Genomic DNA, 57,671 nt, shown 5'->3' with positions numbered 1-57,671 from the left:
TTGAATTTATAACTAGCCAATCCATTCATTGGATACAGGGAACCCGAGGCAAAACTATATGCAGGTCGATAAGAAAACGTTAGCAGTTTTAGCGCAACGCGGCTGGCAGGCTGGTGCTGGCCTGATTACGCTGTTTTGCATCGCACGATATTTATCGCCCGCTGAACAAGGCTACTACTACACCTTTGCCAGTCTCGCCGGCTTGCAGGCGTTATTGGATATGGGCCTATCCACCATACTGGTGCAACAGGCGGCGCATGAATTTGCCGAATTGACTTGGTTGCCGCATGGGGCGGTCGTTGGTAAAAATGTCGGCCGCTATCTGGCTCTGACTAAAAAAGCGTTGTATTGGTATGGTGTTTCAGGACTGCTGTTTTTGTTGGTTTATCCGGGCGGTTTGTATTTCTTTAGTCATCGGCCCCAGGAGTCGGATTTAGCCTGGCAGCAACCTTGGTTGGTTCTAGTTGTCAGTACCGCAGTAGGTTTGGCCTTATTACCGGTTTTGGCTATAGTGGAAGGCAGCGGTAAAGTTGTGGAGGTCTATTCGCTGCGCTTGGTGCAAGGTATTGTTGGCGCTATCGCCATTTGGTTTACCCTAATGCAGGGGGGCGGTCTTTATGCGGTCGCTATGATGCCCGCATCGGCTGCCTTGATTGCTTTGGTATGGGCACTATTTCGCTATCCGAAACTATGGGTGTCAGCGTTGTTTGGAATTTCTGGAGACTTCGGTTGGTGGCGAGAGCTTTGGCCGATGCAATGGCGTTTGGGAATCAGTTGGCTCTGCGGATATTTTTTAACGCAGATGCATACTCCGCTATTGTTTCAAACTCAGAATGCTGTGGTTGCAGGGCAAATGGGTGTCACCATGACCGTTTGCAACATGTTGGGTTTGTTAAGTTTAGCTTGGATGACGAGCCGAATCCCCGTGTTAGCGAAAGCTGCCGGTCAACAGGATTGGGATTTACTGGACAAGGAATTCAAAAAGGGTTTTAAACGTTCACTTGCGGTATTTGTCCTGGGGGCGGTGTTTTTTGTTTTGATTCGCTATGCGGCCGATTACACGGCGTATGGCGTAAGATTTTTACCGTTTTGGGAAACTTTTGTTCTCATCGGTGCAATTTTGTTTGCCCATATTTCCGGACTGTTAGCTATCTATCTCAGGGCGCATCGTAAGGAGCCCTTTCTTTGGTTGTCCTTGTCAGGAGCGTTGTTGACCGTTGGTGGCTCGGTTTGGTTGGCGCCGAGTTGGGGTTCGGCGGGTATTGTGCTGGTGTTGTTTTTAGTGAATGTTGGGTTCGGTTTTCCGACATCGCTGGTGATGTGGGTAATGCTTCGTAAAAAGTGGCACGCGATAATATAATAAAAATATGAATAAAGAGAATAGGCCCTTGCTAACTATTGCCATTCCAACTTGGAATAGGGCAAATTATTTAGTTAAGAATATCGAACAAATTGTATCTCAGCTTGGTGAATTAACTTATCCAATAGAGATTTTAGTATCCGACAACTGTTCCAGCGATAATACTAAAGACTGCGTCGACGAGTTTTTAAACAAAGGACTTCCGATACGATATATAAGAAACTCGGAGAACATAGGTCCTGATCTAAATATTGCACAATGCTTTAATCAGGCGGCTGGGCAATACGTTTTAATTTTTGGCGATGATGACTTACTGATAGATGGCTCGTTAAAACATCTGGAAAGTTTATTGGCGCGTAAAAATTATGGTGTGGTGTCAGTCCGAGCATATGGTTACGACTTCGACTTTAGGGATGAATACCCTGGCGGTAGCGAGAAGTTGTACGAATTTGCAAACTCAAACGAGTTTATTATCAAGTTAGGTAAGTTTTCGACGTTGATTTCCGTGAATATAATATCCAAGGATTATTTGCAAGGTGTCGATGCTAACGATTACTGCGGAACCAATCTGGTACACATTGATTTAATTTACAGTGCTGCTTTAAAGGCGCCTGTTAATCTATATGTAGACAGCTATTTGGTGGCTTATAAGCGTAATAATAGCGGCGGGTACTCCTTTTCCGACGTGTTCGTTGATAAGTTTGGCGCTATTGTTGATAAATATATTGATAGTGGATTATCCGTCGATACTAAATATAAACTCGAATCGGATATGCTGATAGGCTATTATCCATACTACGTGTTAAGGTTGCGGTTGCAGGGAACTGAAGATTTGAGTATTGCCTATTCACGATTTAATGCCAGATTTTCTCAGCATTGGACTTTTCATTGTTTTGTCGCGCCAATTTTTAAGCTGCCAAAAGGATTGGCAATAATTTACGGTGCTATATCAGTTTTTATCGGAAGAGTGTTGACTGGCGACTTCAGGCGTGGTTGCGCTTTTGTTTGGGTACGGTTAGGCAAATTTATTAGGCATTAGTGTTCTGGCTTATGAGCAATTGTTTTTATTAAAGATTGATAAAGTTCACCTTATTAACATACCGATGATTTCTTTTTGCTAAAGGAGGAGACGGCTATTAATTGTTTCAAGATTCTTAAGTATTTATCTCAAGTCAATGAAAATATCAATTGTCACCGTATCTTATAATGCGGCTGAGTTTATTCACGATAATTTGCAGTCAGTATCGAGGCAGAATTTTAATAACATCGAGCATATCGTCATTGATGGTGGCTCAACCGATGGCACCGTCGATATGGTGTGTAAATACGGTCAGCATCTGGCCAAGTTTATTTCCGAACCTGATCACGGTATTTACGATGCGATGAATAAAGGTATTTTTCTGGCGTCCGGTGATGTCATAGGTACACTGAACGCCGACGATGTGTATGCGGATGACACGATATTATCCCAAGTCGCCGACATTTTTTCTGACCCTACTGTAGACGTCTGCTACGCAGATTTGTTGTATGTCGATAGGTACGATGCTTCAAAAATTGTTCGATATTGGACTTCTTGTAACTATCGTAGCGGTTTATTCGAAAAAGGTTGGATGCCGGCGCATCCCACTTTTTTTGTGCGTCGCCGCCTCTATGAGCAGTTGGGCGGATTCGATTTACAGTTTTCCAGACAAGCAGACTTTGAGTTGACTATGCGATTTCTAGCCGTGAATAAGGTTAAGGCTGTTTATATTCCCAAAATCTGGATAAAAATGCGGATCGGCGGTATTTCCAATAATAGTCTGATCGGCATTATCAAAGGAAACATAGAAGCTTATTACGCTTGCCGAAAGAATAACCTGCCCGTGCGAATGCCGATGTTTATTTTACGTAAGGTTCTTTCCCGGATGCCGCAGTTTTTTAATAGACCGACTGTCCCCGTTAAGTAATTCCGCGTTCGTTCAGGCCAAGATTTACGGGTTCTTTGGTCAATGCTTCCGATACCCTGGAGCCGTTGATAATTTGCTAGAATGCCTGTTAGCTCATTTTTTAGTACAGACATGAAACACATCGAACTTCTCTCCCCCGCCGGCACCATTCGTAATATGCGGTACGCCTTTGCGTTTGGCGCTGATGCGGTTTATGCCGGGCAGCCGCGTTATAGCCTGCGTGTGCGCAACAACGATTTTATGGCCGACAACCTAGCCAAAGGCATAGCCGAAGCGCATCAGTTGGGTAAGAAATTCTTTCTGGCCGCCAATGTCATTCCGCATAATGCCAAGATTAAAACGTTCTTGAAAGACATGGCGCCGATCATTGCGATGCAGCCGGATGCGTTGATCATGGCCGATCCTGGCTTGATCATGATGACGCGGGAACAATGGCCGGAGATGCCGATTCATTTGTCGGTGCAAGCCAACACGGTGAATTATGCCAGTGTCAGATTCTGGAAAAGTATGGGTGTGGAGCGGGTGATTTTGTCGCGGGAGTTATCGCTGGATGAGATTGCCGAAATCCGCCAACAATGTCCGGATATGGAGCTCGAAGTATTTGTACATGGTGCGTTGTGTATTGCCTATTCCGGTCGCTGCTTGCTGTCCGGTTACTTCAATCATCGCGATCCGAATCAAGGTACCTGCACCAATTCCTGCCGGTGGAAATACGATACTAAGCCGGCTGTGGAAAATGCGGAAGGCGATTATTTGCTGGCTGATAGTGCGGTCATTTCGATGAATGATTTGAATGCCGGGCTCAATACCGCCAGTTGCGGCGGCGCCGACCGGCATCCTTTGGCCGACAATATCTATTTCCTGGAAGAAGAGGGACGTCCGGGAGAGTTGTTACCGGTGATGGAAGACGAAAACGGTACGTACATCATGAATTCCAAAGACTTGCGGGCGATAGAGCACGTGCAGCGCTTGGTGGAAATCGGTATCGACAGCCTGAAGATCGAAGGCCGTACCAAATCGCATTTTTACGTAGCGCGCACTGCGCAGACTTATCGGCAAGCGATAGACGACGCATTGGCGGGCCGGCCGTTTCAGCCCGAGTTGTTGGGGATTTTGGATAACTTGGCGAATCGCGGTTATACAGACGGTTTTTATCAGCGCCACCATACCCACGAACATCAAAACTACCTATCCGGTTATTCCAAAAGTCATCAGCAGCAATTTTGCGGCGAAATTACCCATTACGACACCGAAACGGGTTGGGCGGACATTAGCGTCAAAAACAAGTTTTCGCTGGGCGATAAGCTGGAATTGATCCTGCCGCACGGCAATCGGGATATAACCGTGGAGAATATGGTCGATAAATACGGTCAGCCCATGCAGGAAGCCTCTGGGGGCGGTTATGAAGTGAAAATTCCACTGCCTGATGCTGATTGCCAGTACGGACTGCTGGCGCGTTATTTCTAGCCTTTGGAGGCTGTATGTCATTTCTTACCGGCGCTTTATGTGACCGCTTTTCTGCCCAAGAAAACTTTCAAATTGCCGAGCCTTTGTTCCGGTATTTCGGCGGTAAAACCCAGTTCAGCGGGCAAATCACGACTTTAAAAGTGTTCGAAGACAACACTTTGGTGCGGACCGTGCTGGAAGAAAAAGTCACTGATCGGGTGCTGGTTATCGACGGCGGCGGCTCAAAGCGTTGCGCCTTGTTGGGGGATACCTTGACTGCTTTGGCGGTCGAAAATGGCTGGCAGGGTATCGTCGTTTACGGCAGTATTCGCGGTTCGGAAGCGATCAACAAAATGCCGATTGGTGTGGTGGCTCTGAACACTCACCCGCTTTGCAGCAGTAAGCACGGACATGGACATCGGGATTCGATGATCACTTTTGCCGGCGTCAATTTCAAAAAAGATCACTATCTTTATGCCGATAGCGACGGAATTATCGTCTCGGAAACAAAATTGGATTAAAATCGTTTTGTCTTAACCAAGTAAAATACTCAAGAATATGCAAATCGTACTCGCAAACCCTCGTGGATTCTGTGCCGGCGTAGACCGGGCTATTGAAATTGTCGATCAAGCGATCGATACCTTCGGTGCACCGATTTATGTGCGGCACGAAGTGGTGCATAACCGTACGGTAGTTGACGGCTTGAAGGAAAAAGGCGCGATTTTTATCGAAGAACTCAGTGACGTGCCGGTGGGGTCCTACCTGATTTTTAGTGCCCACGGTGTGTCCAAGCAGGTCCAAAAAGAAGCGGAAGAGCGCAAGTTAACGGTATTCGACGCGACTTGTCCGTTGGTTACCAAAGTGCACATGCAAGTAGCCAAACATGCCAAACAGGATAGGGAAGTGATTCTGATTGGCCATGCCGGCCATCCTGAAGTTGAAGGCACTATGGGGCAGTACGATAAGTGCACCGAGCATGGCGATATCTATCTGGTTGAAACCCCGGATGATGTGAAAAACCTGAGGGTCAACAACCCGGATAACCTGGCCTATGTGACGCAAACCACGTTGTCTATGACCGACACTAAAATAATGGTCGACGCCTTGCGTGAACAGTTTCCGTCGATCAAGGAACAGAAAAAAGACGATATTTGCTACGCCACCCAAAACCGCCAAGACGCGGTCCACGATCTGGCAAAGATTTCGGATTTGATTTTGGTGGTGGGTTCGCCAAACAGTTCCAACTCCAACCGCTTGCGGGAAATCGCCGAACAGCTGGGTAAGCAGGCGTTTTTGATCGATACTTACAAAGATTTGAAACAAGAGTGGCTGGAGGGCATCAACGTAGTCGGCGTCACTGCTGGGGCGTCCGCGCCTGAAGTGTTGGTACAGGAAGTCATTAATCAACTCAAAGAGTGGGGCGGCGAAACCACCCAGGTTCGTGAAAACAAAGGTATCGAAGAAAAAGTAGTCTTCTCGATTCCGAAAGAATTGAAAAAACACATGGAAGCTTAATTCCGTTTCCGACTGGAGAATTTTATGAGCCTTACTGCGCAAGCACTGGTAGCTGCCGCCAAACAACAGATTACCGAAATCGACGTGGCGACTGCGCAAACGCGCTTGAGCAGTTTATTGCTCGATGTGCGCGAGCCAGCCGAATACGCCGCCGGGCATTTGCCGGGGGCTGTCAATATTCCTCGCGGCTTGCTGGAGTTCAAGATCGACAGTCATCCGGATTTCCAAGGCCGGCAACAGGCGGACATAGTGGTTTATTGCCAGACTGGCGGACGTTCGGCACTGGCTACTCAGGTCTTGAATCAAATGGGTTATAGCGGTGCGGTTAGCATGGCGGGCGGGTTTAAAGCCTGGACGGAGAGCGGTTTAAGCGTTGAGTGAGTTAAATCAAGTCCGCATCGATAAGTGGCTGTGGGCCGCGCGTTTTTTCAAAACGCGCGGTCTGGCCTCCGATGCGGTCAATGGCGGCAAGGTGCACGTCAACGGCCAGCGCTGCAAGCCGGGCAAGGAAGTGAAAGTCGGCGATTTGATTAGCGTTACCAAAGACCAATACACTTGGGAGCTTACGGTGACTGATCTGAATAATCAACGCCGTCCGGCTAAAGAGGCTGTGGCGCTTTACAGCGAAGACCAAGCCAGTATCGATAAGCGGCTTAAGCAAATCGAGCTACACAAGCAGCAGCAAGCCTTGCTGCATCCGTCAGAGCGCGAGCATAAACCCAACAAAAAACAACGCCGGCAAATCCATCGCTTCAAACAGGACGCGCTCTAAGCACTATTGGCGCGTCGAACAAAACAATAGCCACAAAACACACTTCAATTTATCATTCCCGGCTAACTTGCATGGAATTAGTGCTTGAATAGCGTCTATCCGCGGCATCAAGATGCCTTACGATAAATTTTATCGCGTCACGATTAAGCGGCGCCTAAGAACTCGATTCTACATTTAAACGATACTGCATCGGGCACATGCCTGCCTGGCTTTCGCGACACCATAGGATATTTAATGTCGATACGTTGTTTTTCAGTCCTGACTACTGCATTGCTAACCAGCGGTTTGCTGGCCGGTTGCGCCACAACCCGGCAAATTGCCGTCGATTATCCCAAAACCGAGTCTTTACCGATCAAGCCGCTACGCGGTCAATCCATGGTGAGCGGTGACGACTACTATGTACAATTGGTCTCCGACTTTGATTTCAAAGGGGATAACGCCCTGAAAGGCGGTTGCAGCGATGTCGGTGGTCATTACGAAAACGGCGACCTGTCCGCGGCGCTGGTATTCAGTGTGCATAACGATGCCTTAAAACTGAAGCGCGAAGCCAGCGGCTTTTTGTACCAAGCCACGACCGGCAAATGCAATTTCAAGCTGGAAACCAAAAAATCTTATCTGACCCCTTGGTTAAGGCTCGATTCCAGCAAAGACACTCTGATCGAATACAACTTTCTGACCAGTAACAGCCACGAAGCCAATCTTTCCCAATTAATTAACGACGTGAATGCCGCCAGCAGTTTGTTCGCATTCACCGGTGTCGGCGCGGGTATGGCGGTGATGGGCAAGCTGGCCGGCAACTGGGTGGAGAGCAATCCGCAAGTGGTGGCCAAAACTCCCGCAGCCGGTACTTCTGGTAACGGTAAATACAGTTCCGAGACGCATTCTTTGCCTGCCAGTGTGGTACTTGCGGGGGACAGTAGTAGTTTCAATCAAATCCGTCTGGGCGTTTATGAAGTGGTTGAAGGTGGTTTGAGTGCTTGGTCTTCCGAAAGCAAATTGTTGGGCGAATTGCGGGTATACCCGGAAATAGTCTCCTCATTACTGTTGAAAACCTCGGGTGACCTGCCGCCCGACGCGCATGATTTGTCACTTGATGAGTTGTGGCGGATACCGATTCAAACGGCCAATGGCGAAGTCAGTTTGCGGCAGTTGATCGACCAAGTCGACCCGGCCGCGAAACCCAATCTGCAACCGGATTGGCAGAATTACCCGGATGTGGAAAGCCAATGCAGGCGCTTGAAGCTGGCGATGAAAGATTTGGGCTTCAATAAATTTGATCGCAATGCGGTGTTGTACTATTTCCTGAGCAAAACCTCGCCGGATTGGAAAAACTTTAATATCTCCGCGCAGCGGGCCATGACCGACGAAATCCGCCCCAAGTTGCTGGAACAATATCGGGCTAAGGACTTCGCCGGCTGTCTGGCGAGCGAAGACTACGCCGTCATGAAGAGCATGAAGCTGGCGGTTAACACTGAGCAGGATTGGGAGGCGCTGACCAACTCCCGGCAGAAAAAAGAAGGCGTCATCAACCCAATTCAATCGGCGGCGCGGCAATTTTTGTCGGCTTTGCAAAATCCCAACAAAGACGAAGCCGCTCGGCAGCTATACCCTTTATTAAATACCGAAAAAGGCGGGAACGGCACGGTGCTACTGCAAAACCATTTGGGCAACTTTGGTTTGGAAGCGCTACTGCAAGTGCCGACGGTTGCTGACGAAGGCGTGCTGATCAACGCCAGCCAGCTGGCGGGTGTGTTTAGCGGGCTCAATGTCGAGACTTACACTTGTGCGCGTCCGGCTCAAGATCAAGGCCAGCCTTTGGCGAATATCGGCATCATGCTGTTTGTCACCAAACCCGGCAGCCCGCGTGAAAAAGGCGGGGCTTTGGAGTTTGAGTTAGTGCAAGGCAAGATTGCCCGTTTGGCTTTTCAACATCCGTCCTTTCGAGATTTCGAACAAAACCTGGCCGATTATCCGGATCTCGGCGGATGCCGGATAGATGCCGATTTGTTGAATAAGCTGCACTAATTTCCAGCGTGTGGTGGTGACAATGAATCGAAAAAAAGGCTTGATCGCAGGATTGGGGCTTATTGCGCTTTTGGCGATCTACGCCTTCTTGGGGTTTTACCTGGTGCCGGCACTGGCCTTAAAAAAACTGCCGGCTTTAATTCAGGAAGAAACCGGACAGCAAGCCCGGCTTTCGGCGATTCGCTTTAACCCCTTCAAATTCACACTGACCTTGGAAGGCTTTGCCCTGGCGGCGAAAGACGGCAAAGATCTAGCGGGTTTCGAGCGTTTATTTGTCGATTTGGACGCAGTGGAATCGGCAAAGCTGGGCGGTGTGGTTTTAGATGTCATTGAGTTGCATAATCCACAAGTCAATATCGAACGTCGCGCCGACGGCGCATTCAATTTTGCGGATATAAAAACCAAGCAATCAGAGTCGCAGCCTGACACAACAGACAGTGACGGCGAAAGCTTGGCGCTGTTGGTTCATCAAATCGCGATCACAGAAGGACGCATAGGCTGGCAGGATGCTACCAGCGGTCAAGTGCTATCGGAAAACCTGTTACCGCTTAATCTATCACTCAACGAATTCAGCACTCAGGCGGCAAGCAGTGCGCCGGGCGAATTGAGTGTGGGTTTGGAATCGGGCGGTACTATCCAATGGCATGGCGATTTCTCGATTGCACCGCTGGCTTCTAAGGGGCAGTTGCAGTTGGAAAAAATAGGTCTCGCCAGAAGCTGGCAATTATTTTTGCAACAAATCCTGCCGGTGGAAATCGTCAACGGCGTGCTGGGTTTGCAAGTCGATTACACGCTTGCCCAAGCAGCGGATGGGATGCTCACAAAACTAAGCAACGGCAATGTCGAGATCAAACAGCTGGAGATCACCGAGAACAATCACGGTAAGCCCTTAGTTAGTCTGCCGGCCTTGGCGGTCAACGGCATTAATGTCGATGTTAATCAGCAGCAAGTTGAGATTGGTGCGGTATCCAGCAGCGATGCGGGGATTAGCGCATGGTTGCAAGCGGACGGTGTTGTCAATTATCAGGCTTTGTTTGCCGGAGATGCCGCGGCTCAAGACGTTAATCAACCAACTGCACCGCCGGCGGTTGCCGAGGAAAGCAAGCCCTGGCTGGTTAAAGTGGATGAGCTGGCATTCAACAACTACAACGTTCATTTCACCGATTACAGTTTGCCGAAGCCGCTGGAGCTGCAACTGAGCGAGTTGAGTGGCAAGGTGCAAAAATTTAGCACGCAGGACAGTGGTAAATTGCCGGTGCAATTGAGCTGCAAGTTCAATAATACCGGCGGGTTGAAAGTGGACGGCGAGATGAGTTTGCAGCCTTTTGCGGGGTCTTGGGCGCTGGATATTCACGATATTAACCTGAAAGTGTTCCAATCTTATCTGGACCCCTTTTTAAAACTGGAATTGGTGGATGGCGATTTCAGCGGGAAGGGTAATTTGCAATTAGCGGTGGCCGAACAGCTGCAACTCACGTTTCAAGGGGACGCGAATTTAGAAGGTTTGGTGACTCGGGATCAGCTCAAAAATGTGGATTTCTTGAAATGGTCCAATCTGGAGGTGTCGGGAATAGACATCGATTTGGCGAAACAGGATTTCAAATTCGCCAAGGTAATGTTTGACCGTCCTTACCTGCGGTTTAATATCAAAAAGGATGGTAAAACCAATATCGACGATCTAATGCTGCCGCAAACACCCGCAAAACCAGCGCCGGCAGCTAAACCTCCTGCAAAACCGGCGGCCGGCAAATCCACCGAGCCGCGGGTCAGTATCGGTAAAATCGAACTGAAAGAGGGTAAGTCGGATTTCTCCGACTACTCCTTGATATTACCGTTCGTAGCGGCCATGAACAGTCTCAACGGCGAAGTCAGCGGTTTTTCCTCGGACAAAGATGCCGAGGCCAAGTTGGCTTTAAAAGGCAAGGTTTACGAGATGGCCTCGGTCGGTATCAAAGGCAAATATCAATTCGATACGGGGGATTCGGACATTGCCCTAAATTTTACTAACATGCCTTTGCCGTTGATTACGCCTTATATGGCTGAGTTTGCCGGCTACCGGATTGAGAAAGGCCAAATGGCGTTGGATTTGCGCTACACCATCAAGCAGGCGCAGTTGGCAGTGCAGAATAAATTGCTCATTGATCAGTTGACCTTGGGTGAGCATGTGGAAAATCCGAATGCGGTGTCCTTGCCTTTGCATTTGGCGATTGCCTTGCTGAAAGATGCGGACGGCAAAATTAATCTGGATTTTCCCATCACCGGCAGTCTGGAAGATCCGAAATTCAGTATTGGTTCCTTGCTGGCCGATGTGTTGGTTAATCTGATCTCTAAAGTGGCGATGTCGCCGTTCAAAGCGCTGGGTTCGCTGCTCGATGATGACAAGGACTTTAGCGCGGTGGCTTTCGCACCGGGTAGTGCTGAATTGGCTGTCGAAGAATCCGCCAAACTGGATCAGCTTAATAAAGCCTTGCTCAGCAAACCCGAGTTGACCCTGGAAATCAAAGGTATTGCTTACCAAAACATGGATTGGCCGGCGATGCGCTTTGAAGCAGTAAAGGATGTATTGAAAAAAATGAAGTCCGGCGAATTGCGCGACAAAGGTGAGAAAGTTCGGCACGAATACATTGAATTGACCGACGATGACTACAAGCGCTTGCTGGCCAAGTTTTTTGGCGAAGTCTTCCCGCAGGAGATGGATAGATCCTTATTAGGCAAGCCGCGGATCAAGGCTAATCCGGACTCTGACTTTTACCCGTTGGCGCAACAGAAACTGGAAGGCATTTTTCCACCCGATCCGCAGCGCCTTAACGATCTGGCGATTGCCAGAGCCAATCATATCGCGCAGTATCTGGCCGAACCGGGCGGGATTAGCAAAGATAGGCTGTATCTGATGGCGACCGAGTTGAATCAGGCTGAAACAGCCGATGGGATTAAATCGGTGCTATCGTTGAGCGTTTCACAGTAAACGGAAGCTTACACTGTTTGTAATATAATGGCGTTTACGCAGCGATAGTGGCGCATCGATTTGTATTTAAGGTTTTATAAAAATGGAGATTCTAATGTCAACCCAGTTTTTTCGATTTATTCCACTGTTGGCTCTAAGCCTAGGCGGACTGTTTTTCGTGTCTCCGGCGGCTGCGCAATCGCTAACATCCTGCACGATGACTTACAAGTTGAGCGGTTGGTCACTCGTTTATAAGCAATACGATGGCCTGGGTAATATCAGCTGCAGTAACGGACAGCGGGCGCAAGTTGCACTGGCGTCCAAGAGCATAGGTTTTACCATCGGTAAATCGGAAATCGAGGGGACCGGGGTGTTTTCCGAAGTTAGAAATCTGAATGAAATCTACGGCAGCTTTGTCGCCTTCGAAGGCCATGCCGGTGCCACTAAATCGATAGACGGGCAATTGTTAACCCGAGGCGAAATTTCTTTGGCGCTGTCCGGCAAGGGTCGTGGTATAGACATTGGCGTGACCTTGGGCGCTTTGACTATCTCACCTAGATGATCGGTTTTTGCGTTGCCGTTGCTTACCGATAAGGTCTGGGATTTTGCTGATTATGTCGATGGTAGGTGACCCGTGCCGTTTGTAGTCCGCGATCAGACAGGGGCAATCGTGCAACTGTGCGACAGTAGCGATGAGTGGCTCGATGTCGACCACCCTGAAGTAGTTGCATTCTTGCAGCAGGTCCCAAGTGATAAGGCAAGGGAAGCCTTGTCAGCTACCGATAACGACATGGTCAGGGTCATAGACGATTTGGTGGATTTACTGGTAGCCAATCAGGTGCTGATTTTTACCGAGCTTCCTGAGCGCGTGCAAACCAAGTTGTTGGCAAGGAAGCAACTCAGAAAGGATGTGAATGCCTTGCAAAATTTGATGGTAGACGATGAAGGGTTGTTCTAGGCAATGGTTGAGGGCTTAGCAACACAGCGCGCTGTTGGTTTTGTCGCCTATTGGGATGTCATCCTGAATAGTGAGCGATTCGCAGCACGTTCATCAATAATGGATGCTCTGTGAAAAACTCGTTTTTTCTGGTCATACCCCAGCAAAAAAATGATCCCCAATTGTCGGCGTCGTTTACCGACGATGCGCTACGGCAATGGATTACGGAACTGCCGACTGCCAATCCCGGTCTGGCCGCCCGTTTGTTTTACGAGTTGTTAGGTGAATTAATTTCGGTGGAAATGCCGGCGGCAAAGCGCTTGCATGCATTGGAGTTACTCAGAGACAGCTTCTACTTGATCGACGATTATTTGCGCTCGCGGTTAATCAAGTTCGGTTTCCCAAAGGGCGAAAGCGAAAAAAAAATATTCGGCTTGGCCTGTGCAATCGAAAGACAATTTACCATCGGCTATTGGAGTGTGGTCAAGGATTTGACCCGCCGAGAAATTGGTTGGTTGCAGGGTAAATCCACGGCCTTGGCGATACAGCGGACTATCCGGGGCTTGAGCCGCATCGTGATAAGTCACTACATGATGAGCTATCCGGTGCCGGATTGGATCTGGATCGATTTGCACTCGTTGTATAAACTCGCCGTGAAGTTGGATAAGGCGGGCTCCAAGGTGGCCGACCAGGGCGGTATATTCAGTAAACTGTCGTCAGTCGAAGACAGCTATAAACAAATATTGCTGTTAAGTTTGGCTTATCCATCCGGCTTGATGCAGAAAGAGTTTCAACTGGTTTATGAGTTTCTCGAGAAAATCAGCGATTTTCTGCAAATCGAAACCAAACCGGTAGCCGAACAAGCCGTGCAATGCGCGATTTTAATGGACGAAGACCTGCCGCCGGCTTTTTTGCTCGGCGGCACACAGACGGATCGCCGGTCGGATTCGGCCATGCTTTACCTGAATCTGACCAAGTTGGGTAAAGTCATCAAACAGGCGGACAAACTGTGCAGCAAGGAGGAGGCGCGTTTTAGTTCGCTGGAAGTCGATAAGAATAATCATCAAAAGCTCTCGGCGGAACTGTTCGACTATCTGATGCAGCGCTGGCAAGGGAAGGAGCCGCAAGGGACGGTCTATTTTGCCGATAGGCTGGATAGATATGTGGCTATTGGTTTGGAAACGACCTATGATCTATTGGAAACCGGTAGACCCGGTCTGGAAACCGGTCTGGAAATACGGGCCGAGACTGACTCCGAACGCGCATTGTCCTGTAATTTCCACAAGGAAGGCGTGCTGTCTATCGGTAGCTTGGTGAGTTTTCGTAAGATAGACGCGATGCCGCAACAACGTTCGCTCGGCGTGGTTTGCAAAATACTGCTCCCCAAGCAGGATTCCAAGCTGATATTCGAGGTGATGGTCATCGCCGCGCAAGCTTTCCCTGTGGCTTATCAGGCGCTGGAGGCGGATACCGATGCGGAGCGCAAGAAAGCCTTGATCTATGGCATAAGAGATAATGAAGGCGAAAAGAGCTTTATCATCATGGATTCTTTTCGCTTGAAAGACGGCGATTTATTGCGAATGTTCATGGGGCATGAGAATTTTCCCATTATTTTGAACGGCCGTAGAAATATCGGCTTGGGCTATTGGCAGTTCGAATGCCGGCGTATTCTGGACGACGTCGTTCCCACGCAGAACAAGAAGAAAGGCTATGATTTTATATAACAAAGACGATTGCCGCCCGGTTCCGACAGGGAACAGGCGGCAGAACCCAGCAAACAGACTCAATGACAGCAAATACCGATCAGACATCTGATTTTAACGCCCTCGTCGATCCGCACGCCCAGCGTGAGGCCGAAAAATACGAGAATCCCATCCCCAGTCGCGAGCTGATTCTCCAGCTTATTCAAGAAGCCGGCAAGCCGCTACGCCGCCAACAAATCGCCCAACAATTTGCCCTGGAAACACCTGATGCCCTGGAGGCGCTGCGCCGCAGGCTGCGCGCCATGGAGCGCGACGGCCAGTTAAGTTTTAACAGCCGGCAAAAATATTGCTTGGGCTCCGGCGGCAACACTATCGCCGGACGGGTGCTTGGCCATCCGGAAGGCTTCGGTTTCTTGAAACCCGATGACGGTAGCGAAGACCTGTTTTTGTCGCCGCGGGAAATGAAGCCGCTGATGCCTAATGACCGAGTCATCGCGCGCGTGGCCGGCATTGATAGACGCGGCCGTCGCGAAGCGGCAGTGATTGAAATCAGCGAACGCAATACGCATCAAGTGGTCGGTCGGTTTTTTACCGAGGGCCGCGTGGCTTATGTGGTGCCGGATAACAAAAAGATTGCCCACGAAGTACTGATTGCCAAGGAAGACGTCGGCCATGCCAAACAAGGCCAGATCGTGGTCGCAGAGATAATTCAGCAACCTAGCCAGCATTGCCAGCCCTTGGGCCGCATCATCGAAGTACTGGGCGCGCATATGGCGCCGGGCATGGAAATCGAAATGGCGATTCGCTCTCACGATTTGCCCAATCAGTGGCCGGACCAGTTACTGGAAGAAATCAAGGAACTCACGCCGCAAGTGCCCGAGTCCGCCAAGCAGGGCAGGGAAGATATTCGCAAGTTGCCCTTGGTCACCATAGACGGCGAAGATGCCCGGGATTTCGACGATGCTGTCTACGCGCAAAAAACCCCGAAAGGCTGGAAATTATTGGTAGCGATTGCCGACGTCTCACATTATGTAAAAGTCGATACGGCCTTGGATGCCGAAGCCAAAAACCGCAGTACTTCTGTATATTTTCCGGAAAAAGTCATTCCGATGCTGCCGGAGATACTGTCTAACGGATTGTGTTCGTTGAACCCGGAAGTGGATCGTTTATGCATGGTCTGCGAATTACTGATCAACGAAGAAGGTAATGTCCTGCGTTCCCGGTTTTTTGAAGCTGTGATGCGCTCCCATGCGCGTTTGACCTATACCGACGTAGCAAAAATGCTGGTGGATGGCGATCAGAAGCTGGCAAAAAAATACGCCGCTTTGCTGCCACATTTACAGACTCTGTACGACTTGTACAAGGTGATGCGTAAGCAGCGCGAGTTGCGCGGGGCGATGGATTTCGACACCCAGGAGACCAAAATCGTCTTTGGGCCGGAGCGCAAAATCGCTGAAATCGTGCCTTTGCAGCGCAACGATGCCCATAAGCTGATCGAAGAATTTATGATTACCGCCAACACGGCAGCGGCGAAGTTTCTGAACAAGAAAAAAATGCCGCGCCTGCTGCGGATCCACGATGGCCCCGGCCCGGAAAAATTACTGGCACTGAAAACCTTTCTAGGCGAACTGGGTTTATTTCTGGGTGGTAAGGCTCAACCCACGCCATTGGATTACATGCATCTGCTGGAGTCGGTAAAGGAACGTCCCGACGCGCATTTGATTCAGACGATTTTGCTGCGCTCCATGTCGCAAGCCGTTTACAGCCCGGAAACCAAAGGCCATTTTGGCTTGGCGCTGGATGCCTATGCGCACTTTACTTCGCCGATCCGGCGCTATCCTGATTTGCTGGTGCATAGGGCGATCAGGCATTGTCTGGCCGGTAAGTCGGTTGATAGTTTTTATTACACGCATCCTGACATGGTGTTGTTGGGTGAGCATTGTTCGGCGAACGAGCGCCGAGCCGACGACGCCACCCGCGATGTGGTGAGCTGGCTGAAATGCGAATACATGATGGACAAGATCGGCGAAGAGTTCGACGGCGTGATTTCCGCCGTGACCGGTTTTGGCTTTTTCGTTGAATTGCAATCGATTTACGTGGAAGGCTTGGTGCATATCGCCTCCCTGGTACAGGATTATTTTGCCTTCGACGCCAGTAAACATCAGTTGTACGGCGAGCGTACCGGCGTACGTTACCGCTTGGGCGATATGGTGAAAATTCGCGTGGTGCGGGTTAATCTGGACGACAAGAAAATCGATTTTGAGTTGCTACAATCAGGTAAAAAAATCGCTAAGACCAAATCCTCTTCGGGCCGCAAAAAAGCCGAAGCCAGCGCTAAAGCGACGAAGTCGAATAAAGATAAAAAATCCTCAAGTAAGCCAAAAGCCAAAAAACGCCGTCGCTCATGAATTTAACCCAATTGTTTGGTATTCACGCGGTGCAAGCCGCGCTGGATTATTCACCGCAGAAAATTCGCCGAGCCTGGGTGGATAGTCAACGCCAGGATGTGCGCCTGAAGCAAGTGATAGACGATCTCGTCAAGCTGGGAATCAATCCGGAAAAAACCGAGCGTAAAAAGCTGGAAAAGATGGCCGACGGCAAAAATCATCAAGGGATTGTGGTGGCCGTGGAATTGCCGGCGATGCGCAGCGAAGACCAGCTCAAACAAGACGTTGAAGCGCTAACCCAGACGCCGTTTTATCTGGTGCTGGATCAAGTGCAAGATCCGCACAATCTCGGCGCTTGTCTGCGTACCGCGGATGCCGTGGGTGCGCATGGCGTGATCGTCACTAAAGACAATGCCGCCGGTATCACGCCGACGGTTTGTAAAGTAGCCAGCGGTGCAGCGGAAACGGTGCCGGTGTATCAGGTCACCAATCTGGCCAGAGTTCTGCGCTGGTTGAAAGAGCAGAATATCTGGATCATGGGCGCGGCCGGCGAAGCTGAACAAACTGTGTTTCAGATGGAACTCGATATGCCTTTGGCGGTGGTGATGGGTACGGAAGGTACTGGCATGCGCCATCTGACCCGTCAGCATTGCGATTTTCTGGTGAAAATTCCTATGGCTGGACAGGTGGAAAGCCTGAACGTATCGGTGGCTGCTGGCGTATTGTTGTACGAAGTGTTTCGGCAGAAACTGCTTGCTTAAGCGGCATGAAGCGCATGGGCTATGTTTCGGCGGCGTTGCTTGCCAGCGCATTGAGCTCGATGGCTTATGCTGAAATCGATGCGAGAGCAATGGCCTTTAATTGCTGGAATTGTCACACCGATTCAAACTTAGATGCCCAAAGCTCAATCCCTTCGCTAAAAAATTTATCCGCTCAGCAGATCCAGCAGGCCTTGCTGGATTTTAAATACGACAAAAGGCCGGCCACATTGATGCCGCGTTTGGCTAAAGGTTACAGCGACACCGAGCTGGCGGCGGTTGCCGAGTATTTGAGTCGCCATTAATGACCGGATTATCCCGCAGACGTTTTTTACAAGGCTTTGCCGGAGTTGGGGCTGGTGTTCTTAGCGGTTGTGGCGGATTGCCGTTCTTTTCGGGTGCCAAAGCGCATGTCGTAGTGGTCGGTGGTGGCTTTGGCGGTGCGACGGCGGCGAAATATCTGCGCTTGCTGGATGCGAATATTCAAGTCACGCTGATCGAACCTAAAGCCAAATATATCACTTGCCCCGGCAGTAATTGGCTGTTTGCCGGTTTGGCGGGCCTCGACCAGTTGACGGTCGATTACCAGGCTTTGCAAGACAAATATGGAATCAAACTGTTAATTGATCGCGTCAGCAGTTTAGATGCTGGGCAACGGCGATTGCGATTGGCCGGCGGGCAGAGTGTGAGCTATGACAGGTTAATCATGTCGCCCGGCATCGATTTTCGTTGGGATACGATGGCTGGTTACGATCAGGCCGCCGCGGAGCAATTTCCGCATGCCTGGCAGGCCGGTCCGCAGACCTTAATGCTGGCGCGGCAACTGCAAGCGATGCCGGACGGTGGGGTAGTGTTACTAGCGGTGCCTGCCGATCCTTATCGATGTCCGCCTGGCCCTTACGAGCGAGCCAGTATGATGGCGTATTGGCTGAAAAAGCATAAACCGCGTTCGAAAATACTCATCCTCGATGCCAAACGCAGCTTTTCCAAGCAGGCTCTATTCGAAGCCGGCTGGACTAAGCATTACGGTTACGGCACCGCCAATAGCCTGATCGAGTGGCATAGCTTGGCAGATAATCCTTTACTTGAACTGGATAAGCCGAATAGGGTGTTAACTAGCGAATTCGGCGACCGATTCCGAGGCGACGTGTTGAACATCATTCCGCCGCAAACGGCTGCGCATATCGCTTTGCAGCAGGGCTTGGCCGATAGCACCGGTTGGTGTCCGGTTCGGCCGCTGACCGGCCAATCGTTATTTGACGACTTTATCCATGTCATTGGCGACGCTGCGCATTATGCACCTATCCCTAAGTCTGCTTTTGCCGCTAATTCCGAAGCTAAAGCGTGTGCGCTGGCGGTGACGAGCTTGCTTAATCAGACCCCAGTCCCCGAAGCACATTGGCTGAATACCTGCTATAGCCTAATCGCGCCTGACCACGGTATCTCCGTGGCCGGTGTTTACAAGCTGGATGCAGCCGATGCGATTGCTTCGGTGAAAGGCGCCGGTGGAGTAAGTGCGCGAGTCGATGCCCAAGTTGCCGCTGCGGAAGCGGATTACACGCGAGCCGTTTATCGGAACTTGATTGCCGATACGTTTGGTTAACTTGATGTTTTGATCAAAAATATTTTATTTCAATAGCTTGCATTGGATTTTTGTAATTTTTTTTGAATTGTTTTTCCTTGCAATTGAAACTGAATAAGAAAGCAATTTTTCGGCCAGTATTTACGAGTATTTACCATTGAAGGCGCGGGAATCCGAAAACAGCGTGTTACAATCGCGCCTGTTCATTTTCCATGGTTGACTGCGTGAAGAAAAACCCACTATTACAAATACTGTTGCTGAGTATGCTGTCCGGCAAGGCCGCTCATGCAAGCAGCTTTGTAGTTGAGGATATTCAGGTTAAGGGCTTACAAAGAATTTCCGCCGGTACCGTCTACAACTATTTGCCGGTTAATGTTGGCGAAACCTTTTCCGAAGACAAGCAAGCCGCGGCGATCAGGGCTTTATTCAATACCGGATTTTTCAAGGATATATCGCTGGAACGCGATGGTGGCACGCTGGTGGTGAATGTGGTCGAGCGGCCTTCGGTAGCGAAAGTGGTTATCGAAGGCAACAAAGACATTAAAAAGGAAGATTTGACCGAAGCCTTGAAAAAAATCGGCTTGGCGGAAGGCAAGGTTTACAACAAGCAAATCCTGGACAAGGTCGAACAAGAGCTAAGGCGGCAATATTTCAGCCATGGTAAATACGGCCTGAAAATTAAAACCGAAGTTTCGGAATTGACGCGCAACCGGGTCGGCATTCATATCGATATTTCCGAGGGCCGGGTTGCCAAGATCAAGCAAATCAATATCGTCGGCAGCAAATCCTTTGCTAACGATGTCTTGCGGAAAGAGTTCGAATTAAGCACCACCAACTTCCTGTCTTTTTATTCCAAAGACGACCAATATTCCAAACAAAAGCTGTCTGCTGATTTGGAAAAGCTGCGTTCATTTTATCTGGATCGCGGTTATATCAATTTCTCCATTGAATCCACTCAGGTTGATATTACGGCCGATAAGAAGGAAATTTACATCACCATCAACGTCAAGGAAGGCGACGTGTACACCTTGGAAAAGGTCAAATTGTCCGGTGAATTGATCGTGCCGCCTGAAGAGTTGATCAAGTTGGTTAAGGTTGGCCCAGGCGAGATTTTCTCCCGGAAGAACGCTACGGAAACCTCCAAATCCATTTCTGATCGCCTGGGTGACGAAGGTTATACCTTTGCCAACGTGAATATGGTGCCGGAGATTAACGAGCAGCAAAAAACCGTGGCGATGACCTTTTTTGTTGATCCGGGCAAGCGTGTGTATGTGCGGCGCATCAACGTCAAAGGTAACACCAAGACCCGTGACGAAGTGATTCGCCGGGAAGCCCGGCAAATGGAGTCCAGTTGGGCGGCCAGCAGCAAGATTGAACGGACCAAGACCCGTCTGGATAGATTGGGTTATTTTGAGGAAGTGGGCGTGGAAACGCCGCCTGTGGTCGGTTCGGCCGATCAGATCGACGTCAATTACACGATCAAGGAGAAAGCCTCCGGTAACTTGCAGGCCGGTGTCGGTTATTCCCAGGTGCAAGGAATTATCTTTAACGCCAACGTGTCGCAAGACAATATCTTCGGTACCGGTAAGCGGGTGGATTTCGCGTTCAACAACAGCAGTATTTTGACACGTTACAACCTGGGCTTTTCAGATCCTTATTACACGTTGGATGGCGTGGCGATGGGCTACAACCTTGGTTACACCTCTCGAAATGCCTACGCGGCTAACTTGGCGGCTTACAATACAACCATTACAAACGCCGGTATCAACTTTGGTATCCCGTTGAACGAGTTCGACAGAATCGGTTTTGATATTGATCTAAAGCGTACCGAGATCGAAAACACCACCTTGTCTTCGGACACGATTCTAAAATTCCTAGGGTTTAAAAAGGGCGACGACATTTCTGCAATCCGGTCGAAAAGCTTTGATACGTTGTCAACTTCTGCGGGCTGGACTCACGATACTTTAGACAGAGCCACATTCGCACATAGCGGTGGTCAGCAAAGGCTTTCCGGATTGATTACCGTACCCGGTAGTGATTTGGAATATTTCAAAGTCGGCTATAAGCATCAGCATTATTTTCCCTTGTCCAACGACTTTACCTTCCGCTTGTTAGGTGAGGTGGCGCATGGCGGTAGCTACGGTGGTAGTTCCGGCTTGCCGTTTTTTGAAAACTATTTTGCCGGTGGTACCGGTGACGTTCGCGGTTTTATGCAAAATACCTTGGGTGTCATTGACCAAAACGAAATCAATACCGCCAATACCTACAATCGACCCATCGGGGGCTCCACCAAGCTGATTGGCAAGGCCGAGCTGTTTTTCCCTGTGCCGTTCTTAAGCGATATGAAATCGGTTAGGATTGGCTCGTTTGTTGACGCCGGCACGCTGGCCCCTGGACTTAATTCCGGCGATTTGCGCAAGTATTTCCGCTATTCGGTGGGCTTGTCTGGGGAATGGTTGTCGCCATTTGGTGCCTTGGCAGTGAGTGTTGCCCAGCCCCTAAATTCGGAAAGTACCGACAGAACTCAAGCCTTCCAGTTCACCTTCGGCTCGGGATTTTAGTTTAGTTTGAGCCTGTTTTGCCCTATAATCGCTTTTGCGTTCTGTCTTAAACTCAAAAAAATTAACCGGAGATGGTTTTGACCATGAAAAATAGAATTTCTTTGTTTCTAATGCTGATGATTTTTGCTGGCGTGAGTCACGCAGAGCTGAAAATCGGTTTTGTCAATGTGGCGAAGGTTTTGGAAAAAGCGCCACAAGCCGCCAAAGCAAAAACTCGCTTGGAAACTGAATTTTCACCAAGAGACAAAGCGCTGGTTTCTCAGCAAAAAGAAATCAAATCGCTGGAAGAGAAGTTAGGCCGTGACACTGCGGTAATGGGCGAAGAAGAACGTCATAGAATCGAAAAAGACATTCTGGATAAAAAACGCGACGCCGCTCGTGCGCAACAAGAGTTCAGCGAAGATTTCAACATGCGTAGAAACGAAGAGTTGGGCAATCTGCAAAAACGCATCGTAGAAGCAGTAAGAGCGTTAGCCAAAGAAGAGTCTTTTGATCTGTTGCTGACCGACGGTGTTATTTACGCCAACGATCAAATTGATGTTACCAGCCGCGTTCAGCAAAAACTGGAAAACTTGTCGCAATAAGATTTTCCCCGATGCTTCCTGATTGAGGGAGCATGCAGCACTTAAGTTGGGGAGTTCCTGGTCTAAGCGAACTTCCCGCTTCCCCTCATTTCGCACAGAATACTCATGGCCGGCACACTCGATATTTTACAAATTCAGGAACTCTTGCCACATCGCTATCCTTTCTTGCTGGTAGACAGGGTGCTTGAATGCGAGCCGGGCGTGCGTTTGTTGGCTGTGAAAAACGTGACCTTTAACGAGCCGTTTTTTCAAGGCCATTTTCCGAGTCAACCTATTATGCCTGGTGTGTTGATCATGGAAGCCCTAGCGCAAGCTACTGCGCTACTGACGTCGCAAAGCAACGATCAATTGGGCAAAGGCACGATTTATTACTTGGCGGGCATCGATAACGCCCGCTTCAAAAAGCAAGTTGTTCCCGGTGACCAATTGCGCCTGGAAGTGACTTACATCAAACACAAGCGTCACCTCTGGTCCTTCGATTGCCGTGCGGAAGTAGATGGTGAACTGGCCGCCAGTGCGCAAATCATGTGTGCGGCTGTGGCCGCAGAGGCTTAAATGATAGATCCCAGAGCGGTTGTACATATTAATGCAGAATTGGCCGATGACGTTAAAGTCGGTCCGTTTTCGGTTATTGGTCCGGATGTGCAGATAGATTCAGGTACCGAGATCGGGCCGCATGTGGTGATTAAAGGTCCTACCGCCATCGGCAAGGATAATACGATCTACCAATTCACCTCGATAGGCGAAGACCCGCAAGATAAAAAGTACGCCGATGAAATCACCCGTCTGGAAATCGGCGACCGCAATGTAATACGCGAATTTTGTACGATGCACCGTGGCACGCAGCAAGATCGAGGATTGACGTTGATCGGCAGCGATAATTTGTTCATGGCTTACACCCACGTGGCGCACGATTGCGAAATTGGCGATCATGTGATCATGGCGAATGGCGCCTCGATTGCCGGGCATGTGCATTTGGGTGATCATGCTATTTTGGGCGGTTTTACCTTGGTGCATCAATTTACCAAAATCGGCGAATACAGTTTTTCGGCGATGGGTAGTGCAATCACTCAGGATATTCCGCCGTATGTGATGGTTGGTGGCAGGCCCACTCGGCCGCACGGCATCAATTCGGTGGGTATGGAGCGTAACGGCGTGCCGCCGGAAGTGATTCGGCAGATTCGCAAAGCCTATAAAATCCTCTATAAAAACAATCTGCGTCTGGAAGACGCCATCGAAGAAATGGAAGATATGGCCGGCGAAAGCAACGAACTTTCCAATATGGTCAGCTTTCTACGTAATGTCACACGCGGTATCCTCCGATAACCCCCCACGCATAGCCGGTATCGACGAAGTTGGCCGCGGCTGCATAGTCGGGCCGGTGGTTGCCGCTGCGGTGATTCTCGATCCACTCAGACCTATCTCGGGTTTAACAGATTCCAAAAAACTTACCGAAAAGAAACGCAAGCTGCTGGCCGAGCAAATCACGGCCAATGCCTTGTGCTGGGCCGTTGCTCGCGCCGAAGCGAGCGAAATCGACACTATCAACATCTTACAAGCGACGATGGTGGCGATGCAGCGGGCGGTGTCGCAATTGGCCTATCGCCCCGATGGGGTCAAGGTGGACGGCAATCGGCTACCGGTATTGGATATACCGGGAGAAGCTATCGTACAAGGCGATTTGCTGGTTGCGGAAATTTCCGCCGCCTCGATCCTAGCCAAAGTCGCCCGCGATGAGGAAATGCAGACGCTGGATAGGCTGTATCCCGGTTATGCTTTTGCTATCCACAAAGGCTATCCTACCCAGCAGCATTTAGCGGCTTTACAACAGCTTGGGATTAGCCCGCAGCATCGAAAATCGTTTGCTCCTGTTAAAAAGTATCTTGTTTAAACAGCCATGACGCCGAGTTTTGTTCATCTTCGTATTCATACTGAGTTCTCCCTGGTTGACGGTATCGTCAGAATCAAGCCCTTGGTAAAGAAACTGGCTGAGTATCAAATGCCGGCCGCGGCGATTACCGAACAAAGCAATTTGTTCTCGCTGGTTAAATTCTATAAAGCCGCACAAGGCGCCGGCATCAAACCCTTGATCGGCGCCGATGCGCTGATTTTCAATCCTGACGAGCCGGCCTCGCCGTTTCGCCTGACCATGTTGGCGCGCAATCAGAAAGGCTATGTGACGTTGACCGAGCTGATTTCCCGAGGCTACCAGGAAGGGCAGCACCAAGGGATACCGATGCTGCACAAAGACTGGATTGCCGAGAATCATGAGGGTTTGATTGTGTTATCGGGAGCGATGGATGGTGACGTCGGTCAGGCTTTGTTGGCGGAAAATGCCGAGCAAGCCAAACGTTGTGCCGAATATTGGCGGGATTTGTTTCCAAACAGTTTTTACCTGGAATTGCAGCGGCTCGGTAAAACCGACGAAGAGCGTTACATCAAATTAGCGGCGGATTTGGCTGCCGAATTGGATTTGCCGGTTGTTGCCACCAACGACGTGCGTTTTATCAGTAAAAACGATTTCGACGCGCATGAAGTACGGGTCTGTATCCATCAGGGGCGGGTGCTGGACGACAGCCGCCGGCCAAAAAACTATACCGCTCAGCAATATTTACGTACTGCCGAGGAAATGGCCGAATTGTTTGCCGATATTCCGGAGGCTTTGGTCAATAGCGTGGAAATCGCCAAACGCTGTAATGTCGAGCTGACATTGGGCGAAAACTATTTGCCCGATTTTCCGGTCCCCGAAGGTATGACGCTGGACGACTATTTCAAGCATGCTTCGCGCCAGGGCCTGGAAGAACGACTCGTTCAATACCCGCCGGTAGGCAAGGGCAGCTTCGCGGAAAATCGCAAAGTCTATGACGAGCGTTTGGAAGTTGAACTGAACGTGATCACCCAGATGGGTTTTCCCGGCTATTTCATGATTGTTGCCGACTTTATTCAGTGGGCCAAGAACAATGCGATACCGGTCGGGCCGGGGCGAGGATCGGGTGCCGGTTCCTTGGTGGCGTATGCATTGAAGATTACCGACCTTGATCCGATCGAATTCGATTTGCTGTTCGAACGGTTTTTGAATCCTGAGCGGGTGTCGATGCCGGATTTCGATATCGACTTTTGCATGGAACGCCGCGACGAAGTGATCGATTACGTCGCTCGTCACTATGGCCGTGATCACGTGTCACAGATTATCACCTACGGCTCGATGGCCGCTAAGGCCGTGATTCGCGACGTGGGCAGGGTGATGGGGCACGCCTACGGTTTTGTGGACAGGCTGGCAAAATTGATTCCCTTTGAGATCGGCATGACACTGGATAAGGCCTTGCAAGACAGTGCCGAATTGAAGGCCTTGTACGATACCGAGGAAGAGGTCAAAGCGCTGATCGATATGGCGCGTTCGCTGGAAGGCATCTCCCGGAATGCGGGTAAACACGCCGGCGGCGTGGTGATTTCGCCGACCAAGCTTACCGATTTCAGCCCCTTGTATTGTGAGCAGGGCGGCGGCAATCTGGTCACGCAGTTTGATAAGGACGATGTCGAAGCGGTTGGCTTGGTTAAATTCGACTTCCTGGGTTTGCGAACCTTGACGATCATTGATTGGGCGCTGCAAACCATCAATCGCCAGCGCGCCCAACGCGGCGAAGAGCCGGTCGATATTTCCCAAATTCCCCGTGATGATCTGCCCAGCTATGAATTATTAAAAAACGCTCAGACCACCGCCGTATTTCAGCTGGAATCGCGCGGTATGAAGGAGCTGATCAAAAAGTTGAAGCCGGATTGCTTCGATGACATCATCGCGCTGGTGGCATTATTCCGTCCGGGCCCCTTGGAATCGGGCATGGTTGACGATTACATCAACGTCAAACACGGTGCCAAGGCTGAATACGCGCATCCATTACTGGAACCGATTCTAAAGCCCACCAACGGCGTTATTCTGTACCAGGAGCAGGTAATGCAGATTGCCCGGGAATTGGCCAGTTACACCTTGGGTGGCGCCGATATGTTGCGGCGGGCGATGGGTAAGAAAAAGCCGGAGGAAATGGCCAAGGAGCGGGAAAAATTCATGTCGGGAGCGGTAGCGAACCAGATCGATGCCGCGATCGCGACTTATGTTTTCGACCTGATGGAGAAATTTGCCGGCTACGGTTTCAACAAATCGCATTCAGCGGCTTACGCTTTGGTTGCGTATCAGACCGCCTGGTTGAAGGCGCATTATCCGGCCGCGTTCATGGCGGCGGTGATGTCGTCGGATATGGATAACACCGATAAGGTGGTGGTGTTGATCGACGAATGCCGGGAAATGAAGCTAGAGATCTGCCCGCCGGACATTAATGTTTCCGATTTTCGTTTTACGGTAAACGACCAGGGTCAGATTGTTTACGGTATAGGCGCGATCAAGGGTGTCGGCGAAAATGCGATTGAAGATCTATTAAAAGAACGGGCTGCCAACGGCGCGTTTGCGGGTTTGTACGATCTGTGCAAGCGCGTCGATTTGCGCAAGGTCAATCGCCGGGTTTTGGAAGCATTGATCAGAGCCGGAGCGCTGGATACCATCGATCCTAATCGTGCGGCGCATCTCGCTGAATTGACCACTGCCTTGCGAGTGGCCGAGCAACACGGAAAAATGGCGCTGGCCGGTCAAAATGATCTATTCGGTTTGGCGGTACAAGTGGAAGTCAGCGACGGTGAGGCGGAAGCTTATTCCACCGTGGTTGAACCTTGGACCGAAAAAGAAAAGCTGGAAGCGGAAAAGCAGACTTTGGGTCTGTTTCTGACCGGCCATCCCATCGCCGAATATCTGCCGGAATTAAAACATATCACCCACGGCTCGCTCGCCAGTCTGGAAGTCGATGCCGGCCGGTCCAGAGGTAAAATGGAAGCGCGTGTTGCCGGCCTGATCGTGGAAATGCGTACCCGGCAAACCAAGCAGGGCAAGATGATGGGCTTTGCAACGCTGGACGACCGTACCGGCCGGCTGGAAGTGGCGGCCTTCAGCAATATATACGACAAATACCGTAACCTGCTCAGCAAAGACACGATTCTGATTGCCGAAGGTTCATTGGCAATGGACGACTTTACCAACAGTCTTAGGATGACTGCCGAGAAGCTCTACAGTATGGAAGAAGCGCGTGAGTTATATGCCCGCGGCATTACGTTGACGATAGATCTGGCCAATAGCGGCCTGCCGTCCGGTTGGCTGGCAAGCCTACAGGCCACGCTGACGCCATTCTGCGGCGGTCAATGTCCAATCCAAATCGAGTACCGCACTGGCACCGACAAAGCGACCCTGCAATTGGGCGACGACTGGCGCGTGCGCCCGAGCGATGAACTCCTGATCCGCCTGCGGCGCTTGCTGTCTAGCGAAACGGTGCTGGTCAGATATTGAACTGGCGTTTGACGCATTGTATTTCTGGGAGCGGGGATAGGCGGGGTTCGGCTAAATGCACACATCGAGTGTGTATTGAGTTTACGGACCGCAACAAGCGCGAACGATGCTGAGCCCATTTGATTGATCTGGACATAAAAAAGGGAGGCCTGGGCCTCCCTGGTTTCGTTAAGCTGGAAGCTTATCGTTTAGCGGTCGGTACGTTTGTATTCGACACGGCGGTTGTAGGCACGGCCCTCGTCAGTTTCATTGGTATCGACGGGTTTGGACTCGCCGAAGCCAACCGCTGTCAGGCGTTTGCCTTCCACGCCTTGTTTGATCAGCTCGGCTTTAACTGCATTGGCTCTGCGCTCGGAAAGCTTTTGGTTGTAAGCATCTTTACCGTAACTATCGGTGTGGCCCTGAATCTCTATGGTCAAACCAGGGTTCATTTTCATGACTTCCACGGCGTTTTGGATCAGCGGGCCGTATTTGGCTTTGACGTCGGATTTGTCGAAATCGAACAGTAGGCCGCGGAACGCCCAGCAACCGTCTTTATCGACGATAGCGCCTTTAGGAGTGTCAGGGCATTTATCGGCACAGTTGCTTACGCCGTCTGTGTCGTCGTCTTGGGTTGAGCAATCGGCCACTTTGGGTGTGCCTGCTTTCAAGAAGACGTTTTTAACGAAATCGCTCATGCCTTTGGCGCTGGTGATCGCTTCGGCAGTAGTGGAGAATCCGCAACCCGATGCATTGGCGAGGTCTTGCAGCACCGCTTGCCCGGCCACATCTTGGTCATTACCGACCCAGACTGTGTAAATGCATAGCTTGTCTCCGTATTGGGATTTAAGCGCTTCGGCAGTAGGTAGCGGCGAGACTTCCTCGATACCGTCGCTTAAAACGATTAAGGCAATATTGCCGGGAGCAGAGGTGATGTCTTTGCCGGACTCGCTTAGCGCCGTGGCCAGTGGGGTGCCGCCGCTAGAGCATTGTAGAGAGGTAATTGCAGTTTCGAAACCGGCCTGAGTGTAATTTTGCACGGCTTGGTTGAGATAAGTTGAGCCCCAAGACAGGCATGGGCCAAAACCGAAGCTGCGCAAACCGGATGTCAGCGGCATAACCGGAATGGATTTGTTAAACTTATTGAGCAGATTTTTTTCGACATCCAGCTTGGTGCCGCTGTAATCCGCAGAATTTACATAGGTACGGCTCATGGATGAAGACGAATCATTAATCACGAAAAAGCTGTTGGTTTTTTGTACCAGTTTTCCGGATTTAACCAGCGCGTTAAGGTCTTCAGGCTGGAAAGCCTGGAAATTATTGCTCGACTGCGTCGCGCAACCGGAAAGCAGCGCTCCGGCCAGAGTGGCCGTGAATAAAAGGTTTCTTTTCATGTATTGATTCTCCAGGTTATTGTTCTGCATCGACAAGGCCTAGCGTACCGCCTTGGTGTCTTAAGTCTAACATCAATCCCTTATTTTTAAATAGTGCGTTCATCTTAGCCGGGCGCCGTGAAATAATGCCGGTTTGTTTTTAATCCTTAGGCTTCCTTGGAGAATGTAATGGGCAAGATTTTAATTTTCTGTGCGATGTTTTTACTTGCCAGTGCGGTAAAGGCTGACAGTGTGAAAGAAATGGCTGAGCAGGGGAATGCGCAGGCTCAAGCCAAGTTGGCATCGCTGTATTTACTGGGCCGAGAAGGTTTCGAGAAGGACGAGCACAAGGCCGCGGAGTGGATGGAAAAGGCAGCGAATCAAGGTTTGCTTGATGCTCAGGTGGTCATGGGTGCGATGTATGATCGAGGCATGGGTGTGAATAGCGACAGAGATAAGGCTACCGATTGGTACGAAAAAGCCGCTAAACAAGGACATGCCACCTCGCTGGCGATTCTGGGCAGAAACGATGCAGCGAAAGGCAGCGTGCAATTTAATTATCAGGCGATGCGTTTAAACGCCTCTCGCTCCATTCCCGGCGAATATGCCAAGAAATTTTTAACAACTAAATAAATTGACGATGAGTATTAGAACCCGCTTTGCCCCCAGTCCCACCGGTTATTTACATGTTGGCGGTGCCAGGACCGCTCTGTTTTCGTGGTTGTATGCGCGCAAACACGGTGGCAAATTTATTTTGCGAATCGAGGACACCGATCTTGAACGTTCCAGCCAGGAGTCGGTGAATGCCATTCTGGAAGGCATGACTTGGTTAGGCTTGGAATATGACGAGGGTCCGTTCTATCAGACGCATCGTTTTGATCGATACAAAGAAGTCATTCAGCAATTGTTGGCGCAGGGCGATGCCTATTATTGCTACTGCAGTCGCGAAGAGTTGGAAGCTTTGCGCGAGCAGCAAATGGCCAACAAGGAAAAGCCGCGTTACAACGGCAAGTGCCGGCATGGCGTTGAAAATCCGCAAGGCGAGCGGGTGGTGCGCTTTAAGAATCCGGAGCAGGGTGAGGTTATCATCGATGACTTGGTGAAAGGCCGCATCGTCGTTGCCAACAAGGAGCTGGATGATCTGATTATTGCCCGTTCCGATGGTACGCCGACCTATAACCTGACGGTAGTAGTCGACGATATGGATATGGGAGTTACTCATGTAATACGCGGTGACGATCATGTTAACAATACGCCCAGGCAGATTAATATTCTGAAAGCCTTGGGTGCGCAATTGCCTGTGTATGCGCATGTGCCGATGATTTTAGGTTCCGACGGTGCAAGATTGTCCAAACGCCATGGCGCGGTCAGCGTGATGCAATATCGCAATGACGGGTATTTACCCGAGGCTTTGTTGAACTATCTGGTGCGCTTGGGTTGGTCGCACGGTGATCAGGAATTGTTTTCCTTGCAAGAAATGGTGGCGCTGTTCGAGTTGGAAAAAGTCAATGTTTCCGCGTCCACGTTCAATACCGAGAAGTTGGTGTGGTTGAATCACCAGTACATTATGAATGGTGATCCGGCACATGTTGCTAGGCACTTGGCTTGGCATATGGGGGAGCGTGGTATCGATCCGACCAGCGGCCCGGCGCTGGCGGATGTGGTTAAAGCGCAGCGCGAGCGATGCAAAACTCTGGTGGATATGGCCGCCGAGAGCGAATACTTTTACAAGGAATTCGACGCTTACGAAGAAAAAGCCGCGAAAAAGAATTTCAAAGCGGGCGTGGACGATGTATTGCAACATTTACTGGTGCAGTTTAGCGCTATCGGCGAATGGGAAGCATCAGGTCTTCATCAAGTAGTATTGGATAGCGCGGAGCAGTTGCAACTTAATCTGGGTAAGGTTGCGCAGCCCTTGCGTGTAGCGGTTTGCGGCAGCGGCGTATCGCCGGCTATTGACCTGACTTTAGCGCTATTGGGCAGAGAGAAAACCTTGCACAGAATAGAGCGAGCGATCAGATACATAAAGAATGTAGAAAATTCCTAGACAAAGCTCTGAAAACCCGTATAATACGAGGACTCAACTACGGGGCCATAGCTCAGCTGGGAGAGCGCTTGCATGGCATGCAAGAGGTCAGGAGTTCGATCCTCCTTGGCTCCACCAAAGTAGTTGATTTAGTCCTGAGTCCCCATCGTCTAGTGGCCTAGGACACCGCCCTTTCACGGCGGTAACCGGGGTTCGAACCCCCGTGGGGACGCCAACTTGGCTAAAGTCGGTTAAACCGGCACTTCTTGTTGAAGAAGTCATTCTGAAAAAATAGTCTTAGTCCCCATCGTCTAGTGGCCTAGGACACCGCCCTTTCACGGCGGTAACCGGGGTTCGAACCCCCGTGGGGACGCCATCAATTCTTAAAGTTATAGCTCTTGCGCAGCGGAAATAATGCCGTGCAAAGTTTTCTATATCGTCTGTTTTAATTCAATATTTTAAGTCCAATCAGTATTTCTGTGGTGATGTGGCGACTAGCGTCTCCTATGCTGATCGCTTTACTGGGGCGGTTTGATCTCGCGAAGCATAAGAGTAAACCTAAATCGCTTATTTAAGTTTACTCTTGCGGCGATGAGAAAGATCTAGTGTCTTAGATCCATATTGAACTTACGTATTTGTTGTCTGAAGCTTTAGGTAGACGGATGGCCGGCTTCAATCATCACTTTTAGCTTAGAGCCCGGTTTGATGTCCGCCTTGTTTTTGGGAACGTTATTCCATTTGCGGAGCTCGGTGACGTTAACGTTAAATTTTTTGGAGATCTGCGCCAAGGTATCGCCGGGTTTGACTGTGTAGCTGATTTGCTTGACGGAAGGCGCGGTAGATGCCACGGTTATACTGCTGCTGGTTTTCTTGATAGTCAGTTTTTGACCGGGTTTCAGAGTCGCTTTCTTGGGTAATTTATTCCAACTCACGATATCGTCTTTATCAACAGAAAAACGTTGAGAGACATCCCATAAGGTATCGCCTTTCTTAACCGTATATTGCTGTTTGCTTGATTGGGCGGGGGTTGGTGTGGATTGTTGTGACACTGCGGCAACAGCCGATGTGGTTGGTTCGCCTTTCTGTGAATGATAAGACACTGGAATTAGCAGGATTGTGCCTTGGGCAACCGTATCGTCGTCAAGATGATTGACATTAATAATCTCTTCGACACTGGTACTGTGTTTGCTGGCTATGCTTTTTAGCGTCTCTTTCTTGCCAACTGTATGGTGTTCCCACTTGATTCTTTCTTCGTGTGGCAGTTCAGCGAGTCTCTCTTTAAAGGAATCGGCTTTGCTTACAGGAATTAGCAGGTGCTGCGCACCGTTCGGGTCGGTGCTCCAGCGGTTGTAGCCGGGATTGAGCTTTAAGAAGTCGTCCAGCGGTGTTTGCGCCATTTCCGCCGCTTTACCCAGGTCAAGCTGCGATTTTACGTCGACCAATTCAAAGTAAGGCTGGTTGGCGAATTGATGCAGATTGACGTTATATTTTTCCGGGTTTGCAAAGATTTTGGCGATTGCCAGCAGCCTGGGTACGTAAGCTGAGGTCTCGTTGTTTAAATCCAGTGACCAGAAGTCGGTAGGCTGTCCTCGTTCGATGTTTCTATCTACGGCGTTTTTGATATTGCCTTTGCCGGCGTTGTATGAAGCGAGCGCCAGTAACCAATCGTTATTGAAAGTCTCGCTCAGTTCTTTCAGAAAGGTAGTGGCTGCCTGAGTCGATTGCACCACATCGCGTCGCGCGTCATACCAGCTATTCTGCTTCAACCCGTAAAGACGCCCGGTCGGCGGAATGAACTGCCAAAGACCGGATGCTTGAGCTGGCGACATTGCATCAGGTCTGAAAGCGCTCTCAACCGCAGGTAACAGCGCCAGTTCTCCGGGGATGTTTTTCGCTTCGATTTCATTGAGGATGAAGTATAAATAAGGCTCGGCGCGTTGTTGTACTCTGGTCAGATATTCAGGGTTTCTAAGATACCAGTTTACTTCGCGGTCGATTCTGGCATTATCGATTTCCGGTAAGGCGTAAAGAGACAGCATCCGGTCCCAGATGGTGGCGTGCTCTTTTGCTTCTACCTGCTTGTTATGGATTTTTCCGGCATTGCCATTCCGGGTAAATACGGAAAACTTGCTAGTCGATGATTGGCTTAGATGGTCTTTTTGCGCATGTTGACTACAACCGGTTGCCAGCAAAATAGGTAGTAGATAAGACAGATGACGGCCTGATTTTTTGGAAATTGAGCGGGGCATTGTCTGAACTCGCTAAAATAAAAAAATTAGATCCTAGCATGGCTTTCTAAAATAGCCAAAAAAACATACCCTTAGCGGCGGTTAAATGAAGAGACAATTTCTGTTTGCGTTGTACCAAACCCCAAGGGGTAAGCTACTGCAAACCATGGAGGCCAACTATCTGCGAAGATCAATAACGGTGAGTTGTAAACAACAACAACTCCAGATCGGTGGCTTAGGTTGGGAAAATGAGTTCGTCGATTTTTCCTTGTATAAGAATTATCTAATTCTGGACGGCAAGGCCTTGGGTGATGCTGGCGCGTTGAAGGTGACTGCTAAGGCATTTAACTTGCCTATTCAAACTGAATCGATGGATTTAGTCATACTTCCGCACATTTTGGAGTTCGATGCGCGTCGATTTCAAACCCTACGCGAAGTCAATCGCGTGTTAAAACCGGGTGGCGAATTGGTCATGTTGAATTTCAATCCGTTCAGTATGTCGGTACGTTTTCAGTTTTTATGGGACTGGAAGCTCGCGGAATCCTGGCGGGCGCATTTGATTACCAAAGCTCGGGTTTTGGATTGGTTGAAACTGATGAATTTCGAATTGCTAACCACTGCCGAGTTTGGATTAGACAGTTACACCATTGCTCACGGTAAATTCGAGTTCAGCTTTGCGTCTTTGTTTGCGATGGCTTACGGCATTAAGGCGGTGAAAAGGCAATACACATTGATTCCTTTGACTGCGGCTCAGCAACGCCGCAGCAATTTAGCTGCGGTTGGATTGGGATTGAAATCGAACTTACATAGAAATGTGGGCCATGACTGAAGTCATTATTTATACGGATGGTGCATGCAAGGGCAACCCTGGGCCAGGAGGTTGGGGCGTGCGCTTGGAATACCGAAATAAAGAAAAGGAGCTATGCGGCGGTGAACCTGAAACGACGAATAACCGGATGGAATTAGTGGCCGCAATACAGGCTCTGGAAACACTAACAAAACCGTGTAGCGTCAAATTGCACACTGACTCTAAATATGTTTTGCAAGGTATTACCGAATGGATGGCTAATTGGAAAAAGCGGGCATGGAAAACCGCGGCAAATAAACCAGTGAAAAACGAAGATTTATGGCGGCGTTTGGATGCTGCTATCCAGCGTCACAACATCGATTGGATATGGGTGAAGGGACATGCCGGGGATGTCGGTAACGAGCGTGCCGATCAGTTGGCCAATCTGGGAATCGAGCGCTTGTCTCGCCGATAAATCACTTAAAATCAGGAAAATACATGTTAGGTTCGATAGCTGCTGCGTTAGTCGGCATTTGGTTTTACAACACGGCGGCACGCTCGGGTCGTCCGGCTGTGTCATGGGCGGTGTCGGGTGTGGTGGTCTATTTTTTGGCGGCGCTGCTCTGGACTTTGGCTATCACGCCAAGTGTCAAAGATGCTGCAAGTCACAGCCAAAGTGCCGCGCTGATCTTCATCGTTCGCTATGCCTATATCGGGTTTGGCGTATTGGTAGCGGTTTTGTTGAATGGTTGGTTGAATAAATCCGCCGACTCTGAATAGTGCGCCAGTGTCGAATTGGTCGGTGTATATCATTCAGTGTGATGACGGTAGTCTGTATACCGGAATCAGTACCGATGTTGAAAGACGTTTCCGCCAGCATCTGATGCAAAAAGGAGCCAAATACTTTAGAAGCCGTCAACCTCGGCAATTGGTGTTTGTCGAAGCGGGACATGATCGTGTTTCTGCCTCAAGAAGGGAAGTGTTCATCAAAAAAATGAAACGTACTGAAAAACTTCATCTTATCGCAATGTGTAGCTGCTTATAGCGGCCGAATTGGATGGGAGTCAATATTTTAGGGATAGTTATTTTTCGTAATGCGGATAGATTTGAGAATGATTTGCATTAGTTGTTGTAGGGGTTTTATACTCGAGTCTCAAATTCTTGGAGACCGATATGAAGCCATTAAACTCAAAACTTAGCGCCGCGATTTCGGCGATTGTCGTCAGTGCCGGGGTAAACGCTGCAGGTATTCCCGCCGAAAAGCCGCAGACCATGGATGAAATGTGGAAGATCATTCAGGCTCAGCAGCAGCAGATTGACAGCATGACCAAAAAGCTGGAAGCGGTCGCGCAAAAGGCGCCCACCGGTGAAGTCAGCAATTTGGAGCGTAAAACCAATGTATTGACGGAAGAAGTGGAAAAGCTGCGTACCGAGTTGGTGGTGCCGGAAAAAGTTGAATACAAAAGTGCATACGGTTTAGGTCCTGCCGCCTCGAAGGTGTATCAAGTAGGCAAGGGTCTGTCCTTAGGTGGCTATGGTGAGGCCAATTATCAGGCGCGAGTTGATGATCAGGGTGGGCGTAATGCGGCAACCGGCACCGTCAATAATCCGGACAATACAGATTTCGAACGACTAGTCATTTACGCTGGTTATAAGTTCACTGACAGCATACTGTTCAACAGTGAAATAGAGTTCGAACATACCTCGACCGGTAATAACGGATCGGGTAGCACGGGCACTGTCTCCGTTGAAATGGCCTCCTTGGATTTCTTCATCGACCCGCTGGTCAACGTCCGGGCCGGGATGGTGTTAATGCCGATGGGCTTTATCAACCAGATACATGAGCCGCCGTTTTTCTTCGGTAACAATCGCCCGGAAGTCGAAAGACGCATTATTCCCAGCACTTGGCGTGAAAACGGTGTGGGGTTATTCGGTGAATTGTTGCCGGGTCTGACCTACACAACCTATGTGGTTAACGGTATGAACGCTAAGAATTTTGGCGCTGACGGCATTCGAAGCGGCCGGCAATCAGGAGGACAGGCGTTGGCGGAAGATTTGGCTTATGTCGGTCGCGTGGACTATGCGCCGCCGATGTTGCCTGGCGTCATGGTGGGCGGCTCGGCGTATGTCGGTAATTCCGGGCAGAATCAGCTGTATAACGGGCGGCAACTCGAAGTAGCAACGCAACTTTACGAAGCCCATCTGCAATGGAAATACCGTGGCCTGGAATTTCGTACCTTGGGTTCCTGGGGGCATATCGGCGATGCAGCCTTGCTGAGTGTCGCCAATGCTAAAAGTATCGGTGAAGAAAACTATGGTTGGTACAGTGAGGTTGGTTACGACATATTGCCGCACTTTGCGCACGATACAACCCAATATTTGGCTCCTTTCGTACGTTACGAGCGTATGGATACTGTTGCTACTGCTTCGACATGCGCAAACGCCATTTGTCGAGACGATTTGACCAGGGATGTCGAAATCTACCAAGTCGGCCTCAACTACAAACCCATTCCCAATGTCGTGATAAAGGCCGATTACCGTAATTTCACCCAAAAATCGGGCACGTCTCCGGACGATTTCAACTTGGGTGTGGGCTTTATTTTCTAAAGCGGCTGTCAAGTTGCGTGTTAAGCCCCGCCGTTTCATACGGCGGGGTACATCGTTATATAATGCAGCCGCATAAATTGCTTATGCGCGTATCGGCTTGGCAAATTGTTTGCCGGTCTCTATCATAGCCGCCGTATTGTTCACTCCCTGGATTTTTCCCACTCATGCTGATTTCAAAAACTCGTCGGCTTATGCTGACGCTGCTGGTTTTTTGTTTAACGAGCGCAAACCTTGCCGCCGCTGTGTTTTACAGTAAGGACGAAGCGATGAAGCTGGCCTTCGGCGACGACGCTACTGTGGAAATGCAATCGTTGTTTCCGACGCCGGAGGAAGTAGCGCAGATCGAACAGCTTGCGAAGGTCAAGCTGGAATCCAATCTGTTTAGTTTTTATGTGGGTAAGAAGCAAGGTGCAGTGATCGGCTATGCCGCGATTGAGGCCCACACTGTTAGAACCAAACCGGAAACCTTGTTGGTGGTGCTTACGCCGGATGGCAAATTGCGTAACGTTCATACGCTGGCGTTTCATGAGCCGCCGGAATATCAACCGCCGGAACGCTGGATGGCCTTGCTGGCTAATCATTCCATCGAAGAGTTGAGCCTGAATCAGGATATACAGGGTGTGGCGGGGGCAACGCTCAGCACCCGAGCCGCAATTAACAGCGCGCGCAAGGTATTGGCGATTTATCAAGTTCTCATCCAAAACAAGACCAAATAATGCGTTTCTTTGTAACCGGTGAGCAAAATCGCCAGCTGTTGATCAATACTTTGATCTTGATGTTCTTGGCCTATGTGGCCTTATTGTGGATCAGCAATGGTCTGATGTACTTCCATAAAATGAATCTCACCCCGGAGTCGGTCGTTTCTTACTATTTGGGTAACGAGCAAGAGTTTAACGAGCCGAAAAGCTATCAAAGCCTACTGGAAGTCAGTCATTTTCATTTGTTTGCTATGGGTATGTTGGTATTGACGCTGACGCATCTGATGCTGATGACCTCGTTGCCGACGCTGATGAAAGTCTGGATCAGCGCAATCGTTTATGCCGCAGCAATTGCCGATGAAGCGGCGGGTTGGTTGGTGCGTTATGTCGATCCGGCTTTTGCTTATTTCAAAATAGCCGCGTTTTTATTACTTGAAACATCCTTGTTCCTGCTGATTGTAATAGTCAGTTTGTCGTTGATTGAATCGCGCCGGCAACTGCGTTAAAACCGATTTCCCTATTGCCCTAGTTGGTTCATTGGCGCATTCTCCGACTGCGCTGATGTCCAAAAATGGCTAGGTCGTTGACTGCAGATGTTGTCCCGCGCCGCGCCATTATTCCCCGAATTCTTTGAATCCAAGCCCGGAGTAGAATCATGAACAAACATTTACAACAAGTTAGAGATTTTCACCGGAAATTCGCTATCAAGCAGCCTGATGATGGCGAGATTGGGCACTTGTCCGATATGGATATTGTGCTGCGCCAAGCGCTATTATTGGATTGCGGTAGCGAGACCTTTAAAGCCATTGCCAGCGGCGACCTCATCAAAATTTTGGCCGGTTTGGTGGATTTATCCTTGAATGCGCTGGCGGCTATCGCTAGCCGGGGCGATGAGGTGGTCAGTGTGTCTGCTAATTGGCGGCAAGATGGTTCAGTGCTGTCAGTGATGCGGGTGCTGTCCGAGAAAATCAATTTATGTACTTCCGGCGAGACCGTGCATTATTCGGGCTTATATGCGATTTGTGCGCATTTATCCCAGCGTTTCGTGAATGCCGATTTCGACGAAGCTTTTCAAATCGTCTATCAACATCTGATGAGCGGGCGCGGCGATGCCGAGCGTTTGGATTTAAGCCCGGCGCTATTCGAATAACAGCGAGCGTCACTATGGCAGAACAACCCTACACGCTGGGTTTCGTGGGCATAGGCCTGATGGGGCAACCTTTAACCATGCGGCTTCTGGCGGCGGGTTTTCAGGTGAATGTCTGGAATCGCACCACTGCAAAATTAGCTGTGGTGGCGGGTGCCGGTGCTAAGGTCTGTGGCAGTGTCGGCGAATTGGTAAAAGCCTCCGATGTGGTGATTTTGTGTCTGTCCGACACGATGGCCGTTGAAGAGGCGGTGACGGAACACATTATCGCCAACGGCGCTGCCGACAAACTGTTGATTGATTTATCCAGCATTCATCCGGAAGCTACCCGGCGCATGGCATTTCAATTGCAGACAGCTTGCGGCATGCGCTGGGTCGATGCGCCGGTATCCGGTGGCACGGCCGGGGCAGAGCAGGGTAGTCTGGCGATTATGGCCGGCGGTACGGAACAAGACATTCAAATTGCCCGTGAAGTATTGCGGCCGCTGTATAGCCGGTTAACGCATATGGGTGCGGTCGGCAGTGGTCAAACCACTAAAATTTGCAACCAGATGATCGTTAGTTGCAATGTGCTGGTAATCGCGGAAATGATGGCCTTGGCAAAGTCGGCCGGCGTGGATGCTGCAAAAATTCCGGAAGCGCTGGCCGGTGGCTTTGCCGATTCCAAGCCACTGCAAATCGTCGGCCCGGAAATGGCCGATCAGCGTTTCGAACCGGTGAAGTGGCGCGTGAAAACCTTATTGAAAGATTTAAATATGGCTGTCGATTTAGCGGGCAAACAGGGGAGTGCGATACCGATGTCCGGCTTGGCGGCGCAACTAATGCAATTGCACGGTAGCGGCGGCTTTTTGGAGCAAGATCCCTCCACGCTTATCAAGCTTTATAGCCAAGACTAATGCTGCGCTTTACCGCCAATCTGAGTTTATTGTTTACCGAACGGCCGTTGCCGGAACGGTTTCAGGCTGCTAAACAGTGCGGTTTCGACGCAGTGGAAATCCAGTTTCCCTACTCGCTGCGAGTCGAACAAATCGGTGACCTATTAGCTCAACAGGACTTAAAGCTCGTGTTGTTCAATGTCGATGCCGATACCTTGCTGCAGGGCGGCGAGGGTTTGGCGGCGGTTCCGGAAAGACGCGATGACTTTAAAGCTGCGGTTGAGCAGGCCTTGGCTTACGCCGAACGCTTGAAGCCAAGCGTCATTAATGTGTTGCCCGGCCGTTGTTTTAATCCACGTCGCTTGGCTGAATATCACGCTACTTTGCTGGAAAATCTGGTTTACGCCGCCGCAGCGTTTGCCGAGTTGGGTATCAAAACCGTATTCGAGGCGGTCAATAGCCACGACATGCCAGGTTTTATCGTCGACACCGGCGACAAGATGCTGGATGTGCTAAAGCAAATCGGCCATCCGAACTTATTCATGCAATACGACATTTATCACATGAGCCGGATGGGCGAAGATTGTGCCGGATTTTTACGCCAACATTTAGATAGAATCGGGCATATTCAATTTGCCGACTCTCCAGGCCGCGGCCAGCCGGGTACGGGCGCCGTAGATTTCAAAATTTTGTTCGATGTTATCGCAAACTCGGATTACCAAGGTTGGGTGGGTGCCGAGTACCGGCCGACGATTGAGACCGCTGTCAGTTTGGAATGGTTGAAAACCTACGCGGTGAAATAATCGGGCGGTATAATCTCTGGGCCTTTATCACCTGTTGCTAGTCATGTCGAAACATAATTTCACGATACATCACGCCAGTTTGATCGTCTCCGATACCGAGCAATCGCTGTTTTTTTACCGCGATGTGTTAGGAATGGAGCAGACCGAACGGCCGAATCTACCGTTCCCAGGCGCCTGGCTGCAAATTGGTGCGCAGCAAATTCATTTGCTGGAATTGGAAAATCCCGATCCCACTACCGGCAGACCGGCGCATGGCGGCCGTGATCGGCATGTGGCGATGCATATTGATTCCGTTGATGCTCTACGCGAAGATCTGGAGCGGGCCGGTACGGCTTACACGCTGAGTATCTCCGGCCGCAAGGCGCTGTTTTGCCGGGATAGAGACGGCAATGCGCTGGAGTTTATCGAGCGGCCTTGAGAACCATGTTCGGACGGCTTTTTTTCGGCGGACTACTGATAGGCAGCCTGGCCATGCTGCTGTTTGTGCTCGGGTTTGTGTGTTTGCAGTTTGGCTTGGTTTTGTTGATGGGGCTGTTTTATCTGTTAGCCAGTAAAGTGATGTTGTTGGCTTTGGGTCTGCTGGCTTTGCTGAGCGTGCTGACCTTATTTAAAGCGGTTTACCGTGAGCTGCGCGGGTATTTCAGTCGCGAATCGGCGGCGTTACGGCAGCTAGTGTCTTTGCAGATTCGTCGGCAAAATATTGAGCGGCGCCAGACTGCGGAATGCCGGCAGTTGAGCTATCTGAGCAGATTCAAGCGGCAACGCCTGCTGGTAGCCGATAACCGCAAACAGGCTAGGGCCTTGTTCGCGGCAATTAGCGATGAATTGCAAGCGGTGCGGGCGCAACTGCCAGCCACTCGATATAAAAATCTGCGCAAAGCCTTGCGTACCTATCGTAAACAAGCCGATGCTGCGGCCATGCTGGCTTTACGCCAACAATTGCATGTCGTCGATTAGCCGTTGGCTGGGCGAAGCGCTGGCGTTTTTGCGGCGCAGTCGCGACGACAATTTGCAATGGCATTTATCCAGGCACGAAGATGTCGCCGAACTGCGGCAAACCAAGGCGCTGGCGGAGCAGGCCTTGGTGGCACAGCTGAAAAAACAGTCGCAGCAATTGGCGCACGAGCTGGCCGTCAACAAAGCCCGCAACAGCAATGAGCTGGCGATGGTGAAAACCCAATGTCAGCAGGATTTAAAAGACTATCAGCAATATCTGCAATCGCTGGATAAACTGAAGGAGTCTTTGCGCACCAGTTACGCGCATCTGCCGGAAGCTGTGGCCTTCACTATTCACCATCACGCCAAGCAGTTATTGAATCGAATGTGGGATGCCCAAGAACCGCAGGAAAAAATGAAAATTGAAATGCAGTTGTTGCAGTTCATGACGGCGGTGCATGAAGATAGCCAGGCGTCTTTGCAAGGCGAGGGCAACGACGGTTTGCCGCAGCGGGCACTGGCTTTTATCGATGCGGATTTGGCGGACTAGATCGGCTGGAAATAGCCTTCAATATCTCTAACCATTTTCTTGTTCAACGCAAACATCACCACGTGATCGCCTTCCGCGAATACGGTGTCGTGATGTACCGGAATCACTTCTTTTTCGCGAATTAGCGCGCCTAATATGACGCCATCCGGTAAATTGACCTGATCTACACGCAAGCCAACCACCGAGCTGGAGTTTTTGCTGCGGTGAGCAATGGCTTCGATCGCTTCCGCACTGCCGCCGCACACCGAGCTGACGCCGACCACGTCGCCTTTACGCACGTGTTTGAGGATGCCGCCCAAGGTCTCCAGTTTTGGTTGAATCGCCAGATCGATTTCGGTGCCGTCCAATAATTTTAGGTAGGAATTATTGTTAATCAGGCAGATCGCCTTTTTGGCGCCGAGTTTTTTCGCCAGACCGGCGGCAATCAGGTTGATGCCGTCGTTATTAGTAATCGCGCAGAACAAATCGATGTCTTCGATCATTTCTTCTTGCAGTAGCGATTCGTCGGTACAGTCGCCATGCAGAATTAAGGTGTTACGCAAATCGTTGGAGATCTCCCGAGCGCGCTCAATGTCTTGCTCGATGACTTTGACGTGGTAGTTTTTTTCCAAGGCAATGGCCAGCCGCTTGCCGACGTGGCCGCCGCCGGCCAGCATAATGGTTTTGATCGGCGATTCCAGTTTATGCAGATCCACCAGGGTTTTACGGACCTTATCGCGGGGGCAGACAAAAAATACTTCATCGCCGGTGGCAATCACCGCCTCGCCGTTTACCGCGATGGCTTTGCCGTCGCGGAAAATCGCCGCGACCCGGATCATGCTGTCGGCCAGTTTTTCTTTCACGGCGTGGATGCGTTTGCCGGTCAGAAAGCCGGTCGGTACCACGCGAATCGAAAACAGCCTGACCAAGCCGTCGGCAAACTCCGACACATGCAGCGCGCCGGGGTATTTGATCAGATTATGAATGGATTCGGTTACAACCTGCTCAGGGCTGATGACAATATCAATACCGCCCGGCGCAAATAATTCCGGATGGTTGAGAAAGTCGATGGCGCGCACTCGGGCGATGGTTTTGGGTTTGCTATACAGGGTGTTGATCACTTGACAGGCCAGCATATTGGTCTCGTCGCGGTCGGTAACGGCAATCACCATGTCGGCGTCCTGAATTCCGGCTTGTTCCAGCACGCTGGGATGGGCAGCGTTACCTTCGACGGTGGCTATATCCAGGCGGCCTTTTAATGCGGTGAGCAAGTGGGCATTTTTATCGATAACGACAATATCGTTTTCTTCACTGGCCAATGCGCCGGCAACCGAAGAGCCGGTCACACCGGCACCGAGAATCACTATTTTCATAAATTGTTAAAGCCAGTAATGATGTCGAATGCTTGCCGCCACAAGGGCCGAAGCCGGCGAATTATACGCTGATCGATAGGCTTGTCCATGATCCAGCGAGTGCTAACTTTGCTGCGATGGAAATCGCCGGATGATGCAGTTGGGCTGCGGCTGCCAAGCAAAAATCCTGTTTTAAATAGCCGATTTACAAAAACAGGCTGGTGAATAGTCTCAGCTTGCCGGGCTTGTTTTCTGGTCACAGCCGCCCCATACCGTTTATAATCGCAAACTTTGGTTCACTCTCACTCTGGAAATATCATGCTGGGTAAGCTGGTTAAATTGGTAGTTGGCAGCCGCAACGACAGGCTGGTCAAGAAGAAACGCAAGCTAGTCAAGAAAGTCAATGCTCTGGCCGCCGAATACGAAAAATTATCCGATGCGGCGTTACAAGCCAAGACGCAGGAATTTCGCGACCGCCTGGCCCAAGGCGAAAACTTAGACAATTTACTCCCAGAAGCCTTTGCCGCCGTGCGGGAAGCCTCGACCCGTGTATTTGGCATGCGGCATTTCGACGTGCAGTTGATCGGCGGCATGGTCTTGCACAGCGGCAAGATAGCCGAAATGAAAACCGGTGAGGGTAAAACCCTGATGGCGACCTTGGCCGCCTATTTGAATGCCTTGCCCGGTAAAGGCGTGCATGTGGTGACCGTCAATGATTACTTGGCCCGCCGCGACGCGGAATGGATGGGCAAACTATACGGTTTCCTGGGCTTGACCACCGGCGTCATCGTCAGCGATTTGACCCATGAGCAACGCCAGGTTGCCTATGCAGCGGATATTACCTACGGCACCAACAACGAATTTGGTTTCGATTACCTGCGTGACAACATGGCCTTCAGTCTGGAACAAAAAGTCCAGCGCGATCTGAATTTTGCCATTGTCGACGAGGTGGATTCGATTCTGATCGACGAAGCCAGAACGCCGTTGATCATCTCCGGCCAGGCGGAAGGCAGTACCGATATTTACCTGAAGACCAATCAAATCATTCCCTACCTGACCAAACAGGAAAAAGCCGACGATCCGGAAAAACAGGATCAAATGCCCGGCGACTATGCCGTCGACGAAAAATCGCGGCAGATTCATCTGACCGAAGCCGGCTATGAGCACGTTGAGCGCTTGTTGGCGGAGCACGGCTTGATAGCCGACGGCTCCACATTATACGAAGCCGCCAACATCCGCTTGATGCACTATTTGAACGCATCGCTGCGAGCTCACGTACTGTTCCAAAAAGACGTGGATTATGTAGTGAAGGACGGTCAGGTCATCATCGTCGACGAATTTACCGGCCGGATGATGAGCGGCCGGCGTTGGTCCGAGGGTTTGCATCAAGCGATGGAAGCCAAGGAAAACGTGACTATTCAAAACGAAAACCAAACGCTGGCTTCGATTACCTTCCAGAATTATTTCCGTCTTTACAACAAATTATCCGGTATGACCGGTACTGCGGATACCGAAGCGTTTGAGTTGAACAAAATCTACGGCCTGGAAGTGGTGGTTATTCCTACCCACAGACCGATGATTCGTAAAGATAAGGGCGATTTGGTTTATCTGTCCGCGCGGGAAAAATACAAGGCTGTCATCGAAGACATCAAAGATTGCGTGCAGCGCGGCCAACCGGTGTTGGTGGGTACGACGTCGATCGAAAACTCTGAATTGATTTCCCGGATGCTGCAACAACAAAACATCCGCCATGAAGTCTTGAATGCCAAGCAGCACGAGCGCGAAGCCCACATTATCGAAAATGCCGGTATGCCGGGCGCCGTCACGATTGCTACGAATATGGCCGGTCGCGGCACCGACATCGTGTTGGGTGGCAATCTGAATGCCGAACTGGCTGCCTTGGGACCGGATGCCAGCGAAGCCGATAAAGAGCGAGTACGCGCGGCTTGGCAGGAAAGACATGAAAAAGTGTTGGCGAGCGGCGGTCTGCATGTGATCGGTTCGGAACGCCACGAGTCGCGGCGGATCGACAACCAGTTGCGCGGCCGTTCCGGTCGGCAGGGCGATCCGGGTTCGACCCGTTTTTATCTGTCGCTGGAAGACGATTTGATGCGGATTTTCGCGTCCGAGCGCGTCGCCAGCTTGATGCAAAAACTGGGTATGGAAGAAGGTGAAGCGATTGAGCATCCTTGGGTGACTCGTTCCATCGAAAGCGCGCAACGCAAAGTGGAGAATCGTAACTTCGATATTCGCAAAGAAATTCTGGCTTACGACGACGTCGCCAACGATCAACGTAAGGTTATTTACGCGCAGCGCAATGAGTTGATGGCTGCCGAAGACATCAACGACATTATCAACGCCATACGTGCTGACGTGTTGAACGACGTCATCACCGAATACATTCCGCCGAAAACCATGGAAGAGCAATGGGATGTGCGTGGATTGGAAACCCATTTGCAGCAAGAATTTAATCTGCAGATGCCGCTAGTGGAAATGCTGGAGCACGACCGTACCCTGAATGAAGCGAAATTGCGCCGGCTGATTATCGAAAAAGCCGAGCAAGAAAGCCGCGCCCGTGAAGAGGCCGTAGGTGTGCAAGTGCTAAGGCATTTCGAGAAATCCGTGATGTTGCAAGTGCTGGATAATAGCTGGAAAGAACATCTGGCGGCGATGGACCAATTGCGCCAAGGTATTCATTTCAGAGGCTATGCGCAAAAAGATCCCAAGCAGGAATACAAGCGCGAGTCGTTCCAAATGTTTACCGGCCTGTTGACGCATATCAAGCAGGAAGTGGTGGGTATACTCGCTAAGGTACAGGTGGCGCGTGAAGAAGACGTGCAGGCGATCGACGAACAACGCCAAGCACCGCTGGAAATGCACTACGAACACGCGGAAGCCCACTCCATTTTTGAAGAAGAGCCCGTGGCACCAGCAGCTCAGCCAGACTCAGACCCGGAGAACGCGGAGCAGCCTTTTGTCAGACTCGGCAACAAAGTGGGCCGTAACGACCCATGCCCCTGCGGTTCCGGTAAAAAGTACAAGCAATGCCACGGCAAATTGAACTAATGTTTAACCGCGGCGCCCCAAACCGGGCGTCGCGGCTGCCCGACAATTCGATTTAGAGGGCCTTTGGCATCGCTTTCAGCCTTGCAAAACCAGCGGCCCACGGCTTTTAATTTTCACTGTCCTCAAGGGTAAGTACTATGCCGCATAGAGTCTTTAATAAGAGTAATCCCGCCGCCGATATTACCAAGCTCCCCAAGTTGGGCATGGAAAAAAAGCATTTCATCGCCGACTTCAAACACTACTACAGTCATCGGCTCGGGCGCGATGAAAATTGCCGTTCTCCGCATTACGCCTATGAAGCCTTGTCTTTGGCGATCAGCGACCGTTTGGTCGAACGCTGGAAAAAAACCTACAACGTCTATCGCGACTCCGATTGTAAAAAAGCCTTCTATCTGTCGATGGAGTTTTTGATGGGGCGTTCTTTGAGCAACGCCATGTTGAATCTCGGGGTTGACGATATTGTCACGCAAGCCTTGTATGATTTGGGTTTGGAAGCCGAGGAACTCATCGAGAGCGAGCCGGACGCTGGTTTGGGTAATGGCGGCTTGGGACGCTTGGCGGCGTGTTTCATCGATAGTTGTGCCACCTTGCAACTACCGGTCACGGGCTACGGTTTGCGTTATGAATACGGCATGTTTTCGCAACAAATCGTCAATGGCGAGCAGGTCGAGAAACCCGATCATTGGTTGCGGATGGGCAACGTCTGGGAAATCGAACGTCCGGAATACATGCACCGCATCAAATTCGGCGGCCACACCCAAACCCACATCGACGAAAAAGGCAACAAGCGCACCAGTTGGCTGGATACGCATGATGTGATTGCCATGCCTTACGACACGCCGGTGCCTGGCTATAAAAACGGTACGGTCAATACCCTGCGCTTGTGGAAAGCCATCGCCACGGAAGAATTCAATTTGCAGGAATTCAATGCCGGTGATTACGCCGAAGCCGTGGCGGAGAAAAACACCGCCGAAAACATTACGATGGTGTTGTATCCCAACGATGCCAACGAAAACGGCAAAGCCTTGCGCCTGCAACAGCAATATCTGCTGGCCTCCGCGAGTTTGCAGGACGTCATCGCCAACTGGGTGGGGCGCCACGGTAATAATTTCAGTAAATTTGCCGAGAAAAACTGCTTTCAGCTCAACGACACCCATCCCAGCATCGCGGTGGCCGAGCTGATGCGCTTGTTGATGGATATTCACGGTTTACCTTGGAAAGAAGCCTGGAACATCACGCGGCAAACGATGGCCTACACCAATCATACCTTGCTGCCCGAGGCCTTGGAAAAATGGTCGGTCAATCTGATGCAGCATTTGCTGCCGCGCTTGATGGAAATTATTTTTGAAATCAACGCACACTTCATGGCTGAAGTGTCGGCGCGTTGGCCTGGCGACAATCCACGCATGGCGCGGATGTCCATCATCGAAGAGGGTTATCAAAAACAGGTGCGGATGGCATTTTTGGCTATCGTCGGCAGTTTTTCTGTCAACGGCGTTGCTGAACTGCATTCCAAGTTGTTGCAGGAGGGCTTGTTTAAAGACTTTTTCGAGCTCTGGCCGCAAAAATTTAATAACAAAACTAACGGTGTGACCCCCAGACGCTGGCTGGCCGGTTGTAATCCGGAATTGGCCGAGTTTATTACCGCAACTATTGGTGATGGCTGGATTACCGACCTTTCTCAGCTGTCCAAATTAGCGCCTTACGCCGAAGACGCCGCGTTCAGGCAAAAATGGTACGACTTAAACCGGGCCAGCAAACAGCGGCTTGTCGATTACAAAAAAGAAGAACACGATATTGAAATAAACGTTGATGCGTTATTCGATGTGCAGGTCAAACGTATCCACGAATACAAACGGCAGATTTTGAATGTGCTGCATGTGATTCATCTTTATGACCGGATTAAACGCGGCGATACGCAGAATTGGGTGGATCGTTGCGTACTGATCGGCGGTAAGGCTGCGCCCGGCTATGTGATGGCGAAAAAAATCATCAAGCTGATTAACAATGTCGGCAATGTCATTAATGAAGATCCGGAAGTAGGCAACAAGCTGAGATTGGTGTTTATGCCCAATTACTGCGTGTCGGCGATGGAGAAAATCTGTCCGGGCGCGGATTTGTCGGAACAAATTTCGACTGCCGGTAAGGAAGCGTCCGGTACCGGTAACATGAAATTTATGATGAACGGCGCGCTGACCATCGGTACGTTGGACGGTGCCAACATCGAAATTCGTGAAGAGGTCGGTGCCGACAATTTCTTCCTGTTCGGCTTGACCGAAACCGAAGTGGAGGCGCTCCGGCCGCATTACGATCCGCAATGGTTCATCAATCAGGACAGCGATTTGCAAGGCGTGATGCGCTTGCTGGAATGCGGACATTTCAATCAGTTCGAGCCGGGCATTTTCGACGACATCATTGCTTCGATTAAAAGTCCGCACGATCCTTGGATGACTATCGCCGATTTTCGCAGTTATCTGGAAGCACAGAAGCGGGTCGAGCAAACTTGGCGTGATCAAGAGCGCTGGACCAAAATGAGTATTCTCAATACCGCGGCCAGCGGTAAGTTTTCCACCGATAGAACGATTAGCGAATACAACCGCGAGATTTGGAAGCTGTCGCCGGTGGACGTGGAAAAATACTGAAACAATGCTGGATATTGTCTTGTTCGAGCCGGAAATACCGGCCAATACCGGCAATATCATCCGTTTATGCGCGAATACCGGTGCGCATCTGCATTTAATCCAGCCTTTGGGCTTTGATCTGGACGACAAACGTCTGCGTCGCGCCGGGCTGGATTATCATGAATGGGTGAACATCCGCCAGTACGGTTCCTTGCACGATTACGTCGAAAAAGCCAAGCCCCAGCGTTTATTTGCTTTAACCACCAAAGGCCACACCGGTTACAGCGAGGTGCGATACAAAGCCGGAGATGCCTTGTTATTCGGTCCGGAAACCCGTGGCTTACCGGCCGCATTTCTCAGTCAACATCCGACCGCGCTCCAGTTGTATTTGCCGATGCGTAAGGAAAGCCGCAGTCTTAATCTCTCCAATACCGTAGCCATAGTGCTTTACGAAGCCTGGAAGCAATTGAATTTTGTGGATGCGGCTCGTTGACTTAGTGATAGATCAGCGCCCGCAGCAACGTTTAAATTTTTTGCCGCTGCCGCACGGACAAGGCGCATTTTTGCCGGAATCCGTGCTTGCCGCGACTTTGCCTGCGGCTTTGATGACGCCGTCCAGATAAAGCCAACGGGAATTGGATTTAACGAAGCGACTGATTTCGTGCATGAAATAGTCTTCGCCGTCTTGTCGGTAAAAAGCCTTAAACTCGACAATGCCCTTGCTGTCTTGGCCGCTGCCTTTTTTAGTGCTGACTATCGCCAGTTTTTGCCAGTGTGCGGTTTCCTTGGAAAAGTCGATGTCGGCCGGCCGTTTGCTGGTATCCCAAGTATTCAATAAATAGCCCACATCGCGCCGGGCGTAGGCACTAAAACGCGAGCGCATCAAGGCTTCCGCAGTTGGCGGGTAGTGTTCGCCGCTGTGATAGCGGCCGCAGCAGTCGGCATAATCCAGGCCGGAGCCGCATAAACAAGTTTCTAGTGGGTCGGTGATTGTCGTCATAACGGCGGATTCTACCGAAATAGACAAGCCAAAAGCCAATCTTAGCCGCTCTCGGCGGAACGTATCCGCGCACTGACAGAGCTTTTAGATGATGGGGGCTGGGCTTGTTATGATAAATCTCTAAGCTTTGGGGTTTTACGATCAGCGTATTTTCAGGAGGCCGGATTGAAAGTCGCATTAAACACACAAATTTTTCTGGGTGCCGTATTCGGCGTAGCGTTGGGCATGGGATTCGCCAAGTTGGGACCGGACGCCGCGCTTAGCAAACAAGGTATTTACGTTTGCGGTCTATTGAGTACTTTATTCATGGATTTGTTGAAAATGGTCTTGGTGCCTTTGGTGTTTACCTCCATTGCGGTTGGGGTGGCGAATTTGCGCATGCACGGCCAATTGCATCGAGTCTGGCTGTCTACCTTGGTTTTTTTTATGGTTTCTATGGCTCTGGCTATCCTGCTGGGCGTGGCGGCGGCAAATATATTCGAGCCCGGAAAAGGTTTGAATTTGGACTTGTTCAATAACGCTGTTCCCAACTTCGCCGCCAAGCAAATGAGCTTTGCGCAATTTGTAGCCAGCTTCCTGCATGGCTTATTCGTTAACCCGTTCGCGGCACTAGCGCAGGCCAATATCCTGGCAATCGTGATGTTTGCACTGTTGTTGGGTATTGCTTTGGTAGTGGGAGGGGATCGTTACCGCAATATCTTGCTGCTGTTGCAGGAAGGCTTGGAGTTAATGCTGCGCTTGGTCGGCTGGATTATGCGGCTGGCGCCCTTGGGCATCATGGCTTTGCTGGCGCAGTTGCTGGCGACGCAAAATCTGGCCTTGTTAAGCAGTTTGGCGGAATTTGTCGCGGTGGTCATTGGTACCACTTTGCTGCATGGCTTGGTCGTGTTGCCTTTGTTGTTAGGTATAGTTGCCAAGGTTTCGCCGCTGAAGTTTTTTCTGGGCGCCAGGGAAGCCTTAATCACCGCATTTGCCACCAGTTCCAGCTCTGCCACATTGCCCGTCACCTTGCGTTGCGTTGAACAGCATTTGCACGTCAAACCCGGTATTGCCGGTTTCGTGGTGCCGCTGGGTGCCACGGTCAATATGGACGGCACCGCGCTCTACGAAGCTGCCGCTGCGTTATTTGTCGCGAATTTAGCCGGCATAGAGCTGGATTTGGCGCAACAATTGATCGTATGTTTTACCACGATGATCGCCGCCATGGGCGCGCCGGGCATCCCCAGTGCCGGCATGGTGACCATGATGATGGTGTTGCAATCGGTTGGTCTCCCGACCGAAGCCATTGCGATACTGTTACCCATGGACCGCATACTGGATACGGTGCGGACCATGGTCAACGTAGAGGGCGATATGGTGGGTTGCTTAGTGGTACAGCGCTTGACGGATCGCTAGTTTTTTCTGCGGTTTATGAATGGATTACCCGATTGCGGCCGCTTTGCTTGGCTTTATACAAGGCGTTATCTGCGCGGACAATAAAGCTTTCCGGATTATCGCCGGATTGCAATCTGGCAACGCCTATCGACAAGGTGATTTTGCCCAGCGACTGGTTGTCGTTTTTGCGTTGCAAGCGGCTGGCTGCCATCGCGGTGCGAATATTTTCGGAGATTTCTACCGCCTTTTCGTGGCTGGTGTTGGGCATGATAATCGCCAGTTCCTCACCGCCGTAACGCGCAACGTGATGATGTTCTTCAGCGTGTTTCTTCATTAAATTCGCTACATATTTAATGACATTGTCGCCGATAGTGTGGCCGTAAGTGTCGTTAATGCGTTTGAAATGGTCTATGTCCAGCATCGACAGGCACGCGGTATCGGGTGCGGATTGTTCGATGATTTCGGCCAGGGTCATGTCGAATGCGCGCCGATTCAACAAGCCGGTTAAACCGTCGGTGGTAGCGATTTGTCTGGCTTGAGCCAGCTCGGTGCGCAATTGCTCCATTTCTTGGTTGGCTTCGGTCAGCTTGGTTTGCATGGCCTGACTGGTCATCGCCAGCGCTTTGGTTTCCTGAATGATTTCTTCCAAGATGGTTTTCAAGCCGTCTGAAGCGGAGAAGTTCTCCAAGATGACTGATTTTTTTTGAAAGCTGTCGTTGGTCTCTTCGGCCTTGTTGTAAGTTTCGTTGATCGCGCTAGTGGCTTGCTCGATGACTTTGTGCAGTTGCCGGTTGATTTGCTCGAAAGATTCCAAAGACGCATTACAAATGTGTGATTTGTAAAGCTCGACGCTGTTGTCGTAATCGAAGGCCTTGTTTTCGGCGAGCAACGAGTCGACTGCTTTGTTTAAGCTCGGGTTTCCGCCGGCCACATAGTCGTACCAAATAGCGTAGTTGATGGGATTGGCAGCAACGTTATGACGCATCAATAATGGCAGGATTTGTTTTAGATGGCCGGCGTTAACGCTCGGCGAGAAATCGTAAATCGGTATGTAAGTGGTGCCTTTACTCATCAGATTTTTGTCGATAAACGTATAACGGTTTAAGTACTGCTCGCGCCGGGATTGTTAACCCAGTCACTGCTTTCGATTGTTCCGTATCAATGCGCCGGGTTTAGCGCTTAGTAGAACGTGTCTTAAGGTAACTTGGATAATTGTGCTTGAAACACTATGAGCCTCCAGGCTTTCATTTTACGTAGTCATAAGCCTACATAAAGGTAACTTAAAACCGGGATTTTTCAATACATCCGGAAAATAAGCTGACGCACACAGTGTTTGCGGTTTGTGTGTAGGGGCCGGTTTTGAGGGGGTGAGTTTATCAGTGTAATTTTTTTCTAGAAATGGTTTGCGTGTACCGGCTGTTTTTCTAATGGCTGTCCGGAGAATGCAAACTCTTGGCAACTGCACGTGTGGCACGAGTATTTGCATCGCAAAGTTAACAAAACATTTTGCAGCAGCTCCAGTTTTGGATAGAATGCGCGTCCTTTAGTCGGGTGCTTAGCTCAGCTGGGAGAGCATCGCCCTTACAAGGCGAGGGTCGGGGGTTCGAACCCCTCAGCACCCACCAGACTATCGGAGGTTAAATGTAGAATCTCCCACGATTCTATTCGGTAATCTCAAGCGTCCCAATCAATACTCCTAAGGCAAGCGCTACGCCATCGTCGCAACGGATTCCTATTTTCGGCAAAATGGCAAGCTGGGTTTTGCCTTGCCATTGTTAGCTTTGCGGTTTAGCGAACTCTCCATTACTTCCAGCCCTTTGACTGGCCCAGGCCGAGCGCAACACCAGAACTGTCTGTCTTATTAACGCCATTTTCAATCCCCACGATAAACACCAAATGCAATGGCGGTCCGCTGTTGTTAGGCGCGTCCGCATTCCGGGAATAATCGGTTGATACGGCAACCTCGACTCCTCCCGCGCTTGTGTAAATCATCCGCTCAATTCGAAATCTTATGGCTAGGCCATCTAATTAGGAAATTGAAATTAAATGCCGCCGCTAACTCCTTGAGTTAAAAAACAAAGCACGCAAGTGCGGCTATTTAGTAAAAATTTCCCGCTGACAACACAATATGTTGTGCTAGAATTTCAACATAGACACTATATGCAGTATATCGCCGGACTGTATTGTTTTCGGTTTTAATCCAATAAACATCAACATCTTAGCCGTGCCGGAGCGGCGAGATAGGCCTATAACCATTCAACTAGAAAAGGGAATCCACGAATGACCGCAAAACTTCATGTTGTGACACAAGACGCCACCGAAATCCCGCTGCAAAGTGCTTCCCTGGATATTTGGGACAGCAAATACCGCTTAAAAACCAAGGACGGCAAAGCGATTGATGAAACGATTGATGACACCTACAAGCGCGTCGCCAAGGCCCTGTCTAGCGTCGAGAAAACCAAGGCGCTGCAAGAAAAACACTACAAAGAATTTCTGTGGGCCTTGCGGAAAGGCGTGATCCCGGCCGGTCGCATCACCTCCAACGCCGGCGCTTTGGATCATAAACCGGCCACCTCCACCATCAACTGCACCGTATCCGGCATCATTGAAGATTCGATGGACGACATTTTGCACAAGGTTCACGAAGCCGGTCTGACCCTGAAAGCCGGTTGCGGCATCGGTTACGAATTTTCGACATTACGGCCGCGAGACGCTTATGTATCAGGCGCCGGCGCCTATACCTCCGGCCCGTTGTCGTTCATGGATATTTACGACAAGATGTGTTTCACCGTATCGTCGGCCGGCGGCCGCCGTGGCGCGCAAATGGCTACCTTCGACGTCGCCCATCCGGACGTGGTGGACTTTATCCGCGCCAAGCGTGAAGACGGCCGCTTGCGCCAGTTCAATTTGTCGCTGCTGATTACCAGCGAATTCGTCGAAGCCGTTAAAAGCAACGGCCAATGGCCGCTGTCTTTCCCGGTTACCGAACGCGAAGCCAATGCCGATAAACTGGATTTAACCGATACCGACAAAATCGTTTGGCGCGATCTGCCCAATAAAAAAGGCTATGTGGTCAACGAGGCCGGCTTGGTGGCTTGCCGCATTACCAAAGTCATGCCGGCCCGCCGCTTGTGGGACATCATCATGTCCTCCACTTACGATTACGCCGAACCGGGATTTATCTTGATCGACAAAGTCAACGAGATGAACAACAACTGGTTTTGTGAGCACATCCGCGCCACCAACCCTTGCGGCGAACAACCGCTGCCGCCTTACGGCAGTTGCTTGCTGGGCTCGATCAACCTGACCCGCTTCATCGATAAACCATTCTCCAAAGAAGCCCGCTTCGATTGGGAAGCTTATCGTAAAACTATTCGTATCTTTACCCGGATGCTGGATAACGTCGTCGAGATCAACGGCCTGCCTTTGGAAAAACAGCGCGAAGAAATCATTGGCAAACGCCGCCACGGCATGGGCTATTTAGGCTTGGGTTCCACCATTACTATGTTGGGCATGAAATACGGCAACGAAGAGTCTCTGGTATTTACCGAACAAGTCACCAAAGAGTTGGCTTTGGAAGGCTGGAAAGCCGGCCTGGAGCTCGCAAAAGAAAAGGGCCCGGCACCTATCATGGAGCAGTTATTCACCGTCACCGGCGAAATGCTGCACAAACGCCCGGAAATGACGGCGGACGGTTACAAACTGGGCGACCAAGTGCCCGGTAAAGTTTTGCACGCCAAATACAGCCGCTACATGCAAAAAGTCGCGCAGGAACTGCCGGAATTGGTCGCGGAACTGGCGGAAGTTGGCTGCCGCTTTACCCACCACAGTTCGATCGCGCCGACCGGCACCATCTCACTGTCGCTGGCCAACAACGCCAGCAACGGTATTGAACCGAGCTTTGCCCATCATTATTCGCGCAACGTAATCCGCGAAGGCAAAAAGTCCAAGGAAAAAATCGACGTGTTTTCCTTTGAATTGCTGGCCTACCGCGAACTGATCAACCCGCAAGCCATGCCATACAGCCAGGATCCGGCTCAGCAATTGCCGGATTATTTCATCGCTGCCGATGACATCAGCCCCAAACAGCATGTCGATATTCAAGCTGCTGCGCAACGCTGGATCGACTCGTCTATCTCGAAAACCGCCAACGTGCCGACCGATTATCCGTACGAAGACTTCAAGTCCATCTACGAATACGCCTACGACCAAGGCCTGAAAGGCTGCACCACTTTCCGCTTCAACCCGGAAGTGTTTCAGGGCGTGTTGGTCAAGGAATCCGACCTGGAAAACACCACCTACCAGTTCACGCTGGAGGATGGGCATGTCGTGGAATTTAAAGGCAACGAAGAAGTGGAATATGATGGCGAAACCCACACCGCTGCCAACTTGTTTGATGCTTTGAAAGAAGGCTATTACGGCAAGTTTTGATTTTTAAAAAATGTAGGTTGGGTTAGGCGTTAGCCGTAACCCAACACGACGGCAATTTTGGGTTACGCATGCGCTTTTATGCCCGGCCGGTAAACCCAAGCTACAGAATACGGAAAACCCATGACCCTACACAAAATCAACAAAAAAATCGTCGGCTACAAAGTGCTGACCAAAGAAAACCTGGAAGCAGCTGCCCAGGCGGAAGCCGAACTGGCAAAACCTTCACTGGAAGAAATGCACGAAAATCTGGCGCGCCCGGAGATGCTGCTGGGTTCCACCTATAAGATCAAAACCCCGCAGTCCGAGCACGCCCTGTACATCACCATCAACGACATCATCCTGAACGAAGGCACGGTGCATCAGGAACGCCGGCCTTACGAAATCTTCATCAACTCCAAAAACATGGAGCATTTTCAATGGGTACTGGCGCTGACCCGCTTGATTTCGGCAGTGTTTCGCAAGGGCGGTGACGCCACCTTTTTGGTGGAAGAAATGAAGGCGGTATTCGATCCGCAGGGCGGATATTTCAAAAAAGGCGGGGTGTTCATGCCGTCCCTGGTTGCCGAGATCGGCCACGCTATCGAATCACACATGAAACACATCGGCATGATCAAGCCGGAAAAACTCAGCGATCACCACCAGCAATTACTGGATGAAAAACGCCGGGAGTTTGAAGCGCAGCATGGCGCGACGGAGGGGCAGGCGTTCCCAGAAAAAGCGGTGTTGTGCGTGAAATGTTCGACTAAAGCGATGGTGTTGATGGATGGGTGTATGACCTGTCTCAATTGCGGTGAAAGCAAGTGCGGCTAAAATGAAGCTGATATATCGCAAGCACGCAATCATACGTATGTTTGAACGCGGAATCACTGATCAGGATATTCGGTCGGTGTTAGCTAACGGCGAAGTAATCATGCATTATCCCAACGATACACCATATCCTAGCCAATTAGTTTTGGGTTGGATAAACGGAAATCCGATTCATGTTTTATCAGCAACCGCTGAAGATGATGAGTTTATTGTCATCACGGCTTATCAACCAACCCCCTCTCTTTGGGAAAACAATTTCAAGAGGAAACGTCCATGAAATGTCCGATTTGTAAACATGGAGATACCGCCAGCGGCACCGCAAGTTTGACGCTGGAGCGAGGCTCTGCAACGTTGGTGTTTAAAAACGTACCGGCGCTGATTTGTAATAACTGTGGCGAAGAATATTTTAGTGATGACATCACTCGTTCGATTCTGAATCAGGCTGAGTCCGCTATTAATGCTGGCGTGGAGATTGATGTGCGGCAGTATCGGGCGGCTTGAAGACGGTTCTATGAAGTAGGGCGGAAAAGCGAAGCGTCTTCCGCCGCGATGGCATTAAATCATTTGGCGTATGGCGCTATCGCTTATGCGCTCTACAGTTCTGGATGAAAAAGGCCGGGAATTTGAAGCGCAGCATGGCACGACGGAGGGGCAGGCGTTTCCTGAGAAAGCGGTGTTATGCGTGAAATGTTCGACTAAGGCGATGGTGTTGATGGATGGGTGTATGACTTGTTTGAATTGTGGGGAGTCGAAGTGTGGGTGATTTAGAGTAGATGCCAATATGTAGTTGTCATTATTTGGCGGAACCACTGTGTGAACCGCCCTACTTAGGTTGCTAATAAATAATCTAAAGTTGTATGGAAGAAATAGTCAATTCTTTAAATGTCGGGGTTGGGACAGGGCTTGCGGTATTAGGCTCTAAAGAAATACTTGATAAATTGTTGGGACCTTCTGCCGATTACATTGGCAATGAGACCAAAAATCTGATCGCCAAATGTAATATTAACTTAGGATTTCGCCAAAAATAACTTCCCTGTATTGATACTGTCCCTAACTGGATTTGTAATGGAGAATACAACGACTTGAACCGTGGAAGATGAAAAAGTGACTGGCTACGAACCCGCGA

General features: G+C 50.3%; 52 protein-coding genes, 4 tRNA genes and 1 pseudogene. 52 read left to right on the top strand and 5 right to left on the bottom strand.

What is annotated here, in order from left to right; all coding sequences use genetic code 11:
- Positions 1–58 precede the first annotated feature (58 nt).
- The 23 genes from QLH52_RS13830 to dnaE all read left to right on the top strand — a co-directional run bounded on the left by QLH52_RS13830 (position 59) and on the right by dnaE (position 27,906).
- Positions 59–1,360 carry a lipopolysaccharide biosynthesis protein gene (locus QLH52_RS13830; RefSeq protein ID WP_205450627.1) on the top strand — a complete coding sequence of 434 codons (1,302 nt, stop codon included), beginning with the start codon at positions 59–61 and terminating at the stop codon, positions 1,358–1,360.
- Between the two features lie 7 nt (positions 1,361–1,367).
- Positions 1,368–2,399: a glycosyltransferase family 2 protein gene (locus QLH52_RS13825; protein ID WP_205450626.1), complete on the top strand. Its 1,032-nt coding sequence runs from the start codon at positions 1,368–1,370 to the stop codon at positions 2,397–2,399.
- Positions 2,400–2,535: 136 nt separating this feature from the next.
- Positions 2,536–3,306, top strand: coding sequence for a glycosyltransferase family 2 protein (locus QLH52_RS13820; protein ID WP_033155224.1), 771 nt, complete (start codon positions 2,536–2,538; stop codon positions 3,304–3,306).
- A 111-nt stretch (positions 3,307–3,417) separates the two neighbouring features.
- Complete coding sequence (gene trhP, locus QLH52_RS13815) at positions 3,418–4,773, top strand: prephenate-dependent tRNA uridine(34) hydroxylase TrhP (RefSeq protein WP_319961961.1); 1,356 nt, start codon at positions 3,418–3,420, stop codon at positions 4,771–4,773.
- Between the two features lie 14 nt (positions 4,774–4,787).
- The gene (gene rraA / locus QLH52_RS13810; RefSeq protein WP_033155222.1) at positions 4,788–5,273 is read left to right on the top strand and encodes a ribonuclease E activity regulator RraA; all 486 of its coding nucleotides are present in this window, start codon (positions 4,788–4,790) and stop codon (positions 5,271–5,273) included.
- Between the two features lie 37 nt (positions 5,274–5,310).
- Positions 5,311–6,267 (top strand): 4-hydroxy-3-methylbut-2-enyl diphosphate reductase, encoded by a 957-nt coding sequence (gene ispH / locus QLH52_RS13805; protein WP_033155221.1) that lies wholly within the window; start codon positions 5,311–5,313, stop codon positions 6,265–6,267.
- Positions 6,268–6,291: 24 nt separating this feature from the next.
- Positions 6,292–6,648, top strand: coding sequence for a rhodanese-like domain-containing protein (locus QLH52_RS13800; RefSeq protein ID WP_101055393.1), 357 nt, complete (start codon positions 6,292–6,294; stop codon positions 6,646–6,648).
- Positions 6,641–7,039, top strand: a complete 399-nt coding sequence (locus QLH52_RS13795) for an RNA-binding S4 domain-containing protein (RefSeq protein WP_101055395.1) — start codon at positions 6,641–6,643, stop codon at positions 7,037–7,039. Before QLH52_RS13800 ends, QLH52_RS13795 begins: the two co-directional genes overlap by 8 nt.
- Positions 7,040–7,273: 234 nt before the next feature.
- Positions 7,274–9,064, top strand: a complete 1,791-nt coding sequence (locus QLH52_RS13790) for a hypothetical protein (protein ID WP_319961960.1) — start codon at positions 7,274–7,276, stop codon at positions 9,062–9,064.
- 22 nt (positions 9,065–9,086) lie between these two features.
- Complete coding sequence (locus tag QLH52_RS13785; protein ID WP_319961959.1) at positions 9,087–12,029, top strand: DUF748 domain-containing protein; 2,943 nt, start codon at positions 9,087–9,089, stop codon at positions 12,027–12,029.
- Between the two features lie 94 nt (positions 12,030–12,123).
- Entirely contained in the window at positions 12,124–12,570 is a 447-nt protein-coding gene (locus tag QLH52_RS13780; protein ID WP_026604268.1) for a hypothetical protein, read from the top strand.
- A 72-nt stretch (positions 12,571–12,642) separates the two neighbouring features.
- Positions 12,643–12,966 carry a hypothetical protein gene (locus QLH52_RS13775; RefSeq protein ID WP_033155216.1) on the top strand — a complete coding sequence of 108 codons (324 nt, stop codon included), beginning with the start codon at positions 12,643–12,645 and terminating at the stop codon, positions 12,964–12,966.
- A gap of 110 nt (positions 12,967–13,076) precedes the next feature.
- A complete protein-coding gene (locus QLH52_RS13770) occupies positions 13,077–14,669 on the top strand; it encodes a hypothetical protein (protein ID WP_033155215.1) in 1,593 nt (530 codons plus the stop codon).
- Positions 14,670–14,731: 62 nt separating this feature from the next.
- On the top strand, positions 14,732–17,056 hold the full coding sequence (rnr, locus tag QLH52_RS13765; RefSeq protein WP_319961958.1) for a ribonuclease R: 2,325 nt from the start codon (positions 14,732–14,734) through the stop codon (positions 17,054–17,056).
- Positions 17,053–17,796, top strand: a complete 744-nt coding sequence (rlmB, locus tag QLH52_RS13760) for a 23S rRNA (guanosine(2251)-2'-O)-methyltransferase RlmB (protein ID WP_033155213.1) — start codon at positions 17,053–17,055, stop codon at positions 17,794–17,796. The genes rnr and rlmB overlap by 4 nt, the downstream gene beginning before the upstream one ends.
- A 5-nt stretch (positions 17,797–17,801) precedes the next feature.
- Complete coding sequence (locus QLH52_RS13755) at positions 17,802–18,098, top strand: c-type cytochrome (RefSeq protein WP_051669598.1); 297 nt, start codon at positions 17,802–17,804, stop codon at positions 18,096–18,098.
- Positions 18,098–19,396 (top strand): NAD(P)/FAD-dependent oxidoreductase, encoded by a 1,299-nt coding sequence (locus QLH52_RS13750; RefSeq protein ID WP_319961957.1) that lies wholly within the window; start codon positions 18,098–18,100, stop codon positions 19,394–19,396. The genes QLH52_RS13755 and QLH52_RS13750 overlap by 1 nt, the downstream gene beginning before the upstream one ends.
- A 203-nt stretch (positions 19,397–19,599) precedes the next feature.
- A complete protein-coding gene (gene bamA / locus QLH52_RS13745) occupies positions 19,600–21,936 on the top strand; it encodes an outer membrane protein assembly factor BamA (RefSeq protein ID WP_425257495.1) in 2,337 nt (778 codons plus the stop codon).
- 83 nt (positions 21,937–22,019) lie between these two features.
- Positions 22,020–22,520 (top strand): OmpH/Skp family outer membrane protein, encoded by a 501-nt coding sequence (locus QLH52_RS13740; RefSeq protein ID WP_020485707.1) that lies wholly within the window; start codon positions 22,020–22,022, stop codon positions 22,518–22,520.
- Positions 22,521–22,625: 105 nt separating this feature from the next.
- Positions 22,626–23,075, top strand: coding sequence for a 3-hydroxyacyl-ACP dehydratase FabZ (gene fabZ / locus QLH52_RS13735; protein WP_026604275.1), 450 nt, complete (start codon positions 22,626–22,628; stop codon positions 23,073–23,075).
- Positions 23,076–23,846 carry an acyl-ACP--UDP-N-acetylglucosamine O-acyltransferase gene (gene lpxA, locus QLH52_RS13730; protein WP_033155209.1) on the top strand — a complete coding sequence of 257 codons (771 nt, stop codon included), beginning with the start codon at positions 23,076–23,078 and terminating at the stop codon, positions 23,844–23,846. It begins immediately after the preceding gene.
- Positions 23,821–24,411, top strand: coding sequence for a ribonuclease HII (gene rnhB / locus QLH52_RS13725; RefSeq protein WP_101055413.1), 591 nt, complete (start codon positions 23,821–23,823; stop codon positions 24,409–24,411). The genes lpxA and rnhB overlap by 26 nt, the downstream gene beginning before the upstream one ends.
- Positions 24,412–24,417: 6 nt before the next feature.
- Positions 24,418–27,906 carry a DNA polymerase III subunit alpha gene (gene dnaE / locus QLH52_RS13720; RefSeq protein WP_319961956.1) on the top strand — a complete coding sequence of 1,163 codons (3,489 nt, stop codon included), beginning with the start codon at positions 24,418–24,420 and terminating at the stop codon, positions 27,904–27,906.
- A gap of 188 nt (positions 27,907–28,094) precedes the next feature.
- Here dnaE and QLH52_RS13715 read toward each other — a convergent pair whose 3' ends face one another.
- Positions 28,095–29,279, bottom strand: a complete 1,185-nt coding sequence (locus QLH52_RS13715) for an OmpA family protein (protein ID WP_319961955.1) — start codon at positions 29,277–29,279, stop codon at positions 28,095–28,097.
- Positions 29,280–29,447: 168 nt separating this feature from the next.
- Between QLH52_RS13715 and QLH52_RS13710 the strand changes: the two genes are divergently transcribed.
- From QLH52_RS13710 to QLH52_RS13690, 5 genes are all read left to right on the top strand, one after another.
- Positions 29,448–29,891: a tetratricopeptide repeat protein gene (locus tag QLH52_RS13710; RefSeq protein ID WP_319961954.1), complete on the top strand. Its 444-nt coding sequence runs from the start codon at positions 29,448–29,450 to the stop codon at positions 29,889–29,891.
- 7 nt (positions 29,892–29,898) lie between these two features.
- Positions 29,899–31,305 carry a glutamate--tRNA ligase gene (gltX, locus tag QLH52_RS13705; protein WP_319961953.1) on the top strand — a complete coding sequence of 469 codons (1,407 nt, stop codon included), beginning with the start codon at positions 29,899–29,901 and terminating at the stop codon, positions 31,303–31,305.
- 41 nt (positions 31,306–31,346) lie between these two features.
- A tRNA-Ala gene (locus QLH52_RS13700) sits at positions 31,347–31,422 on the top strand.
- A gap of 21 nt (positions 31,423–31,443) precedes the next feature.
- Positions 31,444–31,519, top strand: a tRNA-Glu gene (locus QLH52_RS13695).
- A 65-nt stretch (positions 31,520–31,584) separates the two neighbouring features.
- Positions 31,585–31,660, top strand: a tRNA-Glu gene (locus QLH52_RS13690).
- A 274-nt stretch (positions 31,661–31,934) separates the two neighbouring features.
- Here the strand turns inward: QLH52_RS13690 and QLH52_RS13685 are convergent.
- Complete coding sequence (locus QLH52_RS13685; protein ID WP_319961952.1) at positions 31,935–33,533, bottom strand: LysM peptidoglycan-binding domain-containing protein; 1,599 nt, start codon at positions 33,531–33,533, stop codon at positions 31,935–31,937.
- A gap of 85 nt (positions 33,534–33,618) precedes the next feature.
- Here QLH52_RS13685 and QLH52_RS13680 point away from each other — a divergent pair, with 85 nt between their 5' ends.
- The 13 genes from QLH52_RS13680 (at position 33,619) to QLH52_RS13620 (ending at position 41,915) form a co-directional block, all read left to right on the top strand.
- Positions 33,619–34,341, top strand: a complete 723-nt coding sequence (locus QLH52_RS13680) for a class I SAM-dependent methyltransferase (RefSeq protein WP_319961951.1) — start codon at positions 33,619–33,621, stop codon at positions 34,339–34,341.
- Positions 34,334–34,774, top strand: coding sequence for a ribonuclease HI (rnhA, locus tag QLH52_RS13675; RefSeq protein ID WP_101055429.1), 441 nt, complete (start codon positions 34,334–34,336; stop codon positions 34,772–34,774). Before QLH52_RS13680 ends, rnhA begins: the two co-directional genes overlap by 8 nt.
- A 23-nt stretch (positions 34,775–34,797) precedes the next feature.
- The gene (locus QLH52_RS13670) at positions 34,798–35,079 is read left to right on the top strand and encodes a hypothetical protein (RefSeq protein WP_319961950.1); all 282 of its coding nucleotides are present in this window, start codon (positions 34,798–34,800) and stop codon (positions 35,077–35,079) included.
- A 7-nt stretch (positions 35,080–35,086) separates the two neighbouring features.
- On the top strand, positions 35,087–35,344 hold the full coding sequence (locus tag QLH52_RS13665; protein WP_084153191.1) for a GIY-YIG nuclease family protein: 258 nt from the start codon (positions 35,087–35,089) through the stop codon (positions 35,342–35,344).
- A gap of 128 nt (positions 35,345–35,472) precedes the next feature.
- Entirely contained in the window at positions 35,473–36,906 is a 1,434-nt protein-coding gene (locus QLH52_RS13660; RefSeq protein ID WP_319961949.1) for a porin family protein, read from the top strand.
- Between the two features lie 164 nt (positions 36,907–37,070).
- Positions 37,071–37,622, top strand: coding sequence for an FMN-binding protein (locus QLH52_RS13655; protein WP_319961948.1), 552 nt, complete (start codon positions 37,071–37,073; stop codon positions 37,620–37,622).
- Positions 37,622–38,110 carry a hypothetical protein gene (locus tag QLH52_RS13650; RefSeq protein ID WP_205450603.1) on the top strand — a complete coding sequence of 163 codons (489 nt, stop codon included), beginning with the start codon at positions 37,622–37,624 and terminating at the stop codon, positions 38,108–38,110. Before QLH52_RS13655 ends, QLH52_RS13650 begins: the two co-directional genes overlap by 1 nt.
- A 149-nt stretch (positions 38,111–38,259) precedes the next feature.
- Positions 38,260–38,754 carry a nucleoside triphosphate pyrophosphohydrolase family protein gene (locus tag QLH52_RS13645; protein WP_319961947.1) on the top strand — a complete coding sequence of 165 codons (495 nt, stop codon included), beginning with the start codon at positions 38,260–38,262 and terminating at the stop codon, positions 38,752–38,754.
- 14 nt (positions 38,755–38,768) lie between these two features.
- On the top strand, positions 38,769–39,647 hold the full coding sequence (locus QLH52_RS13640) for an NAD(P)-dependent oxidoreductase (protein WP_319961946.1): 879 nt from the start codon (positions 38,769–38,771) through the stop codon (positions 39,645–39,647).
- Positions 39,647–40,429 (top strand): hydroxypyruvate isomerase family protein, encoded by a 783-nt coding sequence (locus QLH52_RS13635; RefSeq protein ID WP_319961945.1) that lies wholly within the window; start codon positions 39,647–39,649, stop codon positions 40,427–40,429. The genes QLH52_RS13640 and QLH52_RS13635 overlap by 1 nt, the downstream gene beginning before the upstream one ends.
- Before the next feature lie 43 nt (positions 40,430–40,472).
- A complete protein-coding gene (locus tag QLH52_RS13630) occupies positions 40,473–40,847 on the top strand; it encodes a VOC family protein (RefSeq protein WP_319961944.1) in 375 nt (124 codons plus the stop codon).
- Between the two features lie 5 nt (positions 40,848–40,852).
- Positions 40,853–41,386: a hypothetical protein gene (locus tag QLH52_RS13625; RefSeq protein ID WP_319961943.1), complete on the top strand. Its 534-nt coding sequence runs from the start codon at positions 40,853–40,855 to the stop codon at positions 41,384–41,386.
- Positions 41,373–41,915, top strand: a complete 543-nt coding sequence (locus tag QLH52_RS13620) for a hypothetical protein (protein ID WP_319961942.1) — start codon at positions 41,373–41,375, stop codon at positions 41,913–41,915. Before QLH52_RS13625 ends, QLH52_RS13620 begins: the two co-directional genes overlap by 14 nt.
- Here QLH52_RS13620 and trkA read toward each other — a convergent pair.
- A complete protein-coding gene (trkA, locus tag QLH52_RS13615; protein WP_033155191.1) occupies positions 41,912–43,267 on the bottom strand; it encodes a Trk system potassium transporter TrkA in 1,356 nt (451 codons plus the stop codon). The two genes, QLH52_RS13620 and trkA, sit on opposite strands and share 4 nt — an antisense overlap.
- A gap of 297 nt (positions 43,268–43,564) precedes the next feature.
- On the opposite strand from trkA, the gene secA reads away from it, so the two are divergent.
- The 3 genes from secA to trmL all read left to right on the top strand — a co-directional run bounded on the left by secA (position 43,565) and on the right by trmL (position 49,426).
- Positions 43,565–46,312 (top strand): preprotein translocase subunit SecA, encoded by a 2,748-nt coding sequence (gene secA / locus QLH52_RS13610; protein WP_319961941.1) that lies wholly within the window; start codon positions 43,565–43,567, stop codon positions 46,310–46,312.
- Between the two features lie 137 nt (positions 46,313–46,449).
- Positions 46,450–48,954 (top strand): glycogen/starch/alpha-glucan phosphorylase, encoded by a 2,505-nt coding sequence (locus QLH52_RS13605; RefSeq protein WP_319961940.1) that lies wholly within the window; start codon positions 46,450–46,452, stop codon positions 48,952–48,954.
- Between the two features lie 4 nt (positions 48,955–48,958).
- Positions 48,959–49,426 carry a tRNA (uridine(34)/cytosine(34)/5-carboxymethylaminomethyluridine(34)-2'-O)-methyltransferase TrmL gene (trmL, locus tag QLH52_RS13600; protein WP_319961939.1) on the top strand — a complete coding sequence of 156 codons (468 nt, stop codon included), beginning with the start codon at positions 48,959–48,961 and terminating at the stop codon, positions 49,424–49,426.
- Positions 49,427–49,438: 12 nt separating this feature from the next.
- Here the strand turns inward: trmL and QLH52_RS13595 are convergent, their stop codons facing one another.
- Positions 49,439–49,933, bottom strand: a complete 495-nt coding sequence (locus QLH52_RS13595; RefSeq protein WP_319961938.1) for a YchJ family protein — start codon at positions 49,931–49,933, stop codon at positions 49,439–49,441.
- Between the two features lie 165 nt (positions 49,934–50,098).
- On the opposite strand from QLH52_RS13595, the gene QLH52_RS13590 reads away from it, so the two are divergent.
- The gene (locus QLH52_RS13590; RefSeq protein ID WP_319961937.1) at positions 50,099–51,328 is read left to right on the top strand and encodes a dicarboxylate/amino acid:cation symporter; all 1,230 of its coding nucleotides are present in this window, start codon (positions 50,099–50,101) and stop codon (positions 51,326–51,328) included.
- Positions 51,329–51,341: 13 nt separating this feature from the next.
- On the opposite strand, the gene QLH52_RS13585 is transcribed toward QLH52_RS13590, so the two are convergent.
- Positions 51,342–52,379, bottom strand: a complete 1,038-nt coding sequence (locus QLH52_RS13585) for a GGDEF domain-containing protein (RefSeq protein ID WP_205450584.1) — start codon at positions 52,377–52,379, stop codon at positions 51,342–51,344.
- 477 nt (positions 52,380–52,856) lie between these two features.
- Here QLH52_RS13585 and QLH52_RS13580 point away from each other — a divergent pair.
- The 7 genes and pseudogenes from QLH52_RS13580 (at position 52,857) to QLH52_RS13550 (ending at position 57,573) form a co-directional block, all read left to right on the top strand.
- Positions 52,857–52,932 (top strand) — tRNA-Val (locus QLH52_RS13580).
- A 655-nt stretch (positions 52,933–53,587) separates the two neighbouring features.
- Positions 53,588–55,738 (top strand): adenosylcobalamin-dependent ribonucleoside-diphosphate reductase, encoded by a 2,151-nt coding sequence (locus QLH52_RS13575; RefSeq protein ID WP_033155184.1) that lies wholly within the window; start codon positions 53,588–53,590, stop codon positions 55,736–55,738.
- A gap of 120 nt (positions 55,739–55,858) precedes the next feature.
- Positions 55,859–56,548 carry a TSCPD domain-containing protein gene (locus QLH52_RS13570; RefSeq protein WP_319961936.1) on the top strand — a complete coding sequence of 230 codons (690 nt, stop codon included), beginning with the start codon at positions 55,859–55,861 and terminating at the stop codon, positions 56,546–56,548.
- Position 56,549: 1 nt separating this feature from the next.
- Positions 56,550–56,822 (top strand): DUF4258 domain-containing protein, encoded by a 273-nt coding sequence (locus QLH52_RS13565; protein ID WP_319961935.1) that lies wholly within the window; start codon positions 56,550–56,552, stop codon positions 56,820–56,822.
- Positions 56,819–57,046 (top strand): type II toxin-antitoxin system MqsA family antitoxin, encoded by a 228-nt coding sequence (locus QLH52_RS13560; RefSeq protein WP_319961934.1) that lies wholly within the window; start codon positions 56,819–56,821, stop codon positions 57,044–57,046. Before QLH52_RS13565 ends, QLH52_RS13560 begins: the two co-directional genes overlap by 4 nt.
- Positions 57,047–57,146: 100 nt before the next feature.
- A pseudogene (locus tag QLH52_RS13555) lies at positions 57,147–57,308 on the top strand (TSCPD domain-containing protein); the annotation flags it as partial.
- 94 nt (positions 57,309–57,402) lie between these two features.
- Complete coding sequence (locus tag QLH52_RS13550; protein WP_319961933.1) at positions 57,403–57,573, top strand: hypothetical protein; 171 nt, start codon at positions 57,403–57,405, stop codon at positions 57,571–57,573.
- Positions 57,574–57,671: the final 98 nt, after the last annotated feature.

It is taken from the genome of Methylomonas defluvii (assembly GCF_033949435.1).
Lineage (GTDB): Bacteria > Pseudomonadota > Gammaproteobacteria > Methylococcales > Methylomonadaceae > Methylomonas > Methylomonas defluvii.
Note: the sequence above shows the minus strand (reverse complement) of the source record. Positions and strands in the feature narration are given on the sequence as shown.

Excerpts from the sequence above, each read along its gene's own strand:
- QLH52_RS13570 (WP_319961936.1), top strand. The coding sequence starts at position 55,859 with ATGACCCTACACAAAATCAACAAAAAAATCGTCGGCTACAAAGTGCTG.
- rraA (WP_033155222.1), top strand. The coding sequence starts at position 4,788 with ATGTCATTTCTTACCGGCGCTTTATGTGACCGCTTTTCTGCCCAAGAA.
- QLH52_RS13550 (WP_319961933.1), top strand. The coding sequence starts at position 57,403 with ATGGAAGAAATAGTCAATTCTTTAAATGTCGGGGTTGGGACAGGGCTT.
- QLH52_RS13635 (WP_319961945.1), top strand. The coding sequence starts at position 39,647 with ATGCTGCGCTTTACCGCCAATCTGAGTTTATTGTTTACCGAACGGCCG.
- QLH52_RS13755 (WP_051669598.1), top strand. The coding sequence starts at position 17,802 with ATGAAGCGCATGGGCTATGTTTCGGCGGCGTTGCTTGCCAGCGCATTG.
- QLH52_RS13820 (WP_033155224.1), top strand. The coding sequence starts at position 2,536 with ATGAAAATATCAATTGTCACCGTATCTTATAATGCGGCTGAGTTTATT.
- trhP (WP_319961961.1), top strand. The coding sequence starts at position 3,418 with ATGAAACACATCGAACTTCTCTCCCCCGCCGGCACCATTCGTAATATG.
- rnhB (WP_101055413.1), top strand. The coding sequence starts at position 23,821 with ATGTCACACGCGGTATCCTCCGATAACCCCCCACGCATAGCCGGTATC.
- QLH52_RS13670 (WP_319961950.1), top strand. The coding sequence starts at position 34,798 with ATGTTAGGTTCGATAGCTGCTGCGTTAGTCGGCATTTGGTTTTACAAC.
- QLH52_RS13685 (WP_319961952.1), bottom strand. The coding sequence starts at position 33,533 with ATGCCCCGCTCAATTTCCAAAAAATCAGGCCGTCATCTGTCTTATCTA.
- rnhA (WP_101055429.1), top strand. The coding sequence starts at position 34,334 with ATGACTGAAGTCATTATTTATACGGATGGTGCATGCAAGGGCAACCCT.
- QLH52_RS13740 (WP_020485707.1), top strand. The coding sequence starts at position 22,020 with ATGAAAAATAGAATTTCTTTGTTTCTAATGCTGATGATTTTTGCTGGC.
- QLH52_RS13560 (WP_319961934.1), top strand. The coding sequence starts at position 56,819 with ATGAAATGTCCGATTTGTAAACATGGAGATACCGCCAGCGGCACCGCA.
- QLH52_RS13630 (WP_319961944.1), top strand. The coding sequence starts at position 40,473 with ATGTCGAAACATAATTTCACGATACATCACGCCAGTTTGATCGTCTCC.
- QLH52_RS13655 (WP_319961948.1), top strand. The coding sequence starts at position 37,071 with ATGCTGATTTCAAAAACTCGTCGGCTTATGCTGACGCTGCTGGTTTTT.
- QLH52_RS13750 (WP_319961957.1), top strand. The coding sequence starts at position 18,098 with ATGACCGGATTATCCCGCAGACGTTTTTTACAAGGCTTTGCCGGAGTT.
- QLH52_RS13710 (WP_319961954.1), top strand. The coding sequence starts at position 29,448 with ATGGGCAAGATTTTAATTTTCTGTGCGATGTTTTTACTTGCCAGTGCG.
- QLH52_RS13825 (WP_205450626.1), top strand. The coding sequence starts at position 1,368 with ATGAATAAAGAGAATAGGCCCTTGCTAACTATTGCCATTCCAACTTGG.
- QLH52_RS13640 (WP_319961946.1), top strand. The coding sequence starts at position 38,769 with ATGGCAGAACAACCCTACACGCTGGGTTTCGTGGGCATAGGCCTGATG.
- gltX (WP_319961953.1), top strand. The coding sequence starts at position 29,899 with ATGAGTATTAGAACCCGCTTTGCCCCCAGTCCCACCGGTTATTTACAT.
- secA (WP_319961941.1), top strand. The coding sequence starts at position 43,565 with ATGCTGGGTAAGCTGGTTAAATTGGTAGTTGGCAGCCGCAACGACAGG.
- QLH52_RS13680 (WP_319961951.1), top strand. The coding sequence starts at position 33,619 with ATGAAGAGACAATTTCTGTTTGCGTTGTACCAAACCCCAAGGGGTAAG.
- QLH52_RS13565 (WP_319961935.1), top strand. The coding sequence starts at position 56,550 with ATGAAGCTGATATATCGCAAGCACGCAATCATACGTATGTTTGAACGC.
- QLH52_RS13715 (WP_319961955.1), bottom strand. The coding sequence starts at position 29,279 with ATGAAAAGAAACCTTTTATTCACGGCCACTCTGGCCGGAGCGCTGCTT.
- dnaE (WP_319961956.1), top strand. The coding sequence starts at position 24,418 with ATGACGCCGAGTTTTGTTCATCTTCGTATTCATACTGAGTTCTCCCTG.
- QLH52_RS13830 (WP_205450627.1), top strand. The coding sequence starts at position 59 with ATGCAGGTCGATAAGAAAACGTTAGCAGTTTTAGCGCAACGCGGCTGG.
- trkA (WP_033155191.1), bottom strand. The coding sequence starts at position 43,267 with ATGAAAATAGTGATTCTCGGTGCCGGTGTGACCGGCTCTTCGGTTGCC.
- fabZ (WP_026604275.1), top strand. The coding sequence starts at position 22,626 with ATGGCCGGCACACTCGATATTTTACAAATTCAGGAACTCTTGCCACAT.
- lpxA (WP_033155209.1), top strand. The coding sequence starts at position 23,076 with ATGATAGATCCCAGAGCGGTTGTACATATTAATGCAGAATTGGCCGAT.
- rlmB (WP_033155213.1), top strand. The coding sequence starts at position 17,053 with ATGAATTTAACCCAATTGTTTGGTATTCACGCGGTGCAAGCCGCGCTG.
- QLH52_RS13585 (WP_205450584.1), bottom strand. The coding sequence starts at position 52,379 with ATGAGTAAAGGCACCACTTACATACCGATTTACGATTTCTCGCCGAGC.
- QLH52_RS13645 (WP_319961947.1), top strand. The coding sequence starts at position 38,260 with ATGAACAAACATTTACAACAAGTTAGAGATTTTCACCGGAAATTCGCT.
- QLH52_RS13650 (WP_205450603.1), top strand. The coding sequence starts at position 37,622 with ATGCGTTTCTTTGTAACCGGTGAGCAAAATCGCCAGCTGTTGATCAAT.
- rnr (WP_319961958.1), top strand. The coding sequence starts at position 14,732 with ATGACAGCAAATACCGATCAGACATCTGATTTTAACGCCCTCGTCGAT.
- QLH52_RS13605 (WP_319961940.1), top strand. The coding sequence starts at position 46,450 with ATGCCGCATAGAGTCTTTAATAAGAGTAATCCCGCCGCCGATATTACC.
- QLH52_RS13625 (WP_319961943.1), top strand. The coding sequence starts at position 40,853 with ATGTTCGGACGGCTTTTTTTCGGCGGACTACTGATAGGCAGCCTGGCC.
- QLH52_RS13785 (WP_319961959.1), top strand. The coding sequence starts at position 9,087 with ATGAATCGAAAAAAAGGCTTGATCGCAGGATTGGGGCTTATTGCGCTT.
- QLH52_RS13595 (WP_319961938.1), bottom strand. The coding sequence starts at position 49,933 with ATGACGACAATCACCGACCCACTAGAAACTTGTTTATGCGGCTCCGGC.
- QLH52_RS13620 (WP_319961942.1), top strand. The coding sequence starts at position 41,373 with ATGTCGTCGATTAGCCGTTGGCTGGGCGAAGCGCTGGCGTTTTTGCGG.
- QLH52_RS13575 (WP_033155184.1), top strand. The coding sequence starts at position 53,588 with ATGACCGCAAAACTTCATGTTGTGACACAAGACGCCACCGAAATCCCG.
- trmL (WP_319961939.1), top strand. The coding sequence starts at position 48,959 with ATGCTGGATATTGTCTTGTTCGAGCCGGAAATACCGGCCAATACCGGC.
- QLH52_RS13790 (WP_319961960.1), top strand. The coding sequence starts at position 7,274 with ATGTCGATACGTTGTTTTTCAGTCCTGACTACTGCATTGCTAACCAGC.
- ispH (WP_033155221.1), top strand. The coding sequence starts at position 5,311 with ATGCAAATCGTACTCGCAAACCCTCGTGGATTCTGTGCCGGCGTAGAC.
- QLH52_RS13800 (WP_101055393.1), top strand. The coding sequence starts at position 6,292 with ATGAGCCTTACTGCGCAAGCACTGGTAGCTGCCGCCAAACAACAGATT.
- QLH52_RS13660 (WP_319961949.1), top strand. The coding sequence starts at position 35,473 with ATGAAGCCATTAAACTCAAAACTTAGCGCCGCGATTTCGGCGATTGTC.
- QLH52_RS13780 (WP_026604268.1), top strand. The coding sequence starts at position 12,124 with ATGTCAACCCAGTTTTTTCGATTTATTCCACTGTTGGCTCTAAGCCTA.